This is a genomic window from Plantactinospora alkalitolerans (assembly GCF_015690345.1).
GTDB lineage: Bacteria > Actinomycetota > Actinomycetes > Mycobacteriales > Micromonosporaceae > Plantactinospora > Plantactinospora alkalitolerans.
This window is the reverse complement of the sequence record NZ_JADPUN010000256.1, coordinates 1-53458: the sequence shown is the minus strand read 5'-3', so window position 1 is coordinate 53458 and position 53458 is coordinate 1. Positions and strand designations below refer to the sequence as shown.

The 53458-nt window shown below is 70.9% G+C and carries 52 protein-coding genes and 1 riboswitch; of the genes, 29 read left to right on the top strand and 23 right to left on the bottom strand.

The window, feature by feature from the left end:
- Nucleotides 1–157 precede the first annotated feature (157 nt).
- A complete protein-coding gene (locus I0C86_RS29190) occupies nt 158–769 on the top strand; it encodes a dihydrofolate reductase family protein (RefSeq protein ID WP_196204523.1) in 612 nt (203 codons plus the stop codon).
- Nucleotides 770–1033: 264 nt separating this feature from the next.
- Here the strand turns inward: I0C86_RS29190 and I0C86_RS29185 are convergent, their stop codons facing one another.
- Nucleotides 1034–2158, bottom strand: coding sequence for a hypothetical protein (locus I0C86_RS29185; protein WP_196204522.1), 1125 nt, complete (start codon nt 2156–2158; stop codon nt 1034–1036).
- A 413-nt stretch (nt 2159–2571) separates the two neighbouring features.
- Here I0C86_RS29185 and I0C86_RS29180 point away from each other — a divergent pair, with 413 nt between their 5' ends.
- Both I0C86_RS29180 and I0C86_RS29175 read left to right on the top strand, forming a co-directional pair.
- Entirely contained in the window at nt 2572–3351 is a 780-nt protein-coding gene (locus I0C86_RS29180; RefSeq protein ID WP_196204521.1) for a helix-turn-helix domain-containing protein, read from the top strand.
- Complete coding sequence (locus tag I0C86_RS29175; RefSeq protein WP_196204520.1) at nt 3348–3530, top strand: DUF397 domain-containing protein; 183 nt, start codon at nt 3348–3350, stop codon at nt 3528–3530. Before I0C86_RS29180 ends, I0C86_RS29175 begins: the two co-directional genes overlap by 4 nt.
- A 48-nt stretch (nt 3531–3578) precedes the next feature.
- On the opposite strand, the gene I0C86_RS29170 is transcribed toward I0C86_RS29175, so the two are convergent.
- From I0C86_RS29170 to I0C86_RS29160, 3 genes are all read right to left on the bottom strand, one after another.
- Nucleotides 3579–4091, bottom strand: coding sequence for a VOC family protein (locus tag I0C86_RS29170; RefSeq protein ID WP_196204519.1), 513 nt, complete (start codon nt 4089–4091; stop codon nt 3579–3581).
- Nucleotides 4092–4243: 152 nt separating this feature from the next.
- The gene (locus I0C86_RS29165) at nt 4244–4990 is read right to left on the bottom strand and encodes an MBL fold metallo-hydrolase (protein WP_196204518.1); all 747 of its coding nucleotides are present in this window, start codon (nt 4988–4990) and stop codon (nt 4244–4246) included.
- 104 nt (nt 4991–5094) lie between these two features.
- Nucleotides 5095–5388, bottom strand: a complete 294-nt coding sequence (locus I0C86_RS29160; protein ID WP_196204517.1) for a CBU_0592 family membrane protein — start codon at nt 5386–5388, stop codon at nt 5095–5097.
- 7 nt (nt 5389–5395) lie between these two features.
- A riboswitch (guanidine-III (ykkC-III) riboswitch) is annotated at nt 5396–5455 on the bottom strand.
- Between the two features lie 154 nt (nt 5456–5609).
- On the opposite strand from I0C86_RS29160, the gene I0C86_RS29155 reads away from it, so the two are divergent.
- On the top strand, nt 5610–6737 hold the full coding sequence (locus I0C86_RS29155) for a magnesium and cobalt transport protein CorA (protein WP_196204516.1): 1128 nt from the start codon (nt 5610–5612) through the stop codon (nt 6735–6737).
- 18 nt (nt 6738–6755) lie between these two features.
- Here the strand turns inward: I0C86_RS29155 and I0C86_RS29150 are convergent, their stop codons facing one another.
- The 6 genes from I0C86_RS29150 to I0C86_RS29125 all read right to left on the bottom strand — a co-directional run bounded on the left by I0C86_RS29150 (nt 6756) and on the right by I0C86_RS29125 (nt 12183).
- On the bottom strand, nt 6756–7913 hold the full coding sequence (locus tag I0C86_RS29150; protein ID WP_196204515.1) for a magnesium and cobalt transport protein CorA: 1158 nt from the start codon (nt 7911–7913) through the stop codon (nt 6756–6758).
- Between the two features lie 244 nt (nt 7914–8157).
- A complete protein-coding gene (locus tag I0C86_RS29145; protein ID WP_196204514.1) occupies nt 8158–8433 on the bottom strand; it encodes a MoaD/ThiS family protein in 276 nt (91 codons plus the stop codon).
- Between the two features lies 1 nt (nt 8434).
- The gene (locus I0C86_RS29140) at nt 8435–9520 is read right to left on the bottom strand and encodes a WD40/YVTN/BNR-like repeat-containing protein (RefSeq protein ID WP_196204513.1); all 1086 of its coding nucleotides are present in this window, start codon (nt 9518–9520) and stop codon (nt 8435–8437) included.
- A gap of 143 nt (nt 9521–9663) precedes the next feature.
- Nucleotides 9664–10506, bottom strand: coding sequence for an isocitrate lyase/PEP mutase family protein (locus I0C86_RS29135; RefSeq protein ID WP_196204512.1), 843 nt, complete (start codon nt 10504–10506; stop codon nt 9664–9666).
- A gap of 283 nt (nt 10507–10789) precedes the next feature.
- Nucleotides 10790–11458 (bottom strand): HAD-IB family phosphatase, encoded by a 669-nt coding sequence (locus I0C86_RS29130; RefSeq protein WP_196204511.1) that lies wholly within the window; start codon nt 11456–11458, stop codon nt 10790–10792.
- Between the two features lie 8 nt (nt 11459–11466).
- Nucleotides 11467–12183, bottom strand: a complete 717-nt coding sequence (locus I0C86_RS29125; RefSeq protein ID WP_323373902.1) for a TetR/AcrR family transcriptional regulator — start codon at nt 12181–12183, stop codon at nt 11467–11469.
- Nucleotides 12184–12256: 73 nt separating this feature from the next.
- Here I0C86_RS29125 and I0C86_RS29120 point away from each other — a divergent pair, with 73 nt between their 5' ends.
- From I0C86_RS29120 to I0C86_RS29095, 6 genes are all read left to right on the top strand, one after another.
- The gene (locus tag I0C86_RS29120; RefSeq protein WP_196204510.1) at nt 12257–13072 is read left to right on the top strand and encodes a sensor histidine kinase; all 816 of its coding nucleotides are present in this window, start codon (nt 12257–12259) and stop codon (nt 13070–13072) included.
- The gene (locus I0C86_RS29115) at nt 13069–13845 is read left to right on the top strand and encodes a response regulator transcription factor (protein WP_323373901.1); all 777 of its coding nucleotides are present in this window, start codon (nt 13069–13071) and stop codon (nt 13843–13845) included. Before I0C86_RS29120 ends, I0C86_RS29115 begins: the two co-directional genes overlap by 4 nt.
- Nucleotides 13846–13970: 125 nt before the next feature.
- Nucleotides 13971–15047: an ABC transporter substrate-binding protein gene (locus I0C86_RS29110; RefSeq protein ID WP_196204508.1), complete on the top strand. Its 1077-nt coding sequence runs from the start codon at nt 13971–13973 to the stop codon at nt 15045–15047.
- Entirely contained in the window at nt 15044–16822 is a 1779-nt protein-coding gene (locus I0C86_RS29105) for an ABC transporter permease (RefSeq protein WP_196204507.1), read from the top strand. Before I0C86_RS29110 ends, I0C86_RS29105 begins: the two co-directional genes overlap by 4 nt.
- Nucleotides 16819–17949 carry an ABC transporter ATP-binding protein gene (locus I0C86_RS29100; RefSeq protein ID WP_196204506.1) on the top strand — a complete coding sequence of 377 codons (1131 nt, stop codon included), beginning with the start codon at nt 16819–16821 and terminating at the stop codon, nt 17947–17949. The genes I0C86_RS29105 and I0C86_RS29100 overlap by 4 nt, the downstream gene beginning before the upstream one ends.
- A 69-nt stretch (nt 17950–18018) precedes the next feature.
- Nucleotides 18019–18396 (top strand): VOC family protein, encoded by a 378-nt coding sequence (locus I0C86_RS29095; protein WP_196204505.1) that lies wholly within the window; start codon nt 18019–18021, stop codon nt 18394–18396.
- Nucleotides 18397–18424: 28 nt separating this feature from the next.
- Here I0C86_RS29095 and I0C86_RS29090 read toward each other — a convergent pair whose 3' ends face one another.
- A complete protein-coding gene (locus tag I0C86_RS29090) occupies nt 18425–19024 on the bottom strand; it encodes a TetR/AcrR family transcriptional regulator (protein ID WP_196204504.1) in 600 nt (199 codons plus the stop codon).
- Nucleotides 19025–19115: 91 nt separating this feature from the next.
- On the opposite strand from I0C86_RS29090, the gene I0C86_RS29085 reads away from it, so the two are divergent.
- The gene (locus I0C86_RS29085; protein WP_196204503.1) at nt 19116–20084 is read left to right on the top strand and encodes an NADP-dependent oxidoreductase; all 969 of its coding nucleotides are present in this window, start codon (nt 19116–19118) and stop codon (nt 20082–20084) included.
- Nucleotides 20085–20112: 28 nt separating this feature from the next.
- On the opposite strand, the gene I0C86_RS29080 is transcribed toward I0C86_RS29085, so the two are convergent.
- Nucleotides 20113–20577 carry a PPOX class F420-dependent oxidoreductase gene (locus tag I0C86_RS29080; RefSeq protein ID WP_196204502.1) on the bottom strand — a complete coding sequence of 155 codons (465 nt, stop codon included), beginning with the start codon at nt 20575–20577 and terminating at the stop codon, nt 20113–20115.
- A gap of 152 nt (nt 20578–20729) precedes the next feature.
- On the opposite strand from I0C86_RS29080, the gene I0C86_RS29075 reads away from it, so the two are divergent.
- Nucleotides 20730–21935, top strand: coding sequence for an epoxide hydrolase family protein (locus I0C86_RS29075; protein ID WP_196204501.1), 1206 nt, complete (start codon nt 20730–20732; stop codon nt 21933–21935).
- A 39-nt stretch (nt 21936–21974) separates the two neighbouring features.
- On the opposite strand, the gene purF is transcribed toward I0C86_RS29075, so the two are convergent.
- From purF to I0C86_RS29060, 3 genes are all read right to left on the bottom strand, one after another.
- Nucleotides 21975–23405: an amidophosphoribosyltransferase gene (purF, locus tag I0C86_RS29070; protein WP_196204500.1), complete on the bottom strand. Its 1431-nt coding sequence runs from the start codon at nt 23403–23405 to the stop codon at nt 21975–21977.
- An 85-nt stretch (nt 23406–23490) separates the two neighbouring features.
- Entirely contained in the window at nt 23491–24255 is a 765-nt protein-coding gene (locus I0C86_RS29065; RefSeq protein ID WP_196204499.1) for a CoA-transferase subunit beta, read from the bottom strand.
- A 31-nt stretch (nt 24256–24286) separates the two neighbouring features.
- On the bottom strand, nt 24287–25144 hold the full coding sequence (locus I0C86_RS29060) for a CoA transferase subunit A (RefSeq protein ID WP_196204498.1): 858 nt from the start codon (nt 25142–25144) through the stop codon (nt 24287–24289).
- A 212-nt stretch (nt 25145–25356) separates the two neighbouring features.
- Here I0C86_RS29060 and I0C86_RS29055 point away from each other — a divergent pair, with 212 nt between their 5' ends.
- The 3 genes from I0C86_RS29055 (at nt 25357) to I0C86_RS29045 (ending at nt 29640) form a co-directional block, all read left to right on the top strand.
- A complete protein-coding gene (locus I0C86_RS29055; protein ID WP_196204497.1) occupies nt 25357–26613 on the top strand; it encodes an FAD-dependent oxidoreductase in 1257 nt (418 codons plus the stop codon).
- Nucleotides 26614–26744: 131 nt separating this feature from the next.
- Complete coding sequence (locus tag I0C86_RS29050; RefSeq protein WP_196204496.1) at nt 26745–27563, top strand: DUF6585 family protein; 819 nt, start codon at nt 26745–26747, stop codon at nt 27561–27563.
- A 94-nt stretch (nt 27564–27657) separates the two neighbouring features.
- Nucleotides 27658–29640, top strand: a complete 1983-nt coding sequence (locus I0C86_RS29045; protein ID WP_196204495.1) for a multicopper oxidase family protein — start codon at nt 27658–27660, stop codon at nt 29638–29640.
- Between the two features lie 58 nt (nt 29641–29698).
- Here I0C86_RS29045 and I0C86_RS29040 read toward each other — a convergent pair whose 3' ends face one another.
- Nucleotides 29699–30364, bottom strand: a complete 666-nt coding sequence (locus I0C86_RS29040; protein ID WP_196204494.1) for a TetR/AcrR family transcriptional regulator — start codon at nt 30362–30364, stop codon at nt 29699–29701.
- 106 nt (nt 30365–30470) lie between these two features.
- Between I0C86_RS29040 and I0C86_RS29035 the strand changes: the two genes are divergently transcribed.
- Complete coding sequence (locus I0C86_RS29035) at nt 30471–32573, top strand: HelD family protein (RefSeq protein WP_196204493.1); 2103 nt, start codon at nt 30471–30473, stop codon at nt 32571–32573.
- 19 nt (nt 32574–32592) lie between these two features.
- Here the strand turns inward: I0C86_RS29035 and I0C86_RS29030 are convergent, their stop codons facing one another.
- A complete protein-coding gene (locus tag I0C86_RS29030) occupies nt 32593–33225 on the bottom strand; it encodes a hypothetical protein (RefSeq protein WP_196204492.1) in 633 nt (210 codons plus the stop codon).
- Between the two features lie 220 nt (nt 33226–33445).
- On the opposite strand from I0C86_RS29030, the gene I0C86_RS29025 reads away from it, so the two are divergent.
- The 3 genes from I0C86_RS29025 (at nt 33446) to I0C86_RS29015 (ending at nt 35852) form a co-directional block, all read left to right on the top strand.
- Nucleotides 33446–33934, top strand: coding sequence for a hypothetical protein (locus I0C86_RS29025; RefSeq protein ID WP_196204491.1), 489 nt, complete (start codon nt 33446–33448; stop codon nt 33932–33934).
- A gap of 167 nt (nt 33935–34101) precedes the next feature.
- Nucleotides 34102–34743, top strand: coding sequence for a hypothetical protein (locus I0C86_RS29020; RefSeq protein WP_196204490.1), 642 nt, complete (start codon nt 34102–34104; stop codon nt 34741–34743).
- A 152-nt stretch (nt 34744–34895) separates the two neighbouring features.
- Nucleotides 34896–35852, top strand: a complete 957-nt coding sequence (locus I0C86_RS29015; protein WP_196204489.1) for an ADP-ribosylglycohydrolase family protein — start codon at nt 34896–34898, stop codon at nt 35850–35852.
- Between the two features lie 16 nt (nt 35853–35868).
- On the opposite strand, the gene I0C86_RS29010 is transcribed toward I0C86_RS29015, so the two are convergent.
- Entirely contained in the window at nt 35869–36456 is a 588-nt protein-coding gene (locus I0C86_RS29010) for a CGNR zinc finger domain-containing protein (protein WP_196204488.1), read from the bottom strand.
- Nucleotides 36457–36574: 118 nt separating this feature from the next.
- On the opposite strand from I0C86_RS29010, the gene I0C86_RS29005 reads away from it, so the two are divergent.
- Together I0C86_RS29005 and I0C86_RS29000 are read left to right on the top strand one after the other, a co-directional pair.
- Nucleotides 36575–37396 (top strand): MBL fold metallo-hydrolase, encoded by an 822-nt coding sequence (locus I0C86_RS29005; RefSeq protein ID WP_196204487.1) that lies wholly within the window; start codon nt 36575–36577, stop codon nt 37394–37396.
- Complete coding sequence (locus tag I0C86_RS29000) at nt 37396–38280, top strand: DMT family transporter (RefSeq protein WP_196204486.1); 885 nt, start codon at nt 37396–37398, stop codon at nt 38278–38280. The genes I0C86_RS29005 and I0C86_RS29000 overlap by 1 nt, the downstream gene beginning before the upstream one ends.
- Before the next feature lie 6 nt (nt 38281–38286).
- Here the strand turns inward: I0C86_RS29000 and I0C86_RS28995 are convergent, their stop codons facing one another.
- Complete coding sequence (locus I0C86_RS28995) at nt 38287–38868, bottom strand: dihydrofolate reductase family protein (RefSeq protein WP_196204485.1); 582 nt, start codon at nt 38866–38868, stop codon at nt 38287–38289.
- A 16-nt stretch (nt 38869–38884) separates the two neighbouring features.
- The gene (locus I0C86_RS28990) at nt 38885–40075 is read right to left on the bottom strand and encodes an MFS transporter (RefSeq protein ID WP_196204484.1); all 1191 of its coding nucleotides are present in this window, start codon (nt 40073–40075) and stop codon (nt 38885–38887) included.
- Nucleotides 40076–40122: 47 nt separating this feature from the next.
- On the opposite strand from I0C86_RS28990, the gene pdxR reads away from it, so the two are divergent.
- Both pdxR and I0C86_RS28980 read left to right on the top strand, forming a co-directional pair.
- Nucleotides 40123–41553 carry a MocR-like pyridoxine biosynthesis transcription factor PdxR gene (gene pdxR / locus I0C86_RS28985; RefSeq protein ID WP_196204483.1) on the top strand — a complete coding sequence of 477 codons (1431 nt, stop codon included), beginning with the start codon at nt 40123–40125 and terminating at the stop codon, nt 41551–41553.
- A 178-nt stretch (nt 41554–41731) separates the two neighbouring features.
- Nucleotides 41732–42577 carry an MOSC domain-containing protein gene (locus I0C86_RS28980; protein WP_196204482.1) on the top strand — a complete coding sequence of 282 codons (846 nt, stop codon included), beginning with the start codon at nt 41732–41734 and terminating at the stop codon, nt 42575–42577.
- 29 nt (nt 42578–42606) lie between these two features.
- Here the strand turns inward: I0C86_RS28980 and I0C86_RS28975 are convergent, their stop codons facing one another.
- On the bottom strand, nt 42607–43542 hold the full coding sequence (locus I0C86_RS28975) for a hypothetical protein (protein ID WP_196204481.1): 936 nt from the start codon (nt 43540–43542) through the stop codon (nt 42607–42609).
- 11 nt (nt 43543–43553) lie between these two features.
- Entirely contained in the window at nt 43554–44216 is a 663-nt protein-coding gene (locus I0C86_RS28970; RefSeq protein ID WP_323373900.1) for an RNA polymerase sigma factor, read from the bottom strand.
- A 532-nt stretch (nt 44217–44748) separates the two neighbouring features.
- Here I0C86_RS28970 and I0C86_RS28965 point away from each other — a divergent pair.
- Nucleotides 44749–45672, top strand: a complete 924-nt coding sequence (locus I0C86_RS28965) for a DUF4034 domain-containing protein (protein ID WP_196204480.1) — start codon at nt 44749–44751, stop codon at nt 45670–45672.
- A 155-nt stretch (nt 45673–45827) separates the two neighbouring features.
- A complete protein-coding gene (locus I0C86_RS28960) occupies nt 45828–46217 on the top strand; it encodes an LppU/SCO3897 family protein (protein WP_196204479.1) in 390 nt (129 codons plus the stop codon).
- 91 nt (nt 46218–46308) lie between these two features.
- On the opposite strand, the gene I0C86_RS28955 is transcribed toward I0C86_RS28960, so the two are convergent.
- Nucleotides 46309–49986 carry a discoidin domain-containing protein gene (locus tag I0C86_RS28955; protein ID WP_196204478.1) on the bottom strand — a complete coding sequence of 1226 codons (3678 nt, stop codon included), beginning with the start codon at nt 49984–49986 and terminating at the stop codon, nt 46309–46311.
- A 437-nt stretch (nt 49987–50423) separates the two neighbouring features.
- On the opposite strand from I0C86_RS28955, the gene I0C86_RS28950 reads away from it, so the two are divergent.
- The 4 genes from I0C86_RS28950 to I0C86_RS28935 all read left to right on the top strand — a co-directional run.
- On the top strand, nt 50424–51200 hold the full coding sequence (locus I0C86_RS28950) for an SDR family NAD(P)-dependent oxidoreductase (protein WP_196204477.1): 777 nt from the start codon (nt 50424–50426) through the stop codon (nt 51198–51200).
- A 10-nt stretch (nt 51201–51210) separates the two neighbouring features.
- Nucleotides 51211–51522, top strand: coding sequence for an L-rhamnose mutarotase (locus I0C86_RS28945; protein WP_323373898.1), 312 nt, complete (start codon nt 51211–51213; stop codon nt 51520–51522).
- Nucleotides 51519–52559: an aldo/keto reductase gene (locus tag I0C86_RS28940; protein ID WP_196204476.1), complete on the top strand. Its 1041-nt coding sequence runs from the start codon at nt 51519–51521 to the stop codon at nt 52557–52559. Before I0C86_RS28945 ends, I0C86_RS28940 begins: the two co-directional genes overlap by 4 nt.
- 68 nt (nt 52560–52627) lie before the next feature.
- A partial coding sequence (locus tag I0C86_RS28935) for a TIGR04222 domain-containing membrane protein (protein WP_196204475.1) occupies nt 52628–53458 on the top strand: 831 nt, incomplete at its 3' end.

Below are 53458 nucleotides of genomic sequence, written 5' to 3'. Positions count from 1 at the left end.
GCCCACCACCCGCCGCACAACCGAACGCTCCGGCGACCATCGGATTTCCGCGGGACTTCCGCTGACCGCCGCCGTTCTGCTGACCGTGCTCGTGCCCGCACGGCCCGTCTCCCCGCCCACATGACTTGACCGGAACGTGAACGACAAGGAGAACCAGATGGGTCGCGTCCTGTTGAGCATGAGCGTGTCGTTGGACGGTTTCGCCGCCGGACCTGACGTCACCGCCGAACGACCGATGGGCAGAGGTGGCGAGCGGCTGCATGAGTGGCTGTTCCACGGCGGCGGGGACCGCGCGGTGGCAGCCGACGGCGTCACCCCCGTCGGGGTCGACGCCGAGCAGGCACGGGAACGTTACGCGACGACCGGTGCCGTGGTGATCGGCAAGCGGACGTTCGACATCGGTGTGGGCCTGTGGCAGGACACCCCGTTCCCGGTGCCGTGCTTCGTGATCACTCATGAGGCGCGCGATCCGTTGAACATGGAGAGCGACAGTTTCACGTTCGTCACCGACGGACTCCACAGCGCGCTGCGCCAGGCGCGACACGCGGCGGGCGACAGGAGTGTTCTGATCATGGGTGGGCCGACCACCGGACAACAGTTCATCAGGGCCGAGCTCGTGGACGAGATCCACGTGCAACTCGTACCGGTGTTCCTCGGCACCGGTACGCGTCTGTTCGACCGCCTGGGCACCGACCACATCGAACTCGAACGAACCGCCGTGATCGAATCGCCACGCGTCACACACCTGCGCTTCAACCTCGTGAGGTGAGCGTTCTCCATCGTGGTGGTGCTGGTCACGATGTCGTGGCCTACTCCGGTGCACCGGTCAGCATCCACGGTAGATCGAACTTCCCACCGCCGTCCACCGGCTGAATCGCCGGTACGCGGCTGGCGGCTGGCCTGGCAGCTCCCTGGCCCCGTTCACGGCGTGGCGGTCGTGTCGAGGACGGTGACGTTGTCTGGAGGCTGCATCACCCAACCCGGCCACCGGCGAGGTGTGGTGACGTCGACGGTCCGGCACGCGTGCCTCGGGCTACCGCACCCGCAGGGCGTCCAGGGTCGCGCGGGCCGTGTCGATGACGGCGGCCTGGGCGGCGTCGGGCTGCTGCTCGCCGCCGTACAGGATCAGCAGCACGACGTTGGCGCGGCGGGCGACCAGGCGGGCCACGCTGCGATCGATCATCGTCGTGGTGCCCTGCGGGTTGCTGACCAGCCAGGCCTCGTCACCAACACTGGGAACTCGGACCGGCATGGCACCGAGCGACCCGGACAACTCCTGGACCTTCTTGCGGGCGTCCTCGGCACTGCGGCCGAGGAACGCGTGGTGCAACTCGAGCCCGACGGTCAGCGTCCCCTGGGGCACCGTGTAATCGCAGCGGCGCACATACGCGCCGTCCTGAACGAGTTCAGCGTCGGTGATGCCGAGTGCGGCCGCGTGCTCGGCCGTGAAGACGGCACACGGCTCGGGCAGGGCGGCCACGCCGGTCACCCCGGGCCACCATGGCTGGTTCCACGGCGGGGCGAGGCCCAGTAGTGTCGGCAGCCCGGCCAGCACGAGCGCAAGCAGTGTCGCCCTGGCGAATACCGCCGCACCACCGTGCACCCGGCGGTCACCGAACGGCTGCGCGTCCGGTCCGCGATCAGCGACCGTGACCGCTCCTGCGCTGAACGCGGCCACCACCGCTGTCACGTGCTCGGTGGACACGGATCTGGGCAGGTGGACGGAGAGCGGGCGGTATCGGCTGGTGTACCGGTTGCCCCGGGGGTCCCACTCGTCCGCGTGCGCACCGCGCGGGTCGGCGTTCAGGCACAGGTAGCGGTGGCGGCCGAGGTGCCCGATCCACACCAGCGTGACCTCGTCCCACGGGATCGTGACCACACGCCGCTGCCACTGCCGCACCCGCAGGCGGACGCCGTCGGGTCCGAGGCCGGCGGGTCGGCCGGTGAGCTGCGCTACCAGCGAGAGCAGCGAGAGGACCCCCCAGCCGGCGACCGCGAGCAGCAGCGGGGCGAGGAGCCACAGCCGCGGCCCGCGCGCGCCGAGCAGGGCGGCATAGCCGAGCACCAGCGCGAAGGCGATCACCGGTCGCAAGGACCTTCCGACGATCTGCCACCGCGTCCCCATCAGCCGCAACTCATCCGGGAACGTTCGTGTCACTGCTGCCTCCCTGTCTCAAGACCGGGCTCACTGTAGGGGGCTTGTCCAATCCCAGCGGCCCCGCGCCTCGGCCTGCGGCTCGTCCCCATGGGCTTCCGCGCACGCAGGCGAGTTCTGGATGGTCGGCTACCTGTTGGTCGGCGGCGTCCGCCGTCGCGCGCTCCGGGAAGCACCGCTTCCGTTGGTCGCCCTTTCTGCGAGCGGATTCCGTGACGAAGCCGATTGGTCCCGGATGAGCTTTCGAAAAGTGCCTTCCGACGCGATGAGTGTTGTCGACTCCGCTGCTTTCCACTCTGGACCTGATCTTAGGAACAGCGAAAGATGGGCTGCGTACACCGTTCGATGTTTCGAGGTCAGGCATGACGTGGCGCATCCGGGAACAATTCGCCTTGAGCGAGAAAGGTCGGTAATAAATGAGGAACACTGGTCTTCCGAAAATCATCAAGGTCCTGCGGTCAACCCACGGGGTGACTCAGGAGCGGCTTGCCGAACGCCTGAGGGTCAGCACGTCGCTCATCGCGAAATTCGAGACGGCCCGGCTGGTGCCGATGCCGGACACGGCGAGAAACCTGGACGAGGTGTTCGGCTCCGGAGACCTGATCCAGGAGCTGGCGACCGACGCCCGGAAGGCCCTGCCGCCGGAGTGGTTCCAGGCGTGGCCGGAGATCGAGCTTGAGGCCGTATCGCTCCGGTCGCACGAACCCAACTTTGTTCCCGGGCTGCTCCAGACCGAGGAGTACGCGCGGGCGCTACTCAACGCCGGCCTGCTCAGTCCCGACGAGGCAGAGGAGCGGCTGACACTTCGGATGCAGCGCCAGACCGCCGTGTTCGGCCGGGAGAAGCCCCTGGTCTGTACCTTCGTCATCGACGAACTGGCGCTGATGCGCGGCTCGCCGACGCTGATGAAGCCACAACTGGAGAAACTCGCCGAGTGGTCGACACGGCAACTGATCTTCATCCACGTCGTACCGCGATCCGCCGGTCTGTACGTCGGACAGACCGGACCGTTGGTCCTGGCGGCGCTGCCCGGTGGGGGCGAGACGGCGTACCTCGAAGACCAGGCGTCGGGGCGGGTGATCGCCGATCCGGACCAGGTTGCCGCGATGGTGCGGGTCTGGGACGCGATACGCTCGGTGGCACTTCCCCGGGACATGTCCCGGGACCTGATCGTGAGGATGGCGAGCGAGCTATGACCCCGAACTGGCGGAAGGCGACGAGGAGCAACACGAACGGCGGCAACTGCGTCGAGGTGGCCGACAACCTGTCCGGCCGGGTGCTGGTCCGGGACAGCAAGGACCAGCGGGGACCGGCCCTGGCCTTCGGGCCGAACGCCTGGCGCGCGTTCGTCGCCGAGGTCGCCCGCCGGCCGTAGGCCGGACAGCGCACGACGACGCCCTGCTGTCCTACCAACCTGGTCGGCTCAGCCTGATCTGGCGAAGCCGCCTTTCGGGGCGATGAGTTCGAGGTTGGTCCCGTCCGGGTCGTTGAAGTAGGCGACCTCGGTGCCAGCCGCGTCCGGCGGCGACACCTCCTCGACGGTGAAGGTGTACGGCGGGCCGAGAAACTCGAACCCGGCGTCCCGCATCCGGTCGTACACCGTCCGCAGGTCCTCCACCTCGAAACAGAGGTGCATAGAGCCGGGCCGGTTCGCGGCCACCTCCGCCGCCTTCCCGGTCGGCTCCTGGAACTGGATCAGGTCGATGCCGAGGTTGTTGAGCCGGAACGTGGCGTACCGCAGCCGGGTGATGGGCAGGCCCTGGGACCGGGCGAAGCCGGCACCGTGCATGCTCTCGTCCCGGACCACGGGGTCAGCACCGGTGAGCGCCTGGTAGAACGCGACCGAGCGGTCCAGGTCGGAGACGGAGATCCCGACGTGCGCGGCGGTACGAAGCCCGACGGAGACCGTCGACGGATCCGGAACGGCGTTCGCCATCGCGTTTCCTTCCGACGGCCCGGCGGCGGTTCTGTCGAAGTTCAACGTAACCGCTCGTGGCGTCACCGAGCAGGCGAATCCGCCCGTTGGCCTCGGCCGCTCCTGGCCACGGTGTTGTCGTCCGCCGGGCCGACCCACGAACCCGACCCAACCTAAGCACTCCTGCACAGGTAGGTCTGGGCCAACTGGCGAAGGCGGGTCCTGTCGAAGCTGTGCCCGTGGCCGGGATGGACGACGGACACGTCGAGGTCGGCGAGGATCTCCATGCTTCGCCGGTAGGCGGTCACGTCGGAGTTCGGCAGGTAGTCGATCAAGGCGCCGTCGTAGACGACGTCGCCGGAATACAGGGTTCCGGTGCGCTCCTCCAGCAGGGCGATGCTTCCCGGTGTGTGGCCGGGCAGGTGCAGTACGGTCAGTACCCGCCCGCCCAGGTCGACGCGGTCGCCGTCGTCGAGCACGCGGTTCAGGCTCATCGGTTCGACCCGGTAGCTGGCCGGGTCGTAGCCGGGGCCGGGCGGGACGTCGATCATGAGTTCCGGGACAGGTTCTCCCGCCGGGTCGATCCCCAGTTTGTCGTAGAGTTCCGCGCCGTACAGGCTCGCCGGTATCCCCGCCGCCAGGAGCTCCGCCTCGGCGGGGTGGGCGGCCCGGTCACCGAACTCGGATGCCCCACCGACGTGATCCAGGTGCGCGTGGGTGAGCAGGACCATCGGATCGCGCTCGAACATGCCCGGAATCGCCTCCCGCAGGGCGACGACACCCATCCCGGCGTCGACCACGACGTCCCGATCGTTGCCGCGCAGCCACCAGAAGTTCGCCGACAGAAGTTCGTTGACGTGCGGTTCCGAGATCCGGATGACGTCCCCATCCACTTCGGACTGCGTGTACCAGTCGACCATGTGGGCAAGTGTGCCAGCGCGGCTACGCCGCCACAGCTGGCGATTCCGGTGGCTCCTGACAGCCGGCGGCGGTTCTGTCGTGGTGGACGTAACCGCCGGTGGCGTCACCGGCCGGGCGAATCCGCCCGTTGGGCGCCGCTGGTCCGGGCCGCGGTCCTGTCGTCGTGGCGCGTCATCCGGAGCAACGAGACGGTGGAGATGATCGCCCAGCTTCCCTCCAGCAGCAGGAATCCCCACGACTGGTGCAGGAGTGCGATCACCGCCAGTACGGCCGAACCGACGATGTTGAGCAGTAGGTAGCGCACGGAGTGCGGGGAGAGCCGGTGGGTCTGGGCGGCGGCGAAGGCCGAGAGGATCAGCAGCGAGCCGCCGACCTCGATCAGATCGACAGGTGTCATGATTTTCTGCGCGCCGTCTTTGCAGGGCCGGGTACGGCAGCGCTCTCGTCCGGGGCGGTCGCGTTCCGGCGCCGCCTAATGATCAAGTTTAGCTCGGGTCGGCCGCCGACGAGGCCACCGGTGTGGAACCTCACCAGGCGGCTGGACCCGGAACCGGGCGGCTCGGCTACGGATGGTTCGATGCACGCCAGTGGACCGTGCGCGGAAAGGGGCATCCGGGGATGACGGGGTACGAACGGAACGCTGGCCTGGGCGGTACGCGCACCCGGTGGGCCGAGCCGGTACGCCGGGTGATGGCCCGGATGTTCAACGTCGACGGGCTGCCCGCGTACGCCCCGGGGCAGAACAGCCAGAACGCGGAATGCGTCGTGGACTGCGCGACGTACGCCGACGGCCGCCGGATGCCGGGGCGGCCCGACTACCGGGAAGCGCTGGCGGCGGCGCGTCGGGGTCGGGGGTTCGTCTGGTTGGGGCTGCACCAGCCGACGGAGGAGGACTTCGCGCCGATCGCCCGGACGTTCGGGCTGGACGACCTGGTCGCCGGGCACGCGCACAACCGTGATCACCGGCCCGCCGTCGAGCGGTACGACCAGGTGACGGTGATCGTGCTCCGCACCACCCGGTACGTCGAGCACTCGGAGCTGACCGAGACGTCCGAGGTGGTGGAGACCGGCTCGGTGACCGTTTTCGTCGGCCCCCGGTTCGTGATCACCGTGCGGCACGGCGCGCCGGGTGCGTTGGGGCCGGTCCGGGCCGGTCTGGAGGCCCGGCCCACCCTGCTGGCACTCGGCCCGTGGGCGGTCGCCCACGCGGTCTGCGACCAGCTCATCGGCTCGTACGTCCAGGTGGCCGCCGCCGTGGAGGCAGACATCGACGCGGTGGAGGAGCAGGTCTTCGCCGCCGGGCGGGGCCGGGAGCGGATCGCGCACATCTACCAGCTCAAGCGGGAGCTGATGGAGTTCAAGCGGGCGGTGGCGCCGTTACAGCGTCCGTTCGCCGAGCTGCTCGAGGACCGGGAACTGCCGAGGCCGGTCGTCCGGTACTTCCGGGACGTGGGCAGCGTGCTGGTCCGTACGGTGGAGCGGGTCACCGCCTACGACGACCTGCTGAACTCGATCCTCCAGGCGCGGCTGGCCCAGGTGTCGGTCGACCAGAACAACGACATGCGCAAGATTGCCGCCTGGGCGGCGATCTTCGCGGTGCAGACCTTCATCGCCGGGATCTACGGGATGAACTTCGAGGCCATACCGGGGCTGACGGCGCCGTACGGCTTCTGGGTGGTGCTGGTGGTGATGCTGGTCGGCGCGGTCGCGATGCACCGGGGCTTCCGGCGCAACAAGTGGCTGTAGGTCGCGCCGGCCGACCGGTCACAACCAGTCGCGGCGCTTGAAGAGGATGAACAGGGTGCTGCACACCATCAGCATCAGGAACAGCGCGAACGGATAGCCGAGGGTCCAGTGCAGCTCGGGTATGTGGTCGAAGTTCATCCCGTACACGGTGCCGATCACCGTGGGGGCGAACAGGATCGCCGCCCAGGCGGAGATTCTCTTGATCTCCTCGTTCTGGGTGTAGCTGGCCTGGGTCAGGCTCTTCACCTCTTCGTTCTGCGACTGCGAGACCAGGGTGGCGTTCAGGGTGAGGATGTCCGCCAGGATCTGGCGGAACTCGTTCACCCGCTCCGAGGCGGTGGTGGCGTGGTCGGCCACGTCGCCGAGGTAGCGCCGCAACTCCTCGTCGGTGCCGTACTTCTCGAACCCGGCCGTCAGCCCGGACAGGATGTCGAGCAGTGGCCGGGTCGCCCGCTGGAACTCGATCACCTCACGGGAGAGTTCGTAGATCCGGCGGCTCACCCGGGGATCGCCACCGAAGACCTCGGTCTCGATCTCGTCGATGTCGTTCTGCAACCCGCCGACCACCGGGGCGTACCCGTCGACCACGCTGTCCAGGATCGCGTACAGCACGGCCTCCGGACCGAGGCGCAGCAGATCAGGATCGTTCTCCATCCGTCGCCGCACGGCGGTCAGGTCGGGAGCCTGGCCGTGCCGTACGGTCAGCACGAAGTTCGCGCCGACGAAGATGTGCACCTCGCCGAAGTCCACCTCCTCCGACTCGTCGAGGTAGCGGGCGGCCCGGAGCACCACGAACAGGGTGTCGCCGTACCGTTCGAGCTTGGGGCGCTGGTGCGCGACGATGGCGTCCTCGACGGCCAGCTCGTGCAGCCCGAACTCCTCGGCCACGGTGAGCAGTTGTGCCTCGGTCGGCCGGTACAACCCGATCCACGCCATCGTGCCCGGCTGGTCCCGCAGCCGCTGGCAGGTCTCCGCGAGGTTGGGCGGACCGTCCACCCGCTGGCCGTCCCGGTAGATCGCCGAGGTGACCACGCTCTCCTCCGCCGGCGGGGGCTTCCCCGGCTCGCCGCCGCGCGGGTCCATGGAGAGCTCCGGTGGCGACTGCGGATACCGGTCCTGCGAGCGGCGCAGAGCCCGCTTCGCGGGACGCAGCGCGCGCGAACGCCAGTCGGACATGGAAAGCCTCCACAACGAGGACATCGAGCGACACGTGCGGGGATCCCACGGAAGACTCCGGTTCCGTCTCCGGCCGCCGGCCCGGCCCGGACCGCCGTCCCATCCCACGCCCGCCCCTGGCCGAGGACAACCAACCGCCGGCCAACATCAGGAAGATGTTGACCAACAATCACCACGGTAGGCCGACCGAGGGCCGTTCGCACCCCGAGTCGGCGGACAGCCCGAACCCGCCTCTGGGGGCCGGTCAGCCGCCGGCGACCGAGGGAATGACCTGGACCTCCGCCTCGTCGGTGACCGGGGTGTCGAGACCGCCCGACTGCCGGCAGTCCTCGCCGTCGACGTACACGTTGATGTAGCGGCGCAGCTCGCCCTGTTCGTCCCGGATCCGCCGGGCCAGCCGGGGCCAGTGCAGATCCACCTCGTCGAGTACGGCGCGTAGGGTGCCCGCCGTACCGACGGTCAACCGGCTCGCACCGGCCGTGTCGGTCCGCAGCGCCCCGGGCACGAGTATGGTGACCACCTCACACCTGCGCGGCTCGGACGCAGAGCACGTCGGGAAGGTGTGCGGCGACCAGCGACCAGGAGTCGCCCTCGTCCCCGCTGGCGTAGACCTCGCCGGACCGGGTGCCGAAGTAGACGCCGGCCGGGTCGAGATCGTCGACGCACATCGCGTCGCGCAGCACCACCGGGTAGTACGCCTCGGTCGGCAGCCCGTTGGTCAACGGCTCCCAGGTCGTGCCCGCGTCGGTGGAGCGGAAGACCCGGCATCGCCGGTCGACGGGAAAGCGCTCGCCGTCCGCCACCAGCGGAAAGGTGTAGATGGTCCCGCTCCGGTGCGGATGGGCGACCATCGCGAACCCGAAGTCGCTCGGCAGTCCGTCGGCGATCGACTCCCAGGTGACGCCTCCGTCGCGGGACCGGTAGACGCCGTGGTGGTTCTGCGCGTAGAGCAACTCGGGGTCACCGGCGTCCCGGGCGACCTTGTGCACGCACTGGCCGAACTCGGGCCACTCGTCCGGCAGGAAGTAGGCGCGGATGCCCGTGTTCTGCGGTCGCCAGGACGCACCGGAGTCGCCGGTGCGGTAGACCCCGCCGGTCGACATGGCCACCAGGACCTGCGCCGGGTCGGCCGGGTGCGGAAGCACGCTGTGCACGGCCTGACCGCCGAAGCCGGCACCCCACTGCTTGCGGTGCGGGTGGTCCCACAGCGGGCGGACCATCTCGTAGTGGATCCCGCCGTCCACCGACCGGAACAGGGCCGACGGCTGGGTGCCGGCGTAGACCACGTCCGGCTCGTCCGGCGTGCCGGGGGCGAGTTGCCAGACCCGTTCCAGGCTGGCTTCGGTGCCGGACGGGAAGGCCAGCGGCGCCTCGGCCGGCTCCTGCCAGGACTCGCCCAGGTCGTCGCTGGTGGCCACGCTGGGGCCGAAATGTGAGCTGGTTATTCCGGCGAGCAGGCGGGGCGCCTCCCGACGCTTGTCGATGGCGACCGCGTACACGCCGGTCATCGGGAAGTGCGGCCCGCTGATCTGCCAACTCCTGCGGTCAGCACCGCTGGTGGCGAGGAACAGGCCCTTGCTGGTGCCGATGGCTAGCAAGGCTGTCATGATCATCCCTCCGATCGGAACATGCGCCGTGGATGGCTGCCGGCCAGTATGCCCACGGGCACCGACAGAACCGTGCACCTCAGCCGCGGCGATGCGGGTTCGGCACCTGTCGGAGCCGGTCCGCCCGTCGAAAGGCGGCGCGGCTATCGGAGGCGGTCCGACCAGAGGCGGTTCACCTGGGCGTAGCCCAGCACGTTCCTGCCGAACCGGAAGGTACCCGTCTCGTGGATCTCCCGGGCCGCGTCGACGAAGGCACTCAGCGCCGCCCTGGCCAACGCCGAGCCGACGCTCACCCGACGTACGCCGCAGTCGGCGAGCATCGCCACCGTCACCGCGGGTGAGCCTCCGGCGAGTGCGTTCACCGGCTTGTCCACCGCCGCGCAGACCGAGCGGACCGCGTCGAGATCGGGCAACCCGGGCGCGTACAACACGTCGGCGCCGGCCGCACCGTAGGCCCGCAGTCGGCGGATGGTGTCGGGCAGGTCCGGCCGACCGTAGAGGAAGTTCTCCGCCCGCGCGGCCAGGGTGAACGGGAACGGAAGGGCACGGGCCGCGGTCACGGCCGCCTCGACCCGGCGTACCGCCTCGGGCAGCGGCAGGATGGGATCGGCGGGATCCCCGGTGGCGTCCTCGACCGACCCACCGACGGCGCCGGCCTCGGCGGCGAGCCGGATGGTCTCGGCGACGTCGTCCGGCGAGTCGCCGAAGCCACTCTCCAGGTCGGCCGCCACCGGCAGCGAGGTCGCCCCGGCGACGGCCCGGATGTTCTCCAGCGTCTCGGCCCGGCTGACCAGGCCCACCCCGTCGCGGCGACCGAGGGTGAAGGCGAGGCCGCCGCTGGTGGTGGCGAGCGCGGGGAAACCCAACTGGGTCAACACCCGCGCGCTGCCAGCGTCCCAAGGATTGGGAAGTACGAAGGTCGGCCCCTGGTGCAACCGCTGGAAGGTGACGGCGCGGCGGTGCTGGTCGGCGGCGTCGAGGCTCATCGGCTGGCATCCTCTCCGGGTACGGCTGCACTGGTCGTCCGTCCCAGGCCGACGGCGCGCCCACGTTCGGCGTGCGTACCAGTCTAGGAGGACGGCGCTTACCTGCCCGGCGCCGAGGCGGTCGGCCTCCGGCGACGGCGGGCACGAGCTCGCTGTCCGAGGTCGTCGTGGCTGCTCCGGTGTGCCGGTCGGCATCCACGGCAGGTCGAATTTCCACCGCCGGTCCACTGGCTGAGTCGTCGGTGCGCGGCTGGCCGCTGGCCCGGCAGCTCCCTGGCCCCGTTCACGGCGTGGTGGTCGTGTCGAGGACGGTGACGTTGTCGGGCAGTACCGCTCGGATGCGGTCCCGATGGCGAGTGGAGGGCTCGATGAGGTACCGGTGGGTGGCCACCTTGAGTAAGGGAAGGTCGACGGCGCTGTCGGTGTAGGCGTAGTCGACCGGGAGGCTGATGCCGGCGTCACGCAGGCGGTCGACCTTCTGGGCTCCCCGGCAGCCGAGTGCGGGGCGCATTCCGGCGCGTCCGTGCTGGAGCCGGGCCGCGATGATCTCGACGTCCGGCAGGCCGAGTTCGGCGCAGACGGCGCTGGCCAGTGGGTCGGCGCAGGCGGTGACGATCACCACCCGGTCACCGGCGTCCAGGTGTTGCCGTAACCGGTCCAGTGCCGGCCGGATGCGCCGGTCCGCGTGGGCGGTGGCGAAGCGCCTCGCCAGGCCGGTGAACTCCGCCTCGGAGAGCCCGGCAGAGGCGATCCACAGCATGCCGCCGATGGCGATGCGCCGGCTGGCGGGCACGAACAGCATCGGCCACAGCACCGGCGCGGACAGCACGGCCAGCGCCGCTCGCCACCGTTGGCGGAAGAGTAGATGACGCATGAACAGGGCGAACGAGTCGCCGCGTACGAGGGTGTCGTCAAGGTCGAACACGGCGACGCGGCGTGGTGGTGTGGACATGGCGCCTTTCACTGCGAGGGGCGTAGATCGAGGACTCGCAGCATGGTGTGCAGCGCGTCGGCGAACGGTGGTGCACCGGTGGCGGTGGGCAGCGCCTGGTAGATCCAGAGCTGGGCGAAGCCGTGCAGCGCGGACCACAGCGCGCCGGTGAGTTGTCTGTTGTCCAGGTGCGGATGCCAGCCCTCGTGCTGCCGGTCCGCGACCAGGATGGCCATCTCGTCGAAGACGGCAAGGCTGGCGGCCGCGAGGACCGGCTCGGCCGTGTCGACGAGGTCGTGGCGGAACATCAGGGCGAACATTCCGGGGTTCGCCACCGCGAACGCCACGTAGGCGTGGGCCGTTGCCTCGAGCCGCCGGGCCGGTGAGCCGACCAGCCCGGGCGAGGCGGCGGCCCCACGCAGGCGTCCGGCCAGGTCGTCGAATCCCGCGGTGGCCACCGCGGACAGCAGAGCGGCCCGGTTGGGGAAATGTCGCAACGGTGCGTTGTGAGTGATCTGGGCCTTGCGGGCGATGGCGCGCAGCGTCAGGGCCTCGACGCCCTCGTCGGCCAGCATCCGCAGGGCGCACGCGACAAGTCTCGTCCGGGTCCCGTCGACCATGTGGACAGTGTCCACGGTCCCGGTGGACACTGTCCACCTCGACGAGGGCCCAGCCTTCGCGCCCTCGGCGACCTCGGCCGAGTCGTTGTTCAGCAGCCCGATGAGCCGCGCGATCTCCCCAACCACAACCGCGAGGTCTGTGACGCCGGGTTCGGGCATACGCTGGATCGACCGGGCCGCTGGCTGACGGGTGGGACCGATGTGGTTGCTGACGATCGCCGCGCTCGGCGGCGGGCTCGCCGGCGCGGGGCTGATGGCCCTGCGTACCCGCCGGACGAGTGCCGCGCGCAGCGCCGAACTGGCCCAACTGGAGGAGCTGGTCCAGCGACGGGCCGACCAGGTGACCTCGCTCAGCCACGAACTGCGTACGCCGTTGAGCATGATCAGGGGCGCGGTCGAATTGCTCCGGGAGGGTACGCCGGGCCCGCTGACCCCGGCGCAGGAGCGGTTCCTTCAGGTGCTCGACCACCAGTCCACCCAGGTCATCGGGCTCTGCGAGAGCCTGCTGATCCAGGCGAAGATCGAGGCTGGCCTGTTCGTACCCCGGCTCGAACGGGTCGACGTGTCGGTGGTCGCCCGGGACGTGGTCACCGCGATGCGGTCGCTCTGCGCCCAGCGCCAGCAGCGGATCAGCCTGGACACCCCACAGGTGATGCCGAGGATTCCGGCCGATCCGATGCTGCTGGCCCAGGCGTTCACCAATCTGCTCTCCAACGCCAGCCGGTTCACCACGACCGGTGGCAGCATCGACGTCCGGGTGACCCCCGTCGACACCGGCGTCGCCGTGTACGTCACCGACGACGGCGCGGGGATGACGCGGGAGGAACGGCACCGGTTGTTCCACCGGTTCGCCACCGGCCGTCCGCTGGCCGACGGGACCGGCCTCGGCCTGGTCATCACGAAGACCATCGTGGAGCTGCACGGAGGCGAGATCATGGTGCACACGGCATCGCGGCACGGAACCACCTTCCTGCTCACCCTGCCCGGCGGCGCGCCGACCGGAAGCCCGTCGTGACCGGCCCGGGAGGGCCACGAGCCGATCGGGGCGCCGGACCGGTGGGGCCGCGAGCGGACCGGGATGCAGGCCCGATCGCGCTGGTCGTCGACGACGAGCCGCAGATGACGATCATCATCGAGTTCGCCCTGCAGACCCAGGGCTTCACCGTGCTCACCGCGTCCGACGGCGCGACGGCGCTGCACCTGCTGCGGTCCCGCCCGGTCGACCTGGTGGTGCTGGACGTCCTGATGCCGGCGATGGACGGGCTCACCCTGTGCCAGCGGATCCGGTCCCGGTCCGAGGTGCCGATCATGCTGCTCACCGCCCTCGCCCAACCCGACGACGTGATCACCGGGTTGGAGCACGGTGCCGACGACTACGTGACGAAGCCGTTCCATCCCCGCGAGGTGGCGCTCCGGGCCCAGGCGCTGGTGCGCCGCCGCCGCGTTCCCGGCTCCGCGATCCGGGTCGGCCAGCTGGTCATCGACCTGACCAGTCAGAGCGCCGTGCTGGCGGACCGCCGGCTCGACCTGCCGTACACGGAGTTCAAACTGCTGGCCCACCTCGCAGCGCGGCGCGGCGTGCCGCAGTCCTGGCAGGACCTGCTCCGGGAGGTGTGGGGGACGACCGACCTGATCGGCGGCCGGGACGTGGTCAAGTCCACCGTCTACCGGCTCCGGTCCCGGCTGGCCGGGCTGCCCGGCGGCGCGGGATACCTCCGCACCCTGCGCGGCGTCGGTTACCTGATGCCGGACATCGCCGCCGAGAAACCGGACGATCGGCCCGGGTAGCGGACCGGCGCCGGCCGGCCAGGTAACGGCGGTGTCACCAGGGCTCACGCCGGTGTTACCGCCGTCGGGGTTCCCCGCCCATAACCTGACCGCAACCGAAGGCCAACCTTGGAGGTCGAGACCTCATGACGGGTCAGTTGCGACGAGGCGCGGAACGGACAGCGGCGTTGACGGCGGTGGCGGTGGCGGTCGTACTGGCCGGTGCGGGCTGCGCCCGGGACACCAGCGGCAGCACGCCGGACGCCGAGGACGGCGGAATCGTCCACGTCGTCTGTGGCGCGACCGAGGAATGGTGCGCGGCGACCACCGCGCGGTTCAGCAGCACGACCGGGGTCAGGGCGGACTTCGTCCGGCTCTCCAGCGGAGAGGCGCTGGCCCGGCTCAAGGCCGGCAGGGGCAGTGTCGAGTTCGACGTCTGGTACGGCGGCCCGGCCGACGGCTTCGCCGCCGGTGGCGCCGAGGGCCTGCTGACGGCGTACGTCTCGCCGAACGCGGAGGTCATCCCGGCCCGGTACAAGGACGCGGGCGGGATCTGGACCGGGGTCTACGTCGGAGCTCTCGGGTTCTGTAGCAACCCGAAACTCCTCTCCGAGCGCGGCCTCGCGGTCCCGGACTCGTGGGCGGATCTGCTCGACCCGAAGCTCGCCAAGGACATCGGCATCGCCCACCCGTCCACCTCCGGCACCGCGTACACGGCACTGTGGACCCAGGTCGTGCTGGCCGGCGGCGACACCGACAAGGCGCTCGGGTACATGCGCAGGCTGCATCCGAACGTCCTGCAGTACACCAAGTCCGGTGCCGCGCCGGCCCAGATGACCGCCCGGGGCGAGGTGGCGGTCGGGGTCATCTTCTCGCACGACTGTGTCGCGGCGAAGGAGGCCGGCTTCCCCGACCTGACCGTCTCGTTCCCCGCCGAGGGCACCGGCTACGAGACCGGTGGCGTCGCCCTGGTGAACGGGACGAAGAACCCGGTGAGCGCCCGGAAGTTCGTCGACTGGGCACTGACCGTCGAGGCGCAGGAGATCGGGCCGACCGTGAAGTCGTACCAGTTTCCGACCAATCCCGGTGCGAAGGTCTCGGACAAGGTCGTGGACCTGCACGCCATCCCGCTCGTCGAGTACGACGCGGTCGAGGCCGGCGCGGCGAAGACCGCCCTGAACCGGCGGTTCGACGGCGAAGTGGCCCAGGCGCCGAAGTCATGACCCTCCTTCTCCCGAGCCGTGGTCGGACGCCGGATCCAGCGGTGCCGGGGCCGCCCCGTCGGCGTCGGCTCGACCTCGGCGTCCGACTGCTGCTCGTCGCCTGCGTACTGCTGGTGGTCGTCGGCAGCGTGATTCCGCTCGTCGCGGTCCTCACCGCGGCCTTCGCCCCGGACGCGCTGCCGCGCTACGCGGAGTTCATCACCTCCCCGGTCGACCTGGGGATCCTGCGCAACACACTGGTCCTGGGCGTCCTGGTCGGCCTGGTCGGCACCGCGCTGGGCTTCCTGTTCGCCTTCGTGCAGACCCGGCTCGCCGTACCGGGCAAGCGGGTCCTGCACGTGATCGCACTCGTACCGATCGTCAGCCCACCCTTCGCGGTGGCCACCGCGACCGTCGTGCTCTACGGCCGGCGCGGCGTGATCAGCAACGGGCTGTTCGGCCTGGAGTACGACATCTACGGCCTCGACGGCCTGGTGTTCGTCCTGTCGCTGTCCCTGTTCCCGGTGGCCTATCTGGGGCTGCTCGGCATGCTGCGCGGGCTGGATCCGGCGCTGGAGGAGGCGGCGACGAACCTGGGGGCCAGCCGCTGGCGGACGCTGCGCACCGTCATCCTGCCGCTCCTGGCCCCCGGACTGGTCGGCCCGTTCCTGCTGCTGTTCGTGGAGGCGATCGCCGACCTGGCCAACCCGCTGGTGGTGGGCGGGGACCACACGGTGCTGGCCAGTCGCGCCTATCTCGCGGTCACCGGCGAGTACGACGTGCCCAGCGCCGCCGTCTACTGCGTGATCCTGCTCGTCCCGTCCCTGCTGCTCTACTTCGGCCAGCGCTACTGGCTGGGCCGCAAGGTCCGGACCACCATCACGGGGCGGCCGTCCGGCAGCGTGCACCTGGTCGACAACTGGGTACGGTGGCCGATCTACGGCCTCGCGTTGCTGGTCGCGGCCCTGATCGTCAGCATCTACGGCACCGTGCTGGCAGGCTCGGTGACCCGGGTCTTCGGGGTCGACAACACGCTGACCCTGGACTACCTGGAAGAGGTGCTCGCCGGGGTCGGCCGGGAGGCGGTGCTGGACACCGTCGTCTTCGCGGCCATCGCGACCCCGATCGCGGCGATCTTCGGTCTGGTCATCTCCTGGCTGGTGGTCCGGCACCTGCGCCGGTCGGCAGCTCTGCTGGACTTCGCCGGCACCCTCGGGGTGGCCGTACCCGGCACGGTGCTGGGGATCGGCTTCGTCCTGGCGTACCGGCCGGAGCGCTATCTCGGCCCGATCGAGGTGTTTCCGAGCCTGGTCGGCGGCAGTGCCATCGCCGGTGGCGCCGCAGCGATAGTCGTCGCGTACGTCATCCGCAGCCTGCCGGCCGGGCAGCGTACGGCGGTCGCGGCGCTGACCCAGATCCATCCGCAGATCGAGCAGGCCTCGACGGACCTGGGCGCCGGCCCGCTCTACACGTTCCGCCGGGTCACCCTGCCGCTGATCCGGCCGGCGTTCCTGACCGGACTGAGTTACAGCTTCGCCCGGAGCATGACGTCGATCTCGACAATCGTCCTGCTGGTCACGCCGGAAACGAAGATCATCACCTCGCAGGTGCTCAGCGCCGCCAGCACCGGCCGGTACGGGGTGGCGTTCGCCTACTGCACCGTGCTCACCGCGATCGTGCTGGCGGGCTTCGCGCTGCTCCGCCTCGTCGTCGGCGCGGGCGCCAACCTGCACCGCGTCGCCTCCCCTGTTCCGCAATTCCCGCGATCCCGGGACACCGAAAGGCCGAAACGATGACCACCGTCGTACCCGACCGGGCCGTCGCCTCCGCTGCCGAGGCCGGCGCCGGCACCCTGCGCCTGGAGGCGCTCACCAAGACCTTCGCCAGCCGTACCGGCACGGTGACGGCGGTCGACTCGGTCAGCCTCGACGTCGCCCCGGGGGAGTTCATCACCCTGCTGGGACCGTCCGGCTGCGGCAAGACCACCACGCTGCGGATGGTCGCCGGCTTCGAGGACGCCACCAGCGGGCACATCCGGCTGGACGGCAAGGTCATCGACCTGGTGCCGCCCCAGCGGCGGTCGATGGCGATGGTGTTCCAGAGCTACGCGCTCTTTCCGCACCTCACCGTCGGGGAGAACATCGCGTACGGCCTCCGGCTGCGACGACAGGGTCGGGATGAGATCGCCACCAGCATGAGAATGGCGCTGACCAGCATGAACCTCGTCGGCCTGGAGGACCGGAGTCCACACGAGCTCTCCGGTGGCCAGCAGCAGCGGGTCGCCCTCGCCCGGGCCCTCGTGGTGCAGCCGAAGGTGCTGCTCTTCGACGAGCCGCTGTCCAATCTGGACGCCAAACTGCGGGGATCGATGCGCGCCGAGATCCGCCGTATCCAAGGGATGTTCGGCATCACCAGCATCTACGTCACGCACGACCAGGACGAGGCGATGAGCATGTCGGACCGGATCGTGGTGATGAACCGGGGGCGGGTCGAGCAGGTCGCCGCGCCGGGCGAGATCTACCTTCGCCCGGCGAGCGTCTTCGTCGCGGACTTCATCGGCCGGGCGAACTTCATCGAGGTGGTGCCGGAGGCGGTCGTCGACGGACGTGCCACGGTGCACGCGCTCGGGCAGCGGCTGGACATCGCCGCCCATCCGACGCTGCCGGCCGAGGACGGCGGCGCGTACCTGATGACCCGGCCGGAGACGATGAAACTGACTCCGGTCACCGACGGGGGCGGTGGGATCGGGGTGGTGCTGCGGTCGACGTTCCACGGGCCGACCATCGACTACGACGTCGAGACGACCAGCGGTACGATCACCGTCACCGAACCGGGCCGCGATCCCCGCGAGGCGCTCGACGAGGGCACCAACGTCCACGTGCTGATCGACGCCGACCGGGCCTATCTGCTCGCCCGGGACTGAGGGTCGGGATTTGGGCTCGGGACCGAGGCTCGGAGCTGAGGCTCGCCCACCACGGGAGGAATTCGCATCATGGCTGGCGGCATGGGGCTGACCCTGACGACGGTGAACCTGAGCGCACCGGACCCGGTCGTGCTCGCCCGCTTCTACCAGCGACTCCTGGGCTGGGAGATCACCGAGGAGGAGCCGGAGTGGGTGCTGATGCGCAACCCCGCCGGAGGCGTGGGCCTGGCCTTCCAGAGCGAGCCGACGTACACCCGACCCGCCTGGCCGGCCAGGCCCGGTGGCCAGCAGATGATGGCGCATCTGGAGATCCAGGTCGATGATCTGGAGCGCGCCGCCGCGCACGCCGTGGCCTGCGGCGCGACCCGGGCCGACCACCAACCGCAGGAGGACGTCCTCGTCCACCTCGATCCGGCCGGCCACCCGTTCTGCCTCTACCTGGGCTGACGGGGGGCGCCCCGCCACCCGCTCGGCGTCAGGGAGTCGGCGGCGCGGGGTGGGGCAGTGGATGGGCGCCCTCCGGGCGTAGGCCGTCGAAGATGATGGCGAGGTATCGCCGCCACAGGTCGGGTGCGGCATCCGGTACGTAGCTGGCGACGTAGTTCGGGGCGCACATCAGCAGGATGATGTCCGCGCCGGTCACGTCGGCCCGTACGGCGCCGTGCCGCCGGGCCCGGTCGACCAGCCGGTGCACGTTGTCGGACATCCGCTCGCGGGCCCTGGTGACCTTCGGGGGCAGCTCGCCGGACTCGTGCAGGAACGACAGGTCGCGTTGCTGTCGCTGATGGGCGGCGACGGTGAGGAATTCCAGTAGTGCCGTACCGGGGTCCGCCGCGTCGAGGAGTTCTTCGCCGACCGCGTTGAGTGCGTCGATCCGGTCGAGGACGATCGCGGCGATCAGGTCGTTCTTCGTGGCGAAATGGCGGAACACGGTGCCCTTGCCGACGCCGGCCCGGCGCGCGATGTCGGCGACCGAGGCGTCGAGTCCCCGCTCCGCGAACTCGTCCGCGGCGGCGGCCAGCAGCAGTTGCCGGTTGCGGACGGCGTCGGCGCGGAGGGGACGGGTCGAGGTCACGCCGCGATCCTAACAAGTTGACCGCCCGGTCCGTTTATTGCTAGCGTGGCGCCAGTAACATGACCGCCCGGTCCGTTTATGGAGGAATGACATGAGGGCAGTTGTCGTGACCCACTACGGGCCACCCGAGGAGTACACGGTGGCCGAGCTGCCGGCGCCCCGGCCCGGCCCGGGACAGATCCAGGTCCGGATCGCCGCCGCGTCCATCAACCCGGCCGACGTACGGCTGCCCAGCGGCGATTTCCGCGACGTCGTGCCGCTGCCGTTCCCACACGTACCCGGGAACGATTTCGCCGGCACGGTCAGCGAGGTCGGTGCCGGCGCAACGGGCTACCAGGTGGGCGACGAGATCTTCGGGCAGGCCGTGCCCCGGGCGCTACGGGCGATGGCCGGCGGGGCCCGGCCGTCGCTGAGCACCGGCTCGCTGGCCGAGTACGCGGTCTTCGAGGCCGACACCCCGTTCCTGGCGCACCGGCCCGCCGCCCTCGACATCGAACAGGCGGCGGCCCTGCCCACCGTCGGCCTCACCGCGCGGGCCCTGATGGCCACCGCCGAGGTGCGGCCCGGGGAGACCGTCCTGGTCGTCGGCGCGACCGGCGGTGTCGGTACCGCCGTGCTTCCACTGCTCGCCGCCGCGAAGGCCCGGGTGATCGCCACCGCGACCGACGCCGACGCCGACGTGTTACGGGCGCTCGGCGCCGACGAGATCATCGGGTACGCCGCCGCCGGCTATCCCTCCGAAGTAGACGTCGCGCTGAACCTGACCCTGCCGAGCGACCAACTCGGCGCGGTCGCCGGCGCGATCCGTCCGGGCGGACGCCTCCTCACGATCACCTACCCCGTGCCGCAGCAGGAGTGGATCGGCCGGAACGACGTACGGCTGCACTTCGTCCTGGACATGGAGGGCACCCTCGGCGGGATGCGCGAGGTCGGGGAACTGGCGGTCGCCGGTGGACTGCCGGCGACGGTCGGTCGCCGCTACCGCCTCGACGACGGCGTGCAGGCCTGCGTCGACTTCGTCCGCCGGCACACCACCGGCAAGTTGGTCGTCACGATGTGAGACACCACCCGCCGGCACCGCTGTCTGATCAGTCCGCGAGCCGGGCCGGAAAGCCGCCGGTGGCGAGCGGGCCCCAACTGTCGATGGTGACCCGGATCAGCGACTTACCCTGCCGACGCATGGCCTCGCGGTACTCGTCCCAGTCCGGGTGCTCGCCGGAGATGCAGCGGAAGTACTCCACCAGCGGGTCCAGCGCCTCCGGCAGGTCCAGTACCTCGGCGGTGCCGTCGACCTGCACCCACGGGCCGTTCCAGTCGTCGGAGAGGACACAGACCGAGACCCGGGGATCGCGGCGGACGTTGACCGCCTTCGCCCGCTCCGGATAGGTCGAGACGACGATCCGACCTGCGGTGTCGACGCCGCAGGCAACCGGCGAGGACTGGGGCCGGCCGTCGGGCCGGGTGGTGATCAGGATGGCGCGGTGCCGTGGACGGAGGAACTCGACCAGTTCCGGCCGTTCCACCCTGGTGTTCGTCGCGATGCTGCGGGGCATCCGTCGTTTCTACCAGGTACCACCGGACCGTCTACCAGGTACCACCGGACCGGCCGGCCGGCGTGCGCCGGAGTTCCGCGCTCGGGGGACGGCATGCCCGCGTCGATCCGGGGAAGTCCGGGCAGAGCCCTGTTACCGATTGGAGGCCCCAGGTGGCTGTCAGGACCGAGGCGCGACCGAGTGTTGCGGAGATCCGGCCGTTCACGGTGGAGGTCCCGGAGGCGGAACTCGAGGCGTTGCGTGCGCGCATCGGGGCGACCCGCTGGCCCGAAAGGGAAACGGTCGGCGATCAGTCGCAGGGCGTGCGGTTGGCGACGATCCAGGCACTCGCCCGCTACTGGCAGAAGGAGTACGACTGGCGCGGCGTCGAGGCACGGCTGAACGCGCTGCCGCAGTTCATCACCGAGATCGACGGACTGGACATCCACTTCATCCACGTCCGTTCGAAGCACGAGGACGCGTTGCCGCTCATCGTCACGCACGGATGGCCCGGTTCGATCATCGAGCAACTGAAGATCATCGAGCCGCTGACCAACCCCACGGCGCACGGTGGCAGCGCATCCGACGCCTTCCATCTGGTGATCCCGTCGATGCCGGGCTACGGATTCTCCGGCAAACCGACCACCACCGGCTGGGATCCGACCCACATCGCCCGCGCCTGGATAGAGCTGATGCGGCGTCTCGGCTACCAGCGGTTCGTCGCGCAGGGCGGCGACTGGGGTGCGCTCGTAACGGATCTCATCGGTCTGGAGGCACCACCGGAGCTGCTCGGCATCCACTCCAACATGCCCGGCGCCGTGCCGCCCGACCTCGACAAGGTGCTCCTGTCCGGCAGTCCGCCGCCGTCCGGCCTTTCGGCCGAGGAGCAGCACGCGTGTGATCAGCTGTCGTCCTTCTACCAGTTGCATCTCGCCTACGCCCTCGAGATGGGAACGCGCCCGCAGACGTTGACCGGACTGGCGGATTCGCCCGTCGGACTGGCCGCTTTCATGATCGACCACGACGAGAAAAGTCTGGAACTGATCTCGCAGGTCTTCGACGGACAGCCCAGAGGCCTGAGTCGGGACGACGTGCTGGACAACATCACGCTCTTCTGGCTGACGAACACGGCGATCTCGGCGGCCCGTCTCTACGCGGAGAACAAGTTTCCGTTTCTCTCCGCCAAGGGTGTCTCCGTCCCGGTTGCCGTCAGCGCCTTTCCCGACGAGCTGTACCAGTGCCCGCGCAGTTGGGCGGAGCAGTCGTATCCCAACCTCATGTACTACAACAAGCACGACAAGGGCGGGCACTTCGCGGCCTGGGAACAGCCGCAGTTCCTCTCGGAAGACCTTCGCGCCGGCTTCCGGTCGGTCCGCTGAGGTCGCGGGACCGGGGACGGTCCGGACCCCGTCGACCGGTCAGGACCTTTCCAGCATGTCCTTGGTGGTGTTGACCGAGACGGGGACCGGGTAGTCGCCGGTCATGCAGGCGGTGCAGAAGTCGTCCGGCTCGTCGCCGATGGCGCTGAGCATCCGGTCGAGTTCGAGGTACACCAGGGAGTCGACGCCGAGGTAGTCGCGGATCGCGTCCACGTCGAGGTTCGCGGCGATGAGCGTGCCGCGGTCGCCGGTGTCCATGCCGTAGAAGCACGGCCACCGGTAGGGCGGAGAGCAGATCCGCAGGTGGATCGCGGCAGCACCGGCCTCGCGGAGCATCCGCACCGTTCCCCGGAGCGTGGTGGCTCGGATGATCGAGTCCTCGACGACCACCAGCCGCTGTCCGGCGACGTTCTCGATGATCGGGTTCAACTTGATCCGGACCGCGTTGTCCCGCAGTTCCTGGGTGGGCGCGATGAAGGTGCGACCGATGTAGCGGTTCTTGATCCAACCGTCGCCGTACGGGATTCCGGACTGCTGGGCGAACCCCTGGGCGCCGGGAATGCCGGATTCCGGTACCGGCACCACGAGGTCGGCGTCGACCGGTGCCTGCATCGCGAGTTCCATGCCCATCCGCTTGCGGGCACCGTGTACTCCCCGCCCGCGCAGCACGCCGTCGGGCCGGGCGAAGTAGACGAACTCGAACGAGCACAGCGTCGGGTTGACGGCGGCGGCCGGGAAGGGGCGGACGGACCGGACCCCGGCCTCGTCGACGACCACCATCTCGCCCGGTTCGACCTCCCGCACGACCTGCGCGCCCACGACGTCGAGGGCCGGCGTCTCCGAGGCGAGGACCCAGCCGTGCGGAAGCTGGCCGAGGAACAGTGGACGGAACCCGTTGGGATCCCGGACGCCGATCAGCCGGTCCTCATCCATGATCACAAAGGAGAAGGCGCCTCGGAGCCGGGGAAGTACCCGGGCCAGTGCGCCTTCGAGGGGATCCGCGCCGCCGACGGCGTCCGGCGCGGCGAGTTCGGCGACCACGAGTTCGGCGACCAGGTCGCTGTCACTGCCGACCGTGCCCGGAGCCGGCCCCAGTTCCTGCGCCAGCTCGGGCGTGTTGACCAGGTTGCCGTTGTGCGCGAGCGCGAACTGGATCTCCTGCGCCGTGCGGTACGACGGTTGGGCGTTCTGCCAGGCGCTGGCTCCGGTGGTGGAGTACCGGGTGTGCCCGATCGCCAGATGGCCCCGCAACGCCTCGAGGCGATGGTGGTCGAAGACGGTCGACACCAGACCCATGTCCTTGTTGACCCAGATCTTGGTGCCTTCGCTGACGGCCATCCCCGCCGACTCCTGGCCCCGGTGTTGCAGGGCGTACAGGCCGAGGTACGTGATGTGGGAAACGGGCTGGTCTGGTGCCCGTACCCCGAAGACTCCGCAGGCTTCCCTGATTACGTCGCCGCCATCTCCCACTGGTCCGACTATACGGCCGGCATGATCGTCCCGCCGGATACGCCGTGATTTCCGGCAGGCCACGATTCGTGGCCGGCCCCGGAGGTCACGGTGCCGCGCTGGCCGCCTTGAGCGCGCGCAGCACCGTGAGTTCCGCTTCGCTGGGCGGCTCGTTGGTACGCAGGTCGTCGGCGACCGTCAACGCCCAGCCGGTGGCCGCGCGGGCCTGCTCGACCGTCGCTCCCGGATGCAGGTGCGTCAGCACCAGTTCGCGGGTCGACGGGTCGGGCCGGAGGACGCCGAGGTCGCTGATGACGACCTGGGGGCCGGCACCACGCAGTCCGAGTTGTTCCCGATCGCCAGGGCCGGAGCCGTAGCCGAACGAGGTGACGAAGTCGACGCGCTCGACGAAGGTGCGGGGGCTCTGTCGCATGACGACGATGACCTCCCGGCAGGACGCGGCGATCTCGGGTGCACCGCCGGCTCCGGGTAGCCGTACCTTCGGGTTGGCGTAGTCGCCACCGATCGCGGTCGTGTTGATGTTGCCGTACCGGTCGACCTGGGCGCCGCCGAGGAAGCCGACGTCGACGTTGCCCGGCTGAAGCCAGTAGTTGAAGACCTCCGGAACGCTGACCACCGCATCCGCGGTGTCGGCCAGGATGCCGTCGCCGATCGAGAGTGGCAGCCGGTCGGGTTTGGCACCGAGGCAGCCGGACTCGTAGATGAGGACGAGCCGGGGCGCGTGGGTGGCGCGGGCGAGGTTGGCGGCCGTACTGGGCAGGCCGATTCCGACGAAGCACGCGGTGCCGTCCCGCAGTTGGCGGGCGGCGGCGACGGTCATCATCTCGTCGGAGGTCCAGTTCTGGCTCATCCCATCTCCTCGCTTTCCGCGCTGCGCCCGCTCATGCCGTCTCCCCGGTCATGCGCCGTTCCCGACCCGGTTCTCCGCCGTCCCGGACGTCGAGGACATGCTGTCGCATCCAGGTGGCGAACGCGTCGCGGTCGCGGCTGATCGCGTCCCAGGTCTGGTAGAAGGCGTTGTCGCGGACGGAGTAGCCCTGCGCGTAGGACGGATGGGAGCCGCCGGGTACGAGGGCGACCGCGTTGACCGCCCAGGTCGGCAGCACCACCTGGTTGGGCATCGGGTCCAGGGAGTCGACGATCTCCTCGACGGTGACCAGCGAGCGTCGGGCGGCGAGCACCGCTTCCTTCTGCACGCCGGTGATGCCCCACATCTGCACGTTGCCGGCCCGGTCGGCGCGCTGGGCGTGCACGACGGTGACGTCGGGGTTCAGCGCGGGTACGGCGGTGAGGACCTCGCCGGTGAAGGGGCAGGCGATCGGCCTGATGGTGTCGGTGTGCTTCGGCAGGTCGGTGCCGGTGTAACCGCGGAGTACCGCGAAGGGCAGTCCGGACGCACCGGCGACGTACCGGTTGGCCATCCCGGCGTGGCTGTGCTCCTCGATCTCCAGCGGCGTCGGCCAGCCGCGTTCCACGGCGTCGCGGAACCGGTGCAGCGAGCCGACTCCGGGGTTGCCACCCCAGGAGAAGACCAGGCGTCGGGCGCAGCCCATGCCGATGAGCTGGTCGTAGACGACATCCGGGGTCATCCGAACGAGTTCCAGGTCACGGCGTTGCTGTCGGATGATCTCGTGACCGGCGGCGAACGGGATCAGGTGGGTGAAGCCCTCCAACGCCACCGTGTCCCCGTCGTTGACCAGTTCGGCCACGCCCTCGGCCAACGAGACGATCTCAGCCATCCGTCCTCAGTCTCCTGATCGCCTGTCGTCGCCGTGCCGATCGGCGACAGCGGCCCGCCCGTCGTTCGTTTTGCGTACGGTTGTTCTTAGAACGAACGTAGCGTGACCCCTCCGGCCCCGTCAACGGCCGTTGCGTGGGGTAGTTGTGATCATCGTTGTTCCGGAGGTACGGTGGGCACATAATTCACCGGCCGTTGAATAAGGTGATCGTGGTGGACGAGCGAACGACCTGCGTCGTCGTCGGAGGCGGACCGGCCGGAATGGTGCTGGGCCTGCTGTTGGCCCGGGCCGGCATCGAGGTGACGGTGCTGGAGAAGCACGGTGACTTCCTGCGCGACTTCCGGGGCGACACCGTCCATCCGTCGACCCTGCAACTCCTCGACGAACTGGGCCTGGGTGAACAATTCGGGGCCCTGCCGCAGAGCCGGCTGGAGGAGGTCGCCTTTCCGGTCGGCGAGGGCCAGCTCGTCGTCGCCGACTTCCGTCGACTGAGGACCCCGCATCCCTACGTCGCCATGGTGCCGCAGTGGGACCTGCTCAACCTGCTCGCCGAGGCGGGCGCGGCGGAGCCCACCTTCACGCTGCGGATGCGCGCCGAGGTCACCGAGCTGATCCGGGAGGCGGGCCGGGTCCAGGGAGTGCGCTACCGGGGGCCGGACGGAGATTCCCGGGAGATCCGTGCCGACCTCACCGTGGCCTGCGACGGCCGCTGGTCGATCGCCCGCCGGCAGGCCGAGTTGCGGCCCCGGGAGTTCCCCGTGCCGATCGACGCCTGGTGGTTCCGACTGCCACGGAACCCCGACGACGACCCGGCCGGACTGACCCCGCGAGCCGGTCAGGGCCGGTTCGCCGTGGTGATCCCCAGGGAGGACTACCTCCAGATCGCCTACATCGCCAGGAAGGGAATCGACGCGGAACTGCGGGCCAGGGGCATCGAGGCCTTCCGGCGGGACATCGCGGAACTCGCGCCCTCGTTCGCGGACCGGGTCGACGCGCTCGCCTCGATGGACGACGTCAAACATCTCGACGTACGGCTGAACCGGCTCGACCGCTGGCATGTGGACGGGCTGCTCTGCCTGGGGGACGCCGCCCACGCGATGTCGCCGGTCGGCGGAGTCGGGATCAACCTCGCGGTGCAGGACGCCGTCGCCGCGGCGACCCTGCTCGCCGAGCCGCTGCGGCGGGGCCGGGTCACCCCGGCCGAACTGGCCGCGGTGCGAACCCGGCGACTGCTGCCGACCATCCTCGTGCAGCGGCTGCAACGGATCATGCACCGGAACATGGTCGAGCCGATCCTCGACGGTCGGCGGGCCGGACCGCCCCGCGCCGTACTGGCCCTGCTGCGGCGCTTCCCGGCCGTCTCGCTTGTGCCGGCCTACCTGATCGGCGTCGGCGTACGTCCCGAGCACGCGCCGCCGTTCGCCCGGCGACCGCCGTCCGGTGTCGCCGTGGACGACCAGAGCGGGTAGTTCCGTCCCCTTCGGACGGATCCCGGGCCTCCCTCGGACGGACGCCCCGGATCCGGTTCTGATTGATCCACATCGCTCACCGAAGCCCGTAGACTCCCCGCCGAATCAGGCGGGGCGAGACGGGGGAAGACGTGAGCGGAAGCGACGTGGTGGCGGGCACCGAACAGGACTGGCAGACCGACGCGGTGGACCGGGCGGTCCGGGCGGCCCAGGGCTACTGGGGTCCGCCCCAGGCGACGTACTGGTGCCAGGCGCGTCGGCGTTCGCAGAGCCGGCTGATCGCGGTGCCCGGCGCGATCGCCGGCACGGCCGTGCTCTGCGCGGTGCCGTACACCCTGATGTCCGAGGCGTACGGCGCCGGGGTCGTGGTCGCGCTCATCGGGATCCTGGCCACCGGGATCGCGGTGCTGATGTACCGGGTCGGCAAGCCGAAGGAGCGGATCGGCGTCGTCCTGTTCTCCGACGGCTTCGTCTGGGACGACGGCCGGGAGTCGGACGTCGTGCCGTTCGACCAGATCGCGGACGTCCGCCGCAACGTGACCCAGCACCTCGGCACCGGGGGAGCGGTCAGGTACACCTCGCACCAGTACACCGTGATCCGTCCCGACGGGAGCAGACTGGTCATCGACGACGCCTTCCGCGATGTCGTCGAACTCGGCGACCGGGTGATGAGCGCGGTGACCGCCCTGCAGGTGGCCACCGGGCGGGAGCGGCTGCACCGCGGCGAGACGCTCGACTTCGACCCGTTCGCGATCAATCGGCAGGGCCTCCGCCTGGACGGCGACCGGCCGGTCACGCCCTGGTCGGAGGTCTCGGAGGTCCGGCTCCGCGACGGCAGCCTCGAAGTGCTGGTCAACGGGCGGAAGGTGGGTGCCAGGTTCATCCAACAGGTGCCGAACGTCTTCGTCCTGGTGACCCTCGCCGAGGAGTTGAGGCTGGCGGACCGCTAGGGCCGTCACCCGCCCTGATGAATTTCCTCGTCCTCGTCAGGGCGTTCTGGCGATACCGGAATGAAGGCGAGTACCGTTCACCTAGCGTGATCGCATGGTGTCTCGCAGGAAGCTGGTCGCGGCCGGTGCCGCCGGGGGAGTCAGCCTGCTCCTGCCACCGTCGGTCCGGCGGGGCCACGCGGACGGGGCGACGCCCCCGGTTCGGCCGGCCCAGATCCCGAAGTACGTCACCCCGCTGACGATTCCGGCGGCGATGCCGATGTCGTCGACAGTGCCGGCGGGCCCGTTCGACGAGTACGTGATCAGCGTGCGGCAATTCCGTCAGCAGGTGCTGCCGCCCGGCCTGCCGGCCACCACGGTCTGGGGCTACGGCTCGCCCGACCATCCGGAGACCTTCGGCTATCCGGCCCGGACGCTGGAGGCCCGGGTCGATCGTCCGGTCCGGGTGACCTGGGCCAACGAACTCCTCGACGAGCGGGGCAACTTCCTGCCGCACCTGTTGGCGGTGGATCCCACCCGGGACTGGGCGAATCCGGGTGGCGGCGAGACGGGACGGGATTCCCCGGCGCCTGCCGGGACCACCTCCGGTCCGTACACCGGTCCGGTCCCGTTCGTCACCCACCTGCACGGCGCACACGTCGGCGAGGAGAGCGACGGTTATCCCGAGGCGTGGTACCTGCCGGACGCCGGGAACATCCCGGACGGCTTCGCCCGGTACGGCTCCGCGTACGACGGGTTCCGCCGATCCTTCGACGAGCGGCACCTGCTCCCGTGGCGACCGGGAACCGCCACCTACCAGTATCCGAACGACCAGCGGGCGAGCACCCTGTGGTACCACGACCACACGATGGGGATGACCCGGCTCAACGTGTACGCCGGTCCGGCCGGGTTCTACCTGCTGCGCGGCGGACCGACGGATCTGCCCGCCGGAGTGCTACCCGGGCCCGCGCCCGCGGTGGACGAGCCGGCGGGCGTCCGTTCCCACGAGATCCCCCTGGTCATCCAGGACCGGTCCTTCACCGTGGACGGCGCGCTGTCCTATCCGGACAGTGGGCGTCTCGACGGGCACGCCGGTCCGGGCGTCCCGGAGCATGCGGCGGCGTCGGCCGCCGACCACATGGTCTTCGGCGACACGATCGTGGTCAACGGCCGGACCTGGCCGGTGCTCGAGGTCGAACCGCGCCGGTACCGGCTGCGGCTGCTCAACGGCTGCAACTCGCGGTTTCTGGTCCTGGGCGTCACGGCGAACCCGACCGTCCGGCCCGCCTCCTCGGTGCTGCCGTTCTGGCAGGTCGGCGGCGACGGCGGTTTCCTGCCCGGTCCGGTGCCGCAGCAGCGGCTGGTACTCGGCGTGGCCGAGCGGATGGACGTCGTCGTCGACTTCACCGAGGTTCCGGAGGGCACCGCGCTCTACCTGGTCAACGAGGGGCCGGACCATCCCTACGCCGGCGGCGAGCCAGGCGTCGACTTCGAGGTGGCCGATCCGCAGACCACCGGACAGGTGCTGAAGTTCGTGGTCGGGGCGCTGACCGGACCGGACACCAGTTTGCCGCCGGAGCAACTGCGACTGCCCGCGATCGCCCCGCTCGGTACGGCGTCCAGGACCCGCCGGCTCGCGTTGAGCGTAAGCCGAGGGGAAGGTCCGGGCCCGGCGGCGGTCCAGGTACTCGGCACGATGGGGCCGGACGGTGCTCCGCTGCCGCACGGTTTCCACAGCCCGGTCACCGAGAACCCGGTGCTGGGCGCGACCGAGATCTGGGAGTTCCACAACTACACCCCCGACGCCCATTCGATGCACATCCACCAGGTGCAGTTCCAGGTGCTGGGCCGTGGCCGGAACGGCCGGCGGCCGCCGGAGGACTCGGAGCGGGGTTACAAGGACACCGTGGTCGCCCTGCCCGGAGACGTCACCCGGGTGAAGGCGAGGTTCGACACCGCTGGTCGGTTCACCTGGCACTGTCACATCCTCGAACACGAGGACGGCGCGATGATGCTGCCGTTCCAGGTCGGCCCGCTGCCGGCCGACCCGCATCCGGGCGCCCTCACCGACGGGGGCGGGCATGGATCGGGGACGTGACGGAGCGGTCGCGGTCGCCGTCGACGTCGCGGTCGCCGTCGGACGGGAGCGGCGGCGGTCACCGACCGTCGGTGGACCCGTCCGACGGCGCGGCGTACCCGGTGAGCCCGCCGGTGAGTAGCTGGAAGGCGCGGTCGACCGCCGCGACGGCGACGGGATGCACCTCGGCCGCCGCCTGGCCTTCTGTCAGCCGGCGCCAGTTCTCCCGGGCGAGTACCCGCTGGACCGCGATGATCTGACTCGCGGCGAGCCGGGCGTCGAGTGTGCCGGCCGCCGGTGCCGCCTCGGCCAGGGCCTCGGCCAGGGCCCCCTCGTCGTGCGTGGCGTACTGCGCCACCCGGGCCGCCAGGCTGGGCGTGCCGAAGACCATGCCGTGGAAGGCTAGGACCTCCGGATGGTCGTTGAGTCCGGTCACCGGGTCCCGCCGGGCCAGCCCGGCCAGGAAGTGCCGGTGCAGCGCGACGAGCGGCGCCTCGCCGGGTGACCTGTCCCGGACCACTCGGGCGGCCTCGGCCCGGTGGTCGAGGATCCGGTGCAGGACCAGGTCCTCCTTGCTCGGGAAGTACTTGAACAGCGTGGGCTTGGAGACCTCGGCGGCGGCGGCCACGTCGGCGACGGAGACCTGGTCGTACCCGTGCTGGAGGAAGAGCGAGATGGCCGCCTCCGACAGCGCGTCGTGGGTGCGCTGCCGCTTGCGCTCCCGCAGGCCACGCGGTTCGTCCATGAGATCCACTCTAACACTCCTCAAACTCGGTCAATTTCATTACTTGGTTGTATTCTTTACCGAGTTAAGCTGATGCCCCCGCTCGACGACGTGGAGAACGATCACCATGGCCCCGCCAACCTCAGCCCACCCCACGGCGCCCAGCGACCCGGCGGCCGCGCTCGCCGAGGAACAGGCCCGGCTGGCCAGTGCCCGGAAGGCGCTGGCCCGGATGCTGGACACCGCTCGGCTGCGGGTCGCGACCGGCGCAAGCGTCGCCGGGGACCGCTACACGGCCGAGACGCTCGGCCGAATGCTGAAGAGCCACGTGAAGGAGCTGGCCGAGGAACCCGACGGTCCGCTGTACTTCGGCCGGTTGTGGTTCGGCGACTCCCCGGCGGCCGGAGAACATCGCCACGAGCGCTACTACCTCGGCCGGCGACACATCACCGACGAGTCCGGCCAGCCGGTCGTGATCGACTGGCGGGCGCCGATCTCCCGGGCGTTCTACCGGGCCAGCACCCGGGACCCGCTCGGCGTCCGGGAACGCCGGCGGTACGGCTGGACCGGCCGGCATCCGGCCGAACTGACCGGCTTCGAGGACGAGATCCTCGACGGCGGCGCGTCGACGGACGGTACGAGCCGACTGGTCGCCGGCGCCTCGGCGGACGCCACGAGCCGACTGGTCGCCGCCGAGATCGAACGTCCGAGGGTCGGGCCGATGCGGGACATCGTCGCGACGATCCAGCCGGAGCAGGACGACCTGGTCCGGGCGGACCTCGACCGGTCCGTCTGCGTACAGGGCGGTCCGGGCAGCGGGAAGACGGCCGTCGGACTGCACCGTGCCGCGTACCTCCTCTACACGCACCGGCGGCAGATGAAGCGGGGCGGCGTGCTGGTCGTCGGACCGAACCCCGCCTTCCTGCGTTACATCTCGGCCGTGCTGCCCGCCCTCGGCGAGGTCGACGTCGAGCAGCAGACCCTCGCGGAACTGGTCGGCGGGAACCCGGTCGGTGCCACCGACAGCGAAGCGGCGGCCAGAGTCAAGCACGACCCCCGGATGGCCACCGTGCTGCACCGCGCGCTGTACCACCGCACCGGCGAACCGACCGGGCCGCTCGTCGTGCCGGACGGCTCGTACCAGTGGCGAGTGCCGGTCGGGTGGCTACGTCGGATCTTCACCGAGGTACGGGCGGAGGCGCTGCCGTACGCCATCGGCCGGGAGCGGCTCCGGTCCCGCGTCGTCGGCCTGCTGCAACGCCGGGCCGAGACCCGGACGCAGACGCCGAGCGGTGCCTGGCTGCGCCGGATGGCCCGCTGCCGCCCGGTCACCACGTTCCTCGACGAGGCGTGGCCGGCGACCCGCCCGGAGGAGCTGTTGGCCCTGCTCTTCGGCGACCCGGCGGCGCTGGCCCGGGCGTCGGCCGGCCTGCTCGAGGTCGACGAGCAGGCGGTGTTGCGATGGCCGCCGGGACGGCCACGTACGGCGCGGACCGCGACCTGGTCGGCCGCCGACCGGGTACTCCTCGACGAGGTCGCCGGGCTGCTCGACCATCCGGCCGGCTACCGGCACATCGTGGTCGACGAGGCCCAGGACCTCTCCCCGATGCAGTGCCGGGCGGTCGCGCGGCGCAGCCGGCACGGCTCGCTGACCGTCCTCGGTGACCTCGCCCAGGGCACCACGCCGTGGGCGGCATCGGACTGGCGGGACCAGTTGGCGCACCTCGGTCAGCCCGACGCGGCGGTCGTACCGCTGACCGCCGGTTTCCGGGTTCCGGCCGTCGTGCTCGAACTGGCCAACCGGCTCCTGCCGGAGTTGCGGGTCGTGGTTCCGCCGACCCGGTCGGTGCGTACCGACGGGATGGTGCGGATCCGGGCGGCGGTGGACCTTCCGACCGCGACCACCGAGGCGGTCGCCGCCGCGCTCGGGTACGCCGGCTCGATCGGGGTGATCGCGGCCGATGCCCGACTGCCCCGGCTGGTGGCGGCGCTGCGGGCCGCCGGGACCGCCGTCGCCGGCCCGGACGGCGACGACGGCGTCCGGGTCACGATGCTGCCGGCGAGCCTGGCGAAGGGACTGGAGTACGACCACGTCATCGTCGTCGAGCCGGTGGAGATCGTCGAGGCGGAGCCGCGCGGCCCGCACCGCCTCTACGTCGTACTCACCCGGGCCGTGTCGCGGCTCGACGTCCTGCATCACCGGGCTCTTCCACCGGCGTTGCGCGGCTGAGCCGTGCCGGGCCGCTCGGTCAGGCCCACCGGCCGGGGCTGGTGCCGGTGCCGGCGCGGAACAGGACCACGGCGGTGGCGTACAGCACGAGCGCGGCACCGAGTCCCGGCAGGACGGTCCAGAGTGCCGGGTGGCCGGTCAGCGGGGCGAGTACGGCGGTGCCCACGGTGACCAGGCAGAGCCCGGCGCCGGTCAGGTCGTAGAGGGGGACCCTGAACAGCCGGGTGAGCGGGAAGAAGTGGATGCCGACGCCGAGGCAGACGACCACCGGGATGAGCTCGGTGTGGTCGACGGCGGCGAGGATCCGGGCGAGAACGTAGATGCCGACGAACTCGGCGGTGACGATGAGCCCGAAGCGGCGGCGGGCGGCCTGGTAGTGACCGGCCGCGGCACCGGCCGGGGGTACGGCGGCGGAGCGCCGGAAGAGATGGACGGCACCGCCGATCGCGAGCACCGTGGCGAGCGCGCTGGCCACGGTCAGCACCCTCTCGACAGTGGTCGGCAGGTCGGCCGACAGGCCCCAACTGGTCCAGGCCAGGCCGAAGAACGCCATCACCACGATTCCGACGGCTCGTCCCCGGATGTCGTCCCGGGTGAAGCCGCTGCCGGCTCCGCTCTCGGTGGCAGTGGGTCGTTCGGTCGTGCTGCTCATCGTGCTTCCTCCCCGGCTCCGGGCCGGCCGGTGGAGCCGACCACACCCGTACTTGATGCAACGGACAACTTTGTAGCATAAACAAGTCCGCCACATCAAGTGGTTGGCGCCCGACGGCCGCGGCCGGGCTGCTCGACGTCGGATGTGGCCCCGGTTCGCTGCCCCTTCTGCTGGCGCCCCTCTTCGACGCGGTGGTGGGGGGATCGACGCCGACCCGGGCATGCTCCGGCGGGCCGACCGGGCGGCGGAGCAGGCCGGGATCGACAACGTGCGCTGGCACCACCTGCGCGCCGAGGAGCTGCCCGGCGGGCTCGGCACGTCCCGGGGAGTGCCCGGGAACGACCCGCTGCCGCATCCCCGCCCGCCGCACGACGAGGTCGACGCGCTCGTGGCCCGGTATCTCGGCCCGGTCCGCAGAGCCGGCCGGAGCCTGCTGCCGGGTGGGACGGAGGGCGGGGAGGAGGAGGTGATGCGGGCCGCCGGCTACCGGGGACCGCGCCGCTTCGAGGTCGCCGGGCGCGTGGTGTCGGAACGCACCGAGGACGAGGTGGTCAGCGCGGTCTTCTCGTTGTCGTACGCCGCGCCGCACCTGTTCGCCGAGCGCCGGCCCGAGTTCGAGCGGGACCTGCGCGCGTTGCTCCGTACGGCGTCGCCGACCGGGCGCTTCGCCGAGGGCACCCGAGCCGTCGAGCTGGTCTGGCAGCCGTAGGTCGACCCGCCTCCGGTGGCGCGTACCTTCGCCCGCGGTCAACGGTTCCGACGGTCCGATCGGCTGCCGGTCCCGCTTCCGGGGTCGAATTTGGAGACATCGAGGGAGGAGACTACGGTCAAGGCCGGCTGATGCCGCGAAATGGGGCCAACACGACTGATGGGATTATGGTGACTGTCCTCGACCCCCGGCGTATCCGATCCGTTGCCGCGCTCGCCGTCGCGTGCGTGGCGGTCCTGCCGCTCACGGCGGCCTGTGGAGGTGGCGGCACCGAGCCGCCCCAGTGGGCCGACGGGGTGTCGGCCTCCGAGTCCCCGTCACCCCTGCCGACACCGACCGAAGTGGACCCGACGTCGGCGCCGACCCCGACGGCGGTGCGCGCCAGCCGACCCGCGCCCACGACCGCCGCGCCGGCCAGCCGGCCGCGCACGATGGGGCAGCGGTCGACGGTGACGGTAGGCGTCTCGGGCGGGATGATGACCCAGTCCCGGACGTTCACCGGTCTCCATCAGGAGGGCTGCGGCAATCCGAGCTGGGGACTGCTGACGGTTCGGGTGAGCGGTGCCGGCGACGTCTCGTCGGTGGCGTTCCGCTATCAGGTACGCACCAAGGTGCCGTTCAACGGCAGCGGATCCGCCCGGACGATCGGCAACGACCGGGGTTCCTGGCTCGCCAGCCTCGGGCCGTTCCGGGCCGACCCGCGCAACTCGGCCGGCGGCGCGATCAACGTCACGGCGGAGGCGAAGTTCAAGGACGGCTCCACCCGCACCGCGAAGACCACCACCTCGCTCAAGGCCTGCCGGCGCTGACGTCCGGCCAGACTGACCGGCACGACGGCACGACGGCACGACGGCACGACGGCACGACGGCACGACGGCACGACGGCACGACGGCACGACGCTCGGCCGCGGGCCTGCCGCGGGATGGTCGAATGCGTGGGGTTCGGGCATGATCGGGAGCGATGAGTTTCGTACTGCACGAGCCGGCCCGGCTCGACCTCTGCTACGACAGCCTGCACGGGCTGTCGGTGGGCGACGCGCTCGGCGCCCAGTTCTTCATGGTCGGGCGGTCGCTCGCCGAGCTGATCGCGGGACGCCCGCCGGCCGGTCCGTGGGAGTGGACCGACGACACCCACATGGCCTGCTCGGTCGTTGCCGAACTCGGCGAACACGGGCAGATCGAACAGGACCGGCTCGCCGACGTCTTCGCGGACCGCTGCGAACCGTACCGAGGCTACGGGGCGGGCGCGGTGGTGATCCTGCACCAGATCCGGGACGGCGTGCCGTGGCGGGACGCGGCCGGGACCGCGTTCGGCGGCGAGGGTTCCTGCGGCAACGGCGCGGCGATGCGGGTCGCCCCGCTCGGCGCCTACCACGCCGACCGGCCGCGCCGGGCCGCCGAGCAGGCGATCAGATCGGCCGAGGTCACCCACGCACATCCGGAGGGGATCGCCGGTGCGGTTCTGGTCGCGGTCGCCGCCGCGGTCGCCGCCGCCGCCCGGCTCACCGGGGTATGCCCGTCCGCGCCCGCGTTCTTCGACCAACTCCAGCCCTATCTGATCGACGGGCAGGTGCGCCGGGGCATGGACCGGGCCCGAGGGCTGCTGGACCGGCGGTCGGCGGAGCCGGTGACGGTCGAGGAGGCGGCGTACGACCTCGGCAACGGCTCCCGGGTGACCGCCCAGGACACGGTTCCGTTCGCGCTCTGGGTCGCGGCCACCCACCTGGCTGACTATCCGGCCGCGATCACCGCGTGCGTGGCGGCCGGTGGGGACGTCGACACGACCGGAGCGATCGTCGGTGGGGTGGTGGCGGCGTACACCGGGCTCGGAGACCGGCCGGACGTGGTCGGCGTACCAGCGGCATGGCTCGCCGCCCGCGAGGAGCTGCCGCACTGGGCCCGGGCCCAGCCGAGCTGACCGTCATGTACGGCCGTCAGCTGCGACCGGTCCCGGCGTCCGGGCGGGTGTTGCGGCGGGCGTAGTGACGGGCCACCCGGGCCCGGTTGCCGCAGGTCGGCGAGCACCATTGCTGGCGGGGATCCTGCTGGAGGAAGAACAGGATGCAGCCCGGTGCCCGGCACAGCCGAAGCCGGTCGCGGGCGGGCTCGGCGAGCAGGATCAGCGCCGAGCGGGCCAGGTCGGCCGCGAGCGTCACGTCCGGGTCGCCGTGACTGGCCCGTTCGACGGTGACGGTGCCGTCGGGATGGGTGCGGGCGGCGAGTGTGACCGGTGCACCGGCGGCGAGCAGGCTGATCTGTGCGACGACGTCCGGGGGCGCGGGCGTGCCGTCGACGGCGGTGGTGAGCAGCTGTCGCACCAGATCACGCAGCCGCACCAGCAGCGCACGGGTCTGCGCTCCGTCGTCGGTGTCGGGGTGCCGGTCGCGTAACCATGCGGTGGTCTCGTGCGCGTCGGCGAGATCGTCGACCACCGCGTCGTGCTCGTGTCGAAGCGTGCTGAGCAGGTCGATGGCCAGCCGTGGGTCTGCCAGCGCCCAGCGGTCGCTCACGGACGGCTCCATGGCTCTAATGGTATCGGTCTTGACTCCCATTTGGTCAACTCGTAGCCTCCCTAATGGAACCTAATCTGTTTTCCATTACACGGCCGGTATGCGACCCGGCCGGCGGAGAGGATGCCCGATGCGGCTGATGTGGGCTGGTGGACCGACGACCCGGATCGAACTCGGTGCGTTCCGGATCCTCACCGACCCGACGCTCGGCGAGGGCCCGGAGGCGTTCGTCATGCGACGCCACCCGACCACCGGCGAGCTGAATGTGCCGATAGCGCGGCTGGCGCCACTGCCCGACGTCCGCCTCGACGATCTCGACGCGGTGATCGCCAGCCACCTGCACGCCGACCACTTCGACGCCACGGCGGTCGAGCGCCTCGACAGTTCGCTGCCGGTGCTCGCGCCCACCGCGAACGTCCCGCTGCTGCGCGACTGGGGTTTCGGGCAGGTGACCGGCCTGGACTGGGGCCAGGATATGACCTGGCACAAGGACGGACAGCGCCTGCGGGTGGCGGCGGTACCGGCCCACCACGCCCACGACAGCGGGGCCAGCCACGAACTCGGCGTGGTCAACGGCTACCTGATCGAGCACCACACCGCCGATTCGGCGTTCCGGATCTACTGGACCGGCGACACCGTCTGGTTCGACGAACTGCACGACATCACCGGCGCCATGCCCCGCGTCGACCTGCTGCTGCCGCATCTGGGCGGGGTCGGCAAGACCGGCGGGCCATGGGGACTGATCTCCCTCGACGGGGCCGAGGGCAGCCGGGTCACCACGGTGGTCAACCCCGACACTGTCATCCCGATCCACCACAGCACCTTCGACTTCTACGCCGAGCCGATCGAGGAGTACGCCCGCAGCCTCAAGGCCAGCGGCTACCCCGGGCAGCTCGTGATCCTGCGTGAGGGCGAGACCTGGACCGGCCCACGGTCCACAGCGAAGCGGTGATGGGCGGCGGCGGTGACGTGCGCCGCGTCACCGCCGCGCTCGCCACCACCCTGCTGCTGTGGTCGTCGGCGTTCGTCGCGATCCGGATCGCGACACCGCACTTCAGTACCCCCGGCATGACCCTGGCCCGGCTGCTGATCGCCGCGCTGGCGCTCGCTGTGGCCGCGCCGCTGGTCGGGCTGCGCCGCCCGGCCCGTGCCGATCTGGGCCGGCTCGTCGCGTGCGGTCTTACCGGCATGGTCGGCTACCAGTTCCTGCTCAACGCCGGCGAACGCACCATCGACGCCTCGACCGCCAACATCCTGGTCAACACGAGCCCGGTCCTGGCCACCGTGCTGGCCTGGGCCCTGCTCGCCCAGCGCCCGAACGCCAACAACTGGATCGGGCTCGGGCTCGGCGTCACCGGCGCAACGGTCATCGCGGTCACCCACGGCACCACCCCGACCGCCGGCGCCGACGCGTTGCTCATCCTCGGCGCGGCCGCCGCACAGGCGCTGTTCTTCGTACTCCAGCGGCCGTTGCTGGACCGATACACCGGGTTCGAGGTGACCACCTATGCCACCTGGACCGGGGTCCTGGCGGCCCTCCCGGCAGCGGGTCACCTCGCCGGCGACCTGACCTCCGGCACCCGGCCGGCCGCCCTGGCCAGCATCGTCTACCTCGGCGTCGGCCCCAGCGCCGTCGGCTTTCTCACCTGGGCCTACGCCCAGCGCCGGGTCAGTGTCGCCGCCGCCACCAGCACCCTCTATCTCGCGCCGCCCGTCACCGCCGTGCTCGGCTGGATCACGCTGGCCGAGACGCCCGGCCCGGCGACGGTCCTCGGTGGACTCCTCGTGGTCGGCGGCGTCATCGTCAGCCACCGCAAGCCCGCCGCCACCGGGTGAACGCCCTCATCGGGAGGCGTTGCGGTAATGGACCCGTACGACGCCGCACGGATAGGTTTTCGCACCGATCAGGGTGAGGCCGACCGGACCGGGAAAGAGGCGCTTCCCAGCACCGATCGCCACCGGGTGGACGTGCAGGATGTACTCGTCGACGAGGCCGAGCCGGACGAACGCCCGCGCGGTGCGGACGCCGCCGGGTACCCCCAGGTCCCGCCCCGGTTGTTGCTTCATCCGGGTCACCGCGTCGAACAGGGCCGCGTCGTCGGGGGCGACGAGGACCTCGGTGTCGTCCCAGGGGACGTCGACATCGGTCCGTGAGACGACGATGGTGTGCAGGTTGTTGACCGCCTCGGCGATGGCGCGGCTGTCCTTCGACGCGTTCGGGTCGGCGGCGACCGCCCGCCAGAACGGGACCATGCCCTGGGCCACGGGATAGCCGAGGAAACCGGCGTCGGCGGTGCTGAGCAGGGCGACGATGTCGGCGTTCAGTTCCTCGTCCGGAGCCTGGATCATCCAGTCGAGTTCGTTGTCGGGGCCGGCGACGAATCCGTCGACGGTGCTGGTCATGTACAGGAATATCTTGCGCATTCCGGATCCTCCGTGGTCAGCCGGCGCGACGGTCGCGCCGGACGATGGGCAGGCCGACGATCACCACGAGTGCGGTGAGGACGAAGGCGATCGGGTAGCCGGTGCCGACCGCCAGCGCACCGAAGGCAACCGCGCCGATGCCGAGGCCGGCGTCGTAGGCGAGATTCCACAGTGCACTCGCGGTGCCGTACGCGGACTGTGGCACCCGCGAGTACATGGTGGCGAGCGTGGCGTTCTGGGCGATGCCGAAGCCGGTGCCGAAGACGACGGCCGCGATCAGCACCGCCGCGGTGCTGCTGGTGAACATGAGCAGCGCCATCCCGGCGGCCGCGGCGAGAAGGCCGGGGATCAGCAGCGTGGTGAAACCGTGCCGGTCGCCGTGCCGGCCGGCCCACCAGCGGGCCGCCGTCGAGGCGGCGGACTGGGCGAACAGCGCCGCGCCGACGACGCCGGCCGATCCGGGGCGCACCGCCAGCGGAAGGAACGTCACGAAGACGCCGGCCGCCGTGGTGGTCAGGGCGAAGACCAGCGCCGGGCGGCGTAGCTGCGGCATGCGCATACCGGCGAACACGCCGATGGCGGTCGCCTTGCCGGCGGTCGCGGTGCGGGTGGGCAACCACGGGACGGTGGCGAGCGCGATTAGGGCGGCGACCGCGGCGGCGACGAACACCGGCGGGTAGCCGTGGTGCGCGGACAGCCAGAGGCCCAGCGGCAGCGCGGCCAGCGCCGGCACGCCGGCGACCACGCCGGTCAGGGCCAGGCCCTCACCGCGCCGTTCGGCCGGGATCAGCGTCGCGGTCATCGCGCCACCGGCCACGACGGTGAGCGCGAAACCGAGCCCACGCACGAGGCACACCGCCACGACGGCGGCGATGTGGGTCGAGGCCATCAGCGCGAGCGACGGCACACCGAGCAGGGCCAGCCCGGTCGCGAGCACCCAACGGTAGCCGTAGCGGGCGACGAGGCGGGGCGTGACCATCTCGCCGAGGACGGTGGCCAGCATCAGTGCGCCGGTGACCGCACCGGGCGCGGCCCCGCCGGCGGCCGCGACGTAGCTCGGCACCACGGACAGCAGCAGGTAGAAGCTGGTGGCCGAGCCGACCATCGAGACGAACCGGATCAGCAACTGCCGCGTGATCAGGACCGGTCGGGTGCCCGGCGGGCGGGTCGCGGTGACCGGGAGGTACGCGAGCGTCGAGGTCGGCATGCATTCGACGCTAGGAGCCAGCTGGGTTTCCAGTAAGCTCCAGTTTCATGTCGATCGAGTGGTCCAGTTCGGCTCCGGAGCTGCTGCTGACGCTGGACCGGGCCAGTGGCGAGCCGCTCACCTCGCAGCTGGAGCGGCAGTTGCGTGACGCGATCCGCACCGGCCGGCTCAAGGTCGGCGAGAGGCTGCCCTCGTCCCGTCAGCTCGCCCGGGAACTGGAGCTGTCCCGCGGTCTGGTGCAGGACTGCTACGGCCAGCTACAGGCGGAGGGTTACCTGTCCACCCGGGCCGGATCCGCCACCCGGGTCGCGTCGGGCGCGGTCACCCCGCCGGCCGCACCGCCACCGCCACCGCCGACCCGGCCGGAGCGGCTGCTGGCCGACTTCCAGTCGGGCGTCCCCGACCTGGCCAGCTTCCCGCGCGGCGACTGGCTGTGGGCACTGCGCGAGGGGTCCAGGGCCGCACCCAACACCCTGTTCGACTACGGCGACCCGCGCGGCAGCCAGTTCCTGCGGGAGGTGCTCGCCGGCTATCTGCGCCGGGTACGGGCCGCCGCGGCCGAGCCGCAGCACCTGCTCGTCTGTGCCGGATACCAGCAGGGTCTGTCCCTGGCCCTGCGTACGCTCGCGCGCGGCGGCGTCACGACCGTAGCCTGCGAAGATCCCGGCCCGGTCGACGGAAACGCGGCCGTGGCCGCCAGCGCCGGCCTCCGCCTGGTGCCGGTGCCGGTGGACGACGACGGCATCGACGTCACCGCGCTGGCCGCCACCGACGCCCGCGCGGTCATCCTCACCCCCGCACACCAGTGGCCGACCGGCGTCGTACTGGCCCCGGCGCGGCGCCGGCAACTCGTGGACTGGGCAAACCGGCACGATGCAACGATCATCGAGGACGACTACGACGCCGAGTTCCGCTACGACCGCGAGCCGGTCGGTTCGCTGCACGGGCTGGCAGCCGACCGCGTGCTGTCGCTGGGCACCGTGAGCAAGTCGCTGGCCCCGACGATCCGGCTCGGATGGATGCTGTGCCCGCCCGCGCTGACCCGGGCACTGAGCGAGGAGAAACAGATCCACGACCGCGGCTGCCCCGGCCTCGACCAGCTCGCACTGGCCACCCTCATCTCGTCCGGCCGGTACGACCGCCACCTGCGCCGGATGCGCTCGCTCTACGCCGCCCGCCGCCTGGCACTTTCCGAGTCGCTGGCACGACACGCGCCCGCCGTCCGACTGACCGGGCTGGCCGCCGGCTTTCACGCGCTCGCCCACCTGCCCGACGGCGTCACCGAATCCGGGGTGATCAGCGAGGCCCGGCAACGCTCCGTCGGTCTGTACGGGCTCAGTCCCCTGACGTCCGGCGGACGAGCGGCGCCGGCACGACTCGTGCTGGGGTTCGGCAACCTTCCCGAACGCACGATCAGGGCCGGCATCACCGCGGTCGCCGACCTGCTCTCCGGGCCTGTGAGACCGGCGGGCGGCTGACGGCAGGAAAAGGGCGTGTGGCGCCGGGCCCGCCAACGCGGTGACCCACAGGCGTTCCGGATCCCCAGATCGTGGGGTGCGGACCGGATGATCGGGTCGCGACTCCGGGTCGGCTGGCAACGGGCGTGCGCCGCAGCGAGGGTACCGGCGTCAGGCTGCCTCGTGTCATCCTGGTCGGATGCGAGTCGCCTCGATTCACACGTACCCGGTCAAGGGGTGCCGCCGGATGGACCGCGACACGGCGCGGGTCGAGCCGTGGGGCCTGGACGGCGACCGGCGCTGGCTGATCGTGGACGAGAACGGGCTCGGCCTGACCCAGCGCCAGCACCGGGAACTGGTGACGATGCGGGCGGTGTCGCGGCCCGGCGGGCTGACCCTGGACGCGCCGGGAATGGCACCGCTCGATCTGGACGAACCGACCGGCGGCGAGGCGATCCAGGTCCGGGTGTACCGGGGGCGGCCACCGTCACCGGTACGGGCCGTCGGCCCCGAGGCGGACGACTGGCTCAACCGGCTGTTGGGCCGCGCCGCCCGGCTGGTCTGGCTCGGTGACCCCACCGGCAACCTCGTTCCCTGGCCGGTTCCGACCGGCGTCGGCGCCGAGTTGAGCTTCGCCGACGGCACTCCGCTGCTGCTGGCCAACACCGCGTCGCTGGACGTGTTCAACGACTGGCTACTGGAGTCGGGCAGCACCGAGGGGCCGCTGCCGATGATCCAGTTCCGCCCCAACCTGGTGGTCAGTGGTGCCGCGCCGTGGGCCGAGGGCGAGTGGGTCGGCCGGCGGATCAGGATCGGCGGGGCCGTGTTCCACGGCGCCAACGAGTGTGGCCGCTGTCTGATCGCGACGATCGACCAGGAGACCGGGCAGCGCGGGCGGGAGCCACTGTGGATGCTCGCCGCGCGGCGGAATGTCGACCGGAAGCTCCTCTTCGGTCTCCAGATGCAGGTGCGGGCCGAACCGGGCGGACCGCCCCCGGAGGGTCGCACGGTCAGCGTCGGTGACATCGTCGAGGTCCTGGACTGACTGGAGCAGGCCCGCTCCCAGCGGCGCGGTCAGCCGCCGCCGCGTACCGGCGGACCGTCCCTGCCCGGCGGGGCCTCCTTGCCCGGGGGATCGTCCTTGCCCGGCACGCCATTCCCGCCCGGCGGATCGTTCTTGCCCGGCGGGTTGTCCCTGCCGGGCGGGTTGTTGTCGGGACCGGGATCGGTGTCCCGGTCGCCGTTGCCGGGTGTGCCGTTGCCGGGCCTCGGATCGGTGGCAAGGAGTTCACGACACCAGGTCTCGACCTCGGAGCGGCCGCCAGCCGCCTCGACCAGCGCTGTCGGCGGGTCGTTCCCGGCCGCCCGACCCTGGTTCGCCCCGTGTCCGGCGAGGTGGGCGTGGCAGAGCCCGAAGACCGACGGTGCCAGCCCCGCCGGGCCGGAGCCGGACCTGCGGGGTCCGGGGATCCCGGGACGGGGTACGGCGGTGGACGGCACGTCCGGCGGCGCCGTCGGATCCGAGGTGGTCGTGCCGATGCTCGGCCCGGGCCGGGGTGCCGGGGCCGGACGGGTGATCAGTGCGTCGGCGGCCAGCGCCGCGCCGGCGGTCAGCGTGGTGGCGGCGACGGCGATCCAGGCACCCGCTCCGGCGGTCAGCCGCCGGCGGGAGCGCCGGAGCCGGGACGCCGCCGGGGCCGTGGTGTCCCCGGACGCCGCCGGAGACACCCGCCGGGCTGTCGAGAGGGAGGCGTTCCGGGCGGCCTCGGCCGGTGCGTGCCGGGCCGCCCGGAACGCGGCCATTGCCGGCTCCTCGCCGTCGAGTTCCTTCGGCCGGACCGGTGCCGCCGCAGCGGCGAGCAGTCCTGCCACCGGATCCTGCTCGTAGGTCCGGGACACGCTGGATGGGTTCCGGGGCGGCTGTCCGGGCTCGGTGACCCCTGCGGCAGCGGCGTCGAGCAGTCGGTCGACGCCGTCCGGCTCCGGCCGAGGGCGTCGGCGCGAGCCCATCCGTCCCCCTCTCAGCGCCATCCCTGCCTCGCCGCCACGGCTTGGCCGGGACGGCCGTCGCCGACCGGTCCGGCACCGGCAGCCGACGGCCCCAGGTCTTCCGGCCTGAACGACTCCTCCCGTTCCAGCATCCGGGCCAGCCGGCGCAGCCCCCGGTGGGCGGCCGTACGGACCGCACCGGGACGCTTGCCCAGCACCCGCGCCGTGCTCTCCGCGTCCAGACCGATCACCGCGCGCAACAGCACCGCTTCGGCCTCCGTCCTGGGCAGGGCGGCGATCAGCGCGATCGCCGCGTCGGTTCCCAATCCCGCACTGGCGCTCTCGGCGGTGTCCTCGGCCGAGGGCATCTCCGACAGTTCCTCGACCGGCACCGGCAGCGCCGGACGTCGGCCCTGAAGCCGAAGGTGGTCCAGTGCACGGTTTCGGGCGATCCGGGTCGCCCAGGCCCGGAAGCCCGGTCCGTCGGCGAAGGTCGCCAGGTCGCGGGCGATCTGCAACCACGTCTCGGAGGCCACATCCTCGGCATCGGCGCCGACGAGCACGGTCAGGTAGCGCAGCAACCCCGGTTGGAGGGTCCGGTAGAGCAGGCGAAACGCTTCCTCGTCCCCGTCCTGGGCCGACCGGACCGTTTCCGCCAGGTCAGTCGGCACGGTCCGCGCTGGTCCGGGTCGCACGGTTCCGATCAGACCGGCGCGCGGCGACGACAGGTCGTCGTGCCGTGCGAGGTACGGCGACCGGCGCGGAACGTCCGAACCCTTCCACAACCCTCCCAGCCGTGCAGAGCCGAACCCGGGCCTCGCCGACGAACTTCGACCCGCACCGGTCGGTTGACCGGTCCAGGTGATCGCGGCCCTACGTTAGGCAGCGACCGGAAGCAGATCAAGTCGTTCGCGGATCGGATTCAGTGAGATATCTCGTCACGCGAACCGGCGAGTTGACGTAACACAATTCTGCCCAGCGGCGCTGCGTTGTCGATCCGCCTTCCCGCTGCCTTCCCGTTCCACGGCGTACGTCTTCCTCCCCGCCATTCTGTACCCGGGCGCCGAGGCCGACCCGGATCGGCGACGGATTCGGGTTCCGCTAGCCTCGTCCGGTCATTCGCGGGAGGAGACGGTGATGTGGCCATTCCGAAAGAAACAGCAACCGCCGACGGGTGCGCGCATTCGGCAGGCGGCTCCACCTACCGGACCGACCATCGACGAGGCCATGGGTGATCCGGGTGCCCGGCATCTGCGTACCGCGCTCGAGCAGCGGGACCGGGTCGGCGTGCGGGACTTCCTGAACTCGGTCGAGCACCCGGACGACCGGGCCTTCTACCTAGGTGTCTGCGCGGACACGGCAGGGGTGCAGGACTGGATCGGGGACTGGATCGCGGCCGAACCGCACTCGACGCTGCCGTTGCTGGTACGCGGCTGTCACGCCGTCTACTGGGCGTGGGAGGCCCGGGGCGGCGCCACGGCCGAAAACACCAGCCAGGGCCAGTTCCAGGGCTTCTTCGAACGGCTGCGACTGGCCGAGAACTGCCTCGACGAGGTGGTGGACCGCGATCCGACCGACACGACCGCCTGGACGTTCCTGGTCACGGCGGCGCGGGGCCGGCAGGTCGGCCGGGACGAGGCGGTGCGCCGCTTCGACCAGGTGGTACGCCGGCATCCGACCCATCTGATCGCGCACCGACAGATGCTCCAGTTCCTCTGCCGCAAGTGGTTCGGCAGCACGGAGGAGATGTTCGACTTCGCGCGTACGGCCGCAGCCGGGGCGCCCGGGGGAAGCCTGCTTCCGGAACTCGTGGCGGTGGCGCACATCGAGCACTGGCTCGACCTGCCGAGCGAGGAGAAGGATCCGTACATCATGAGTTCGGCGGTGCGCGCCGAGTTGCGGGCGGCGGCCGAGCGGTCGGTCTGGCACCCGGACTACCAGCGTCGGCCGGGCTGGCCCAGCGCGTTCAACTCGTTCGCCCTCGCCTTCTCCTTCGCCGAGGACTATCCGGCGGCGGCAGCCGTCTTCGACGCGATCGGCGACAACGTCACCGAGTGGCCCTGGTACTACTCCAGCGGCAGCGACCCGGCCGGGCGATTCGCCACCTGGCGGGACCTGGCTCTCGCCCGGCGGCACGAGCCGCCACGGTAATCCGCGCCACCACCCCCGTTGGGGTGTAACGGAATGACGGTCGAAAACGCTACCGCCAGGTGGCGGAAGAACTGCCGGACCAGCCCTTCCCGGTCCGTGACGGCCCCGCTATCCTCTGCCGGTCCCACCGATCCACACGGGGAGCGAGTACACGCATGTCCGATATCACCCAGCCGGAACAGAAGTCGAAGAAGTCGATCGGCACCTGGTTCCGTAACCTACGTACGGTCAGCAAGTTCCGGCTGATCCTTTTTGGAATCGCCGTTCTGGTGGCACCGTTCGCCATCTACGCGGGGCTCGACGAGCCGAACCAGGCGAAGGCCGGCGACTGCATGGCCGGACAGAGCACGTCTGACCTGCGAATGGTCGAATGCACCGACGCGGCGGCGGAGTGGAAGGTGCTCGGTCGCCTGGAGGGCAAGTCCGAGGCCGACCACAACGACACCGTCTGCGCCGCCTACCCGGAGACCGAGGCGTCGTTCTACGAGGACGGGCGGCGGTTCCGGAAGGGCTACATCCTCTGCCTCGGTGCGGCCGCCAAGTAGAGCCGCTCCGCGCGACGAGTAGCTCCGCACGGTGTTAGGAAGGGCCCCTTCTACATCAGAAAACGATAAGAAGGGGCCCTTCCTTACGCAGCTAGGGGTTGACGGTGATGGTGAAGGTGGACGTGGTGTTTCGGATGTCCTGGTAGTTGTTGCTCAGCCGGAGGTTGTTGAACAACGCCGTGCCGCGCGCCGGCCCCTGGCCCGCCTCGGGCATCTCGTTGGCCCAGATGCCGAACCCGGACCTGGCGTCGTACGCGTCACCGCTGCGTTGCGCACCGCTGATCGAGATGTTGGTGAATACCGTGTCGGTGACCGGGAACTGTGGCTGACCGCCGACGTAGTTGGTCTGGAACATGATGCCGTGGTAGGTCGGGTCCACGATGTCGACGTCGCTGACCCGGATCCCCCGCATCTCCTTCGAGGCGGAGAAGACCCATATCGCGGGGAAGGTCTGCGCGCCCCAGAAGTGGCCGCCGGACCGGACTATCGAGGCGTTCTCGATCCTGGTCAGGCCCGGCCCGAATCCGACGAACGGGTACCCGAAGTCCAGCGAGCTGATGGTGATCCCGGAGTAGACGAGCTGGTCGGCGATGTACATGTTGCGGAAGACGTTGTCCTGTCCGCCGTACACCGCCACGCCCGCCGCCCGCCAGGTAAGCGTCGCCGTGAGATTTTCGAAGACGTTGCCGGTGTTCGCCCCGCCACCGGAGTCGGTCGCGGAGAAGAGGGCGAACGCGTCGTCGCCGTTGCCGCGTCCCTCGACGTTGCTGACCAGGTTGTTCGTGCTGCCGTTGGTCATGTTGACCCCGTCGGCGAAGGTGTTGCGGATCCGCGAGTTCCTGATCGTGATGTTGCTGACGTGTACGCCCCAGAACATGCAGACGGTGTGCTCGACCCAGACGTTGTCGAAGGTCAGGTTCTGCACGTTCGACAGCTCGCCCCAGACCTTGCCGGGGCCGTCGATCCGGGACGTGTAGTTGCCGAAGAAGGCGAGGTGTTCGAAGGAGGAGCCGTTCGCCGAGCTTTCGACCTGGAAGCCGGCGTTGGTGTCCGAGCCGGTGGGTGGGGTCTGGATGCGGGTGTACCACATGCCCGCGCCGACCACCCTTACCGCCTTGCCGTACACGTTGAACTTGTTCGAGGTGCTGTAGGTGCCGGCCGGCAGGTAGACCCCGAGCAGGTTGCCGGTGGTGTCCATCCGGACCCGGTCCAGCGCGTCCTGGACGTCCTGCTGGCCCGTGCCGGTCGGGGTGGTGTAGCGGGCCGGGTCCGGGTTCGCCCGGGGCGAGACCTGCTCGGTGTTGATGAAGTCGATCGCGTACGTGGTGTTGTTGGCCGGGTCCTTCTGGAGCCGGATCCGGCTACCGGCCGGGATCGACGAGTTGAGCATCACGTTCGCCTCGTCGTAGATGTGCCGGGGGCCACCGGCGCCGGGCGAGTTGCTCGGCTGCGCCTCGTTGCCGTAGAGCCAGGCGTACCGGCTGGTCAGGTCGATCGCCTTGTGGAAGGTGCCGTCGACGTAGATGTTCAGCGTCGAGCTGGCTCCGCCGCCGCCGGGGCTGTCCGGCATCGAGAACCGGGTGACCAGGGTGTTGGTCGGCGCCCGGGTGGTCCACTCGACGTAGCTTCCGGTGCCGTTCAGGGTCACCGCGCGCCGGCCGGAGGCCTCACCGGCGAGGTCGCCGACGATCCGGTTCGGCCCGACGATCGACGCACCGCCGCCGAGCACGCCGTCCTCGGCCTCGTACATCTCGTACGGCATGTTCGCGCCGCGTCCGACGAAGAACGGGGTGTCGCTGGTGTTGTTGGCCTGCTTCACCGGCAGCTCGTTCGCGTCGGCGGCCAGTACGGTCCGTACCGTGTACCGGCCGTTCGCCGCGGTCCAGGTGCCGAGGCTGACCGGTGCGGTGCTGGCACCGGCGCCGACCGTGCCGCTGTACGAGCCGGTCAGGGTCCGCACCGTCGCACCGGTCGCGTTGAGCACGGAGACCGTGATGCCGTGCGCGCCGCCGGCCGAGGCGATGGTGCCCTGGTTGCGGATCGCCACCGAGAACGTGACGAGCTGGCCGTTCGCCGGGGTGCTCGGCGACCAGCTTCCGACGGCGACCAGGTCCGAGCTGGCGACGGGGGAGACGGTCAGCGGGGACGGGTTGGTGAGGCTGTTGTTCGTCTCGCTCTGCTCGACGACGGCGTTCGACTCGTCGACCTTGGCGCTCAACTGGTAACTGCCGGCGTTGCGTGGGCCGGCGTTGGCGGTGACGGTGCTGCTGGCCCCGGCCGCGAGCCCGCCGACGGCGGCGGTGCCGACCAGGGTCGTACCCAGGTAGAAGTTGACGTTGGTGGCGCCGGACGCGGCGGTGCCGGCGTTGCGGACCGTGGCCGAGACGGTGATCGCGGTGGTCTCGACCGGCGCGGCCGGGTTCCAGGTGGCGGCGGTGACGGTCAGGTCCGGGTTCGGGGCCGGCACCCCGAGGACCTGGAACTCGGCGACCTGTCCGGCCGGTGCTCCGCTGTTGGAGGTGATCGACAGGCGTACGTCGGCGACGTTGCCGCTGACCGGGATGGTCACGCTGTTGCCGCTGGCCGGGCTGAAGCTGTAGAGCGTCGCCGCCGCCAGGGTGGTGAACGTCGAGCTGCTCTGTTCGCGGCCGAGCACCTGGATCGTCTGGCTGCGTGGCCCCCAGGCCGGGTCGGGGTTCAGCCGGACGACCACCGAGTTGACGGTGGCGTTCGCGCCGAGCTGCACGGTGAGCACGCTCGGGTACGCCCCTCCGGCGCCCTCCCAGTAGGTCGCCACGTTGTCGTCGTTGGCGTTGGTGGCGACGAAGGTGTGCACCGTCGACGAGGCGGTGATCGGCCGGTGAACGGCCAGATTCGTTCCGCTCGGCCCACCGGTTCCGGTCCGGGTGACGCTGTTGCTGCTCGGCGACACGTTGCCGGCGGCGTCCCGGGCCCGCACCTGGTACGTGACCGTGGCACTGGCCGGCTGGTCGTCGGTGTACGTCAGCACGTTGCCGAGGTTGGCCCGGAGCGTGCCGTTGGCGTAGACGTCGTATCCGGTGACGCCGGTGTTGTCGGTGGCGGCGGACCAGGTCAACCGGATCTGCCCGCTGGCCGGCTGGGTGTACGCCAGGTTCGTCGGCGCGGTCGGTGCCTGGTTGTCGGGGCCGCCGGTCGGGCCGTGCACCTCGAATTCGGAGAGCTGACCGGCCGGCCAGCCGGTGTTGGCGGTGATGTGCAGCCGCAGGTACCGGGTGTTGGTCGCGGGCAGGGTGATGGTGACGGTGTTGCCGCTGGCCGGGTTGAAGGTGTAGCCGGCGGTGGCGACGAGCGTGCTGAACGTCGTTCCGTTGTTGCTGTTCTGTACCGACAGGGTCTGGGTCCGGGTGCCCCAGCCGGTCGGCAGTTTGAGCACGAGCCGGTTCACGTCGGCGGCCGATCCGAGGTCGGCCTGGATCCACTGTGGAAAGGCGTTGTTGCCGCTCTCCCAGTAGGTCGCCTGGTTGCCGTCGCCGGTGTTGCTGGCCGGGTACTCCGGGTGGGAACTGCTGGCGGTCAGGGTGGCGGGTACGGCGGCGGTAGCGGCCCGCTGTGCCGGGTTGTCGGGGCGGGCCGAGGCCGAGGTCGCGGCGGAGGCCGAGGTCGCGGCGGAGGCCGAGGTCGCGGCGGAGGCCGAGGTCGAGGTCGGAAAGAGCGATCCGGCGACCACGACCAGTCCGGTGGCGAGCGTGGCCGCGATCAGGCGTGGCCTTACCTGCTGCTGTCTCATTGCGTTCCTTCGGCGCTCGTCGGAACCGACAGGGGGCTGCGGGGACGGCCGGACCTGGTCGGCGTCTGGCCCGGCGGGCAGAAGTACGGAGGGCGCCTGTTCATTTATTCCGGGAAGTACGGAGCTATCCGACAGCCTCTAGCCCGGAAGTTGCGCTACGTCGTCGTAATGTTGCAGACGTGCTGCGGCCGCGTCAACACCTCGCGCGGATCAGTCCACGTCGATGGGGCACACTCGGATGATTTATCGGGATCGATCGTTATTTGCGGGTCCGAGGGCGGCTCGCGACGCGGGTTCGGTGCAGGCCTGGCACAGTGGAGCCTTGCCGCTGGTCGGGCAGCCGGGGGACCGGCTAGACATCGGATGTATGGCCAGGCATGATCGCGATCGGCGGCTCTCGGCCGGGCGTGACAGTTGACCCGATGTGGAGTGGTGGGATGACCGAGTTCACCGGCCTGACGGCTCTCGTCACCGGCGGTGCGTCCGGGATCGGGCTGGCCACCGCGCGGTTGCTGGCCGCGCGGGGCGCCCGGGTGGCCTGCCTCGACCTGACCCCGGAGTCGGTGCCGGAACCGCTGCTCGGCATCCGCGCGGACGTCAGCGACGACGAGTCGGTCCGCGTCGCGGTGCGGACCGCCGTGACCACGTTCGGCCGGCTCGACATCCTGGTCAACAACGCCGGGATCGGCGCGCTGGGCACCGTGGAGAGCAATCCGGACGACGAGTGGCACCGGGTCCTCGACGTCAACGTGGTCGGCCTGGTCCGGGTGACCCGGGCCTGCCTGCCGGCGCTGCGGGAATCGCCGTGCGCGGCCATCGTCAACACCTGCTCGATCGCCGCGACCGCCGGCCTGCCGCAGCGGGCGCTCTACAGCGCCAGCAAGGGCGCGGTGCAGTCGCTGACCCTGGCGATGGCCGCCGACCACGTGGCGGAGGGCATCCGGGTCAACTGCGTCAACCCCGGCACCGTGGACACCCCGTGGGTCCGCCGGCTGCTCTCCGCCACCGCCGATCCCGACGCCGAACTCGTCGCGCTGCGCGCGCGGCAGGCCACCGGCCGGCTGGTCAGCACGGACGAGGTCGCCGCCGCGATCGTGTACCTGGCCAGCCCGTCGGCGGCGTCCACCACCGGCGCCGTACTCGCGGTGGACGGCGGGATGCAGGGCCTGCGGCTCCGGCCGCCGGCCGCCAACGCCGGAACAGGCAGATCCTGAGGAGGTACGCGTGGAGCAGATCGCCCTGCACACCCGACTGAAGCCGGGCAAGGAACAGGAGTACGAGCGGGTGCACGCCACCATCCCGGTCGCGCTGGACGAGGCGCTGCGCGAGGCCGGGGTCCGGTCCTGGCGGATCTGGCGCAGTGGTCGGGACCTGTTCCACCTGGTGGAGGTCGACGACTATCCGGCGATGCGGGCCGCCCTGCGGGACCATCCGGCGAACATTCCCTGGCAGGCCCGGATGGCCGAACTGCTGGAGGTCGAGGACGACTACTCCGGCGACGACCACGGCCTCGGTCGCGTCTGGCACCTTCCATGACCGGGCCGTCCGGGGTCCGGCTGGGCCGTTCGACGGTCACGGTCGGTCGGCTCGGCCTGGGTACCGCGCCGCTGGGCAACCTGCTCGGCGCGGTCGACGACGCCACCGCCACGGCCACCGTGGACGCCGCCTGGGCCGCCGGCATCCGCTACTTCGACACCGCGCCGCACTACGGGCTCGGGTTGGCCGAGCGTCGACTCGGGGCGGCGCTCGCCGGACGTCCCCGGTCCGGGTACACCGTCAGCACCAAGGTCGGCCGGCGGCTGGTGCCGGATCCCGACGGGGCGGGACGCCGGGACGACGAGGGCTTCGACGTACCGGCCGCGCACCGCCGGGTCTGGGACTTCAGCGCCGACGGAGTACGCCGGACCCTGGAGGCCAGCCTCGACCGGCTCGGCCTGGACCGGGTGGACCTGCTGCTGATCCACGATCCGGAGGAGCACCAGGCGGAGGCGCTCGGACAGGCGTACCCGGCGTTGCACGAGTTGCGGGCCCAGGGGGTGATCGGCGCGCTCGGGGTCGGCTCGAAGCGGTGGGACGTGCTGCACCGGTTCGTCGCCGAGACCGAGGTCGACGCCGTGATGCTGGCTGGCCGGTACACCCTGCTGGAACAGCCCGCCCTGGACGGGCTGCTGCCGGACTGCCTGAGCCGGGGAGTGTCGGTGCTCAACGTCGGAGTGTTCAACAGCGGCCTGCTGGCCGTCGACCGGCCCCACGCCGGCCTGCCCTACGACTACGGCGAGGCACCGGCCGCGATCGTCTCCCGGGCCCAGGCGATCGCCGAGGTCTGCGCCCGGTACGCCGTTCCGCTGCCGGCCGCCGCCCTGGCCTTCGCCGGAGCCCATCCGGCGGTGGCCTCGGTGCTGGTCGGCGCGCGGGATGCCGAACAGATCACCCGCAACGCCGAGTTGGCCGCCGCCCCGGCACCGCCCGACGAACTCTGGGCCGAACTGGTCGAGCGGGGCCTGCTCCGGCCGGACGCGCCCCGGCCCTCGCGAGCGCTGTTCCCCGCCGGGCATTACCCTTCCGAGACCTGACACCGAACTGAGCAGGGGCGGGCGCACCCGACACTGGGGTGAACCTCCTCCTCGTGCAGGGAGCGCCCGTGTGGTCTCTCGTCATCCCCACCTTCGTCCTGGCCTACCTCGGTACGGCGGCGGCCGTCTTCGTCGGCGCGTTGGTCCACCGTCGCCGGGTCCTCGAGCAGCCGCCCCGGCTCGGTCTGAAGGACCTGCATCCGCAGCAGGTCGGCTACCTGCACCTCGGGGAGCGGCTGGCCGTCTACGCGTCACTGGCCGGTCTGCGCGCCGCGGGGGCGGTACGGATGAACCGGGACAAGCGGACGTTGCGGGTCGACCGACCGCTGCCGGCCGCCGCCACCGCGCTCGACCGGGCGGTGTACGCAGCAGCCACCGACGGTGTGGCGCAGCAGGCGCTCCGGGCCGATCCCCGAGTGGTCGGAGCCGTCGGTGAGGTGCGGGACGAGCTGGAACGGGCCGGACTGCTCCTCGGCCCGGAGGCGAGGCGGAAGGCCCGGCGCGGCGCCTGGCTGCTGCTGGCGCTGCTGGCCGTCGGCGTCGTCCGGATCAGCTTCGGCACCAGCGACGGTCGGCTGGTCGGCTACCTCGGCGGGTCGGTGCTGCTGACCCTCGTCGGCTTCCACGTCCTGGTGGCCCGGATACCCCGCCGAAGCCGGGCCGCCGACGCGATGCTCGACCAGTTACGCCGCACGCACCGCCACCTGGACGCCGACCATCGCCCGGCGCTGGCAACGTACGGTCCGGCGGCGGCGACGGCGGTGGCGCTGTTCGGCACCGTTGTCCTCGGCTACCTGGACAAGGACATGGGACACGAGGCGTACGTCGAGCACGAGGATGTCTATACCGGGTCGACCGGAACCGCGGGTAGCTGGGCCAGCTCCGGCAGCAGCTACGGC

Excerpts from the sequence above, each read along its gene's own strand:
- I0C86_RS29190 (WP_196204523.1), top strand. The coding sequence starts at position 158 with ATGGGTCGCGTCCTGTTGAGCATGAGCGTGTCGTTGGACGGTTTCGCC.
- I0C86_RS29180 (WP_196204521.1), top strand. The coding sequence starts at position 2,572 with ATGAGGAACACTGGTCTTCCGAAAATCATCAAGGTCCTGCGGTCAACC.
- I0C86_RS29175 (WP_196204520.1), top strand. The coding sequence starts at position 3,348 with ATGACCCCGAACTGGCGGAAGGCGACGAGGAGCAACACGAACGGCGGC.
- I0C86_RS29170 (WP_196204519.1), bottom strand. The coding sequence starts at position 4,091 with ATGGCGAACGCCGTTCCGGATCCGTCGACGGTCTCCGTCGGGCTTCGT.
- I0C86_RS29165 (WP_196204518.1), bottom strand. The coding sequence starts at position 4,990 with ATGGTCGACTGGTACACGCAGTCCGAAGTGGATGGGGACGTCATCCGG.
- I0C86_RS29160 (WP_196204517.1), bottom strand. The coding sequence starts at position 5,388 with ATGACACCTGTCGATCTGATCGAGGTCGGCGGCTCGCTGCTGATCCTC.
- I0C86_RS29155 (WP_196204516.1), top strand. The coding sequence starts at position 5,610 with ATGACGGGGTACGAACGGAACGCTGGCCTGGGCGGTACGCGCACCCGG.
- I0C86_RS29150 (WP_196204515.1), bottom strand. The coding sequence starts at position 7,913 with ATGTCCGACTGGCGTTCGCGCGCGCTGCGTCCCGCGAAGCGGGCTCTG.
- I0C86_RS29140 (WP_196204513.1), bottom strand. The coding sequence starts at position 9,520 with ATGACAGCCTTGCTAGCCATCGGCACCAGCAAGGGCCTGTTCCTCGCC.
- I0C86_RS29135 (WP_196204512.1), bottom strand. The coding sequence starts at position 10,506 with ATGAGCCTCGACGCCGCCGACCAGCACCGCCGCGCCGTCACCTTCCAG.
- I0C86_RS29130 (WP_196204511.1), bottom strand. The coding sequence starts at position 11,458 with ATGTCCACACCACCACGCCGCGTCGCCGTGTTCGACCTTGACGACACC.
- I0C86_RS29120 (WP_196204510.1), top strand. The coding sequence starts at position 12,257 with ATGTGGTTGCTGACGATCGCCGCGCTCGGCGGCGGGCTCGCCGGCGCG.
- I0C86_RS29110 (WP_196204508.1), top strand. The coding sequence starts at position 13,971 with ATGACGGGTCAGTTGCGACGAGGCGCGGAACGGACAGCGGCGTTGACG.
- I0C86_RS29105 (WP_196204507.1), top strand. The coding sequence starts at position 15,044 with ATGACCCTCCTTCTCCCGAGCCGTGGTCGGACGCCGGATCCAGCGGTG.
- I0C86_RS29100 (WP_196204506.1), top strand. The coding sequence starts at position 16,819 with ATGACCACCGTCGTACCCGACCGGGCCGTCGCCTCCGCTGCCGAGGCC.
- I0C86_RS29095 (WP_196204505.1), top strand. The coding sequence starts at position 18,019 with ATGGCTGGCGGCATGGGGCTGACCCTGACGACGGTGAACCTGAGCGCA.
- I0C86_RS29085 (WP_196204503.1), top strand. The coding sequence starts at position 19,116 with ATGAGGGCAGTTGTCGTGACCCACTACGGGCCACCCGAGGAGTACACG.
- I0C86_RS29080 (WP_196204502.1), bottom strand. The coding sequence starts at position 20,577 with ATGCCCCGCAGCATCGCGACGAACACCAGGGTGGAACGGCCGGAACTG.
- I0C86_RS29065 (WP_196204499.1), bottom strand. The coding sequence starts at position 24,255 with ATGAGCCAGAACTGGACCTCCGACGAGATGATGACCGTCGCCGCCGCC.
- I0C86_RS29060 (WP_196204498.1), bottom strand. The coding sequence starts at position 25,144 with ATGGCTGAGATCGTCTCGTTGGCCGAGGGCGTGGCCGAACTGGTCAAC.
- I0C86_RS29045 (WP_196204495.1), top strand. The coding sequence starts at position 27,658 with ATGGTGTCTCGCAGGAAGCTGGTCGCGGCCGGTGCCGCCGGGGGAGTC.
- I0C86_RS29040 (WP_196204494.1), bottom strand. The coding sequence starts at position 30,364 with ATGGACGAACCGCGTGGCCTGCGGGAGCGCAAGCGGCAGCGCACCCAC.
- I0C86_RS29035 (WP_196204493.1), top strand. The coding sequence starts at position 30,471 with ATGGCCCCGCCAACCTCAGCCCACCCCACGGCGCCCAGCGACCCGGCG.
- I0C86_RS29030 (WP_196204492.1), bottom strand. The coding sequence starts at position 33,225 with ATGAGCAGCACGACCGAACGACCCACTGCCACCGAGAGCGGAGCCGGC.
- I0C86_RS29025 (WP_196204491.1), top strand. The coding sequence starts at position 33,446 with ATGCTCCGGCGGGCCGACCGGGCGGCGGAGCAGGCCGGGATCGACAAC.
- I0C86_RS29020 (WP_196204490.1), top strand. The coding sequence starts at position 34,102 with ATGGTGACTGTCCTCGACCCCCGGCGTATCCGATCCGTTGCCGCGCTC.
- I0C86_RS29015 (WP_196204489.1), top strand. The coding sequence starts at position 34,896 with ATGAGTTTCGTACTGCACGAGCCGGCCCGGCTCGACCTCTGCTACGAC.
- I0C86_RS29010 (WP_196204488.1), bottom strand. The coding sequence starts at position 36,456 with ATGGAGCCGTCCGTGAGCGACCGCTGGGCGCTGGCAGACCCACGGCTG.
- I0C86_RS29005 (WP_196204487.1), top strand. The coding sequence starts at position 36,575 with ATGCGGCTGATGTGGGCTGGTGGACCGACGACCCGGATCGAACTCGGT.
- I0C86_RS29000 (WP_196204486.1), top strand. The coding sequence starts at position 37,396 with ATGGGCGGCGGCGGTGACGTGCGCCGCGTCACCGCCGCGCTCGCCACC.
- I0C86_RS28995 (WP_196204485.1), bottom strand. The coding sequence starts at position 38,868 with ATGCGCAAGATATTCCTGTACATGACCAGCACCGTCGACGGATTCGTC.
- I0C86_RS28990 (WP_196204484.1), bottom strand. The coding sequence starts at position 40,075 with ATGCCGACCTCGACGCTCGCGTACCTCCCGGTCACCGCGACCCGCCCG.
- pdxR (WP_196204483.1), top strand. The coding sequence starts at position 40,123 with ATGTCGATCGAGTGGTCCAGTTCGGCTCCGGAGCTGCTGCTGACGCTG.
- I0C86_RS28980 (WP_196204482.1), top strand. The coding sequence starts at position 41,732 with ATGCGAGTCGCCTCGATTCACACGTACCCGGTCAAGGGGTGCCGCCGG.
- I0C86_RS28975 (WP_196204481.1), bottom strand. The coding sequence starts at position 43,542 with ATGGGCTCGCGCCGACGCCCTCGGCCGGAGCCGGACGGCGTCGACCGA.
- I0C86_RS28965 (WP_196204480.1), top strand. The coding sequence starts at position 44,749 with ATGGGTGATCCGGGTGCCCGGCATCTGCGTACCGCGCTCGAGCAGCGG.
- I0C86_RS28960 (WP_196204479.1), top strand. The coding sequence starts at position 45,828 with ATGTCCGATATCACCCAGCCGGAACAGAAGTCGAAGAAGTCGATCGGC.
- I0C86_RS28955 (WP_196204478.1), bottom strand. The coding sequence starts at position 49,986 with ATGAGACAGCAGCAGGTAAGGCCACGCCTGATCGCGGCCACGCTCGCC.
- I0C86_RS28950 (WP_196204477.1), top strand. The coding sequence starts at position 50,424 with ATGACCGAGTTCACCGGCCTGACGGCTCTCGTCACCGGCGGTGCGTCC.
- I0C86_RS28940 (WP_196204476.1), top strand. The coding sequence starts at position 51,519 with ATGACCGGGCCGTCCGGGGTCCGGCTGGGCCGTTCGACGGTCACGGTC.